This is a genomic window from Psychrobacillus sp. FSL K6-1415 (assembly GCF_038003185.1).
In the GTDB taxonomy this organism is placed as follows: domain Bacteria; phylum Bacillota; class Bacilli; order Bacillales_A; family Planococcaceae; genus Psychrobacillus; species Psychrobacillus psychrodurans.
The window spans coordinates 1,960,619-2,018,289 of sequence record NZ_JBBOOQ010000001.1 but is presented as its reverse complement, the minus strand read 5'-3'; the positions used below and the strand labels follow the sequence as shown (position 1 = coordinate 2,018,289).

Here is a 57,671-nt window from a genome sequence, read left to right as displayed (position 1 = left end):
ATACTTGTCACTCTCTAGCTTAGTTCCAAACGTCATCAAGATGCTTAGAGTAAAATTTTAATGCTCTTTCATATTCAAGAATTTGTTTATCTTCAGTCGTTTCCAATAGTACCTCTAATAATAATTCGGTGGCATTTGAATGGTCGCTAAGATTGTATAAAGTGATGGCATAGAAAACTTGAATAGCTTTATTATTTGGAAATAGTTCGATTCCTCGTATGAATACTCTTTTCGATTTCTCATAATCACCGAGTGCTCTGTATGTGCTCCCCAATCCTATAATGGCCCCTTCCATTTCATCATTTGGGAGGCCGAGATCTATTGCTTTTTCATAGAATGCTACTGCTTTTGTCTCCTCACCTAAAATGTCGAAGCTCCAACCACATTGGTAGAGGATGCTTGCGTTACTCGGGTATTTCTCTACTAACTTTAACAAAAGTTCGTTTGATTCATTTTTCATGCCATTATTCCTCAAAATAATCGCTTCCTCTATTTCCTTAATCATAATTGAATATCCCTCTCTATTATGGTATTTGTTATTGAATGTAGAATACTAGAATGTAAGGAGTTAAATGATGGATTTATTATATTTGAACTTTTTTTCATTTTGTTGATTACTCGTATGACTTACGGAAGACGCAAGATGTATTATCAAACCTTTGATGATGCAATGTCCGGTATCGTGCCAAGTATTATGAGATACCAAGCATGAAAAGAGTTATGAAGAACTAACTTCGAACAGACTAATTCTTTTCTATTTTATATGCAATCATTGCATGTTTTATTTGAAATCTTGATGCCTTATAAAGAGCAATTGCAGTTTTGTTATTTGCCCCCACACTTAAAGTGATCTCTTCTATTTCTTCATATGAAAATAAATGATGAAGAGCAGCTTCCATTAACTTAGTTGCTATTCCTTGCCCTCGATACTCTGATGAAACAGCAATGTATTCAATTACTCCTTCTCCGTGAAGTGGGACAGCCTCTACGTACACATATCCCTTTACATCGTTATTGTCTTGGATGATGAATAATTGATTGTCTTCACTAATTCTTGAAAGGATTTGGTTACTACTATAATAAGTATTTGGAAAGGCTAGTTTATGAAGGGCACTAAATGACGTTTGAAAGGAATTTTCATAAGTTTGGATATGTAAATTTTGTCCTTCCTTGATACTATTTCTATCTATACTTAAAATAAGATGATTCCCATTTTCCTCTCCATTTTTACTTTCAATAAATTTCCTAACTAAAGTATTTTTTTCATTAACAAAAAACTGGTACTCGTTTAGTTTGAAAGGAATGGTATCCTCTAATTCTTTCCATAAATCATTTGCCAACTGAGGATAGTCATCCTCATTCTTTATAAAGGGACCCCATACCTCTGTACTTTTATTTTCTTCATCAATGTCAAATCCTAAAGCTCCAATTATGTTGTTCTCGGAATAGGCAACGATAAATGATTTCGTTATATCGATATCAGAGAAATCAGTTGTAAGAGTATCGTAAATCTCCTTTTTATATTGTCCGCAATAACCAATATGATAGGAATCATCACTATTTAAAACCTCTAAGAAAACAGCTAATTCCTCCAAATGCTTAGGGGGACTTATATAGGTTGTCATAGAAATCACCTTTTCTAATATATCTTTATCAGATCATTTTATCATTTAGATAATTGTAAAGATATACACATTTGGTAAAAAGAACTACACCTTTGATAAATAACTTTTGACAAAGGAAAAATTTATCTTTATATTATTCTAATAGACCGGTTGGTATAATTTATGAGGTGATTTAAAATGTCCGCTAAAAATAATTCCAAAGACATTCTTATTGAAACTGCTTCACGGCTTTTTCGGATAAAAGGCTACTATGGAGTAGGACTTAAAGACATTCTTGAGGAAAGTGGAATTCCAAAAGGATCTCTTTATCATTACTTTCCACAGGGGAAGGAACAACTAGCGATTGCAGCGATTAACCATACTAAAGAAATTGTTGTAAATGAAATTCAAGCATTGTTTGATGAATTTGAAGATCCTATCAAAGCATTTCAAACACATTTGCAACATTTATCCGAAATCATTATAAAAAGTGATAACATAGGGTTCCCCATTGGAACTATTGCTGGTGAAACCTATTCAACAAGTGAACCAATCCGAATGGCTTGTCATTTAGCATTTGAAGAATGGCAAGCAATTTATAGGAAGAAATTACTTAAATGCGGATATGACAAAGCTCAGTCAAATGACTTGGCCCTTGTGGTAAATCTAATGATTGAGGGTGCTATTCTTTTATCTTTAACAAATAAGAGTAATAGACCGCTTGAAGTTGCCAAAGAGCAAATTACATTATTATTAAGAAAAGATTAATTTAAATTCTTCAGAAAATGTATTATATGGACGGTCTATGTAGTCATTAATTGGAGGAATTTGTTCATGATTGAAAAAGCAACACAACAAGAAAAACAAGTATTTAAAACAACCCCTATCTTAATTTCGTTTTTAATTGCAGGGTTTGTCGGATTATTTAGTGAGACAGCACTGAACATGGCACTAGGAGATTTAATAGTAATATTTGATATTAGTCCACCCTCAGTCCAATGGCTAACAACTGGTTACCTCTTGACATTAGGGATATTAGTACCTATTTCAGGATTTATCATGCAGTGGTTCACTACAAGACAATTATTTATAGCTTCTCTGCTATTTTCTATTATTGGAACACTTATTGCAGCACTTGCACCAAGCTTTACTGTATTACTGCTATCACGGGTTATACAAGCAGTAGGAACAGGATTACTACTTCCATTAATGTTCAATACCATTTTACTCATTTTCCCTGTTCATAAAAGAGGGGCAACAATGGGAATCATGGGATTGGTGATTATGTTTGCACCAGCAATTGGGCCGACTATTTCTGGTCTTGTGCTTGAGAAACTTACTTGGCACTGGATTTTCTGGATTTGCTTACCATTCCTTCTGCTTGCTTTGTTGTTTGGAATTAAATTCGTGCAAAATGTAACAACTGTAACGAAACCTAAAATAGACATACTTTCTATTATTTTATCAACTATTGGTTTTGGTGGAATTGTGTATGGCTTTAGTAGTGCAGGAGAAAAAGGTTGGGGTAGTACTATAGTTACTGTTACTATTATTGTCGGTCTTTTCGCACTGACTTTGTTCTCTATGAGACAATTCAAAATGGAAGTTCCAATGATTGACTTACGTGTTCTAAAATATCCAATGTTTACACTAGGCTTATTAAGTGTATTTATTACCTTTATGGTAATCATGTCCTCGATGATACTATTGCCTTTATACTTACAAACAGGACTTGCATTAGCAGCATTTACGGCTGGGCTCGTACTTTTACCAGGTGGGGTCCTAAATGGTTTTATGTCTCCTTTGACTGGGCGAATATTTGACAAATATGGTCCAAGAGGTCTTGTAGCACCTGGTTTCATCATCATGATTATTATGTTGTGGATGCTATCCAATATCACTGTTGATACTTCTATTATTATGGTAATTATTATGCACTCTGTTCTATTTATCGGGGTGTCTATGGTTATGATGCCAGCTCAGACAAATGGACTTAATCAGCTTCCAAGAAACCTGTATCCTGATGGAACTGCTTTGATGAATACATTACAGCAAGTATCTGGTGCGATTGGAACGGCTGTTGCAATTACAATTATGTCAACTTCTCAGAACGCTTATTTAAAAAACGCAACCAATTTAATGGATCCGGAAACAGTTAGTATGTCATTAACTGCTGGGGTTCAAGATGCGTTTATATTTGGCTTAATCCTAGCTATTATTGGATTAGTCATGTCCTTATTTATCAAAAAGGCATAAAATCTAAAATACAACCCTATTCTATGAGTTCTCTACTCAGAATGGGGTTTATTTCTATGTTTTTGCTTAGATTGTTCGGTATTACAATTATTTAATATCTTTTATTTTATACATACGCATGGATTGAAGGTCTCCCTCATAAGACAACTGTCCTAAATGAATAAGAGAACGTACACGGTATTCTATCCATGCATCCGATACCACTTGCTCCGATAAACCAACCACTTCACCTATCACACGTGTTGCATTCAAAAATTCTATATTTTTTCGTTCACTATGTAACTTCCTCACACATTCCATTATAAACGAATCATCTCTTGTTTCTAATTCATCGATGATTTCCCCTTACTTCCAAGACCGAACAATGCTTGTACTCTGTAGCAGTTTTTCCCCCTCCTGTTCTAAAGTTCTTGTCAATCCATCTGAAATCTGAAAAATGGAAAATTCATGAAAATGAGCTAACTGCTCTGCATTACACTCCCCGGTATGACGAATTTCATTACGCAATTCCTTACGTTCTGTATAATCTCTCATTGCATTGTAAGTATTTACAACATTAATTTCAACTTGTTTTTCTTTTAACAAATTACAGATGATGCGAAGACCAATTTGCTCTGTAGCATTTTCACAAGTCCAAATCGTTACTTGGTCACCATGCTTTATATCCGCCAATTTTTGTAATGACTGTTGATACATAGTTTGGTTATCTTCAAAATTACCCCATACTGTGTGGTATGAATTTTCCAACCAAGTAAAATAACTTTTAATACCGCTGTTTTCATAAACATTTCTAATTGGTCCGATAGAAAAGTCTATAGGGAAACCAATTATTTTGTGCTTATGTTCACTTAAAGCGTGTTTTAAGCTACCAATCGCAGAATCTCCAAAAATGAGATGAATCACACGAACACTTCCGATTCTAAGTATATTTTTTCTTTTTGTTAAATTATTTGTACATGAAATATATGAAATATGAATTCATTTCTGCTCACATTAAATCTCTTCCACTTCTACCAATATTTGAGTGACATAATTATCACTTCCACTTACAGAGATTTCATCTAGTATATATTCCTCGTACGAATAGCTTCCAAGCTTTATTTGATGTTTATCGATAAATTTCATGATTTTTTTATAAGTTTTAGAAATATTTTTATCGTTCCCAACATGATAAGCGACTACATATAATCCTTTTGGTTTCGTGTAAAATGATATATTTTTTACATCGGCCTCTGTTTTCGTGTACAAGTAAGAATAATTGTCATAATCCTCTTTCATCAGCTTCGCCCTATTTACCATGGCACCAATTGGATAACCAATATCAAGTTCATTTTTGTATAAAAAATCAATGAAATGGGAGACAGATTTTAAGAAAGATCGATCAGAACAATCCAATATAGAGTCACTTAAAAATAATAACTCCTCTTCCTGTATCTCTAGACTGATTTGTTTAAAATCTAACTTTAGTGCATTTTCCGTTAGAGCTATCTTTGTATCGATTATCTTTTGTATTTGGTTCAAATTATTTATCTTTTTTTGGATTTCCAATGACTTCACTTTTAATAACTTAATCAATTCGTCAGGGGTCTTATTGTTCAAGAATAGTTTAATTTCCTTTAAAGGCATGTCCACCTCTTTGAGGAGTTCAATAACGTTAAAAACATCAAATTGATGATAGGAATAATATCGATAACCTTTTTCGTTTTTGATTTCTGGTGAAAGAAGCCCAATTTCATCATAATGAAATAAAGTCTGTTTTTTCACGTTACATAACTTTGCGAATTCACCTGTCGTAAAATATTTACGTAAATTCTCGCTCATTTACTAATTCCCCCTTGACTGTATGGTTACCGGATACTTTAGGATGTAACTATACCATTTAAAACTATCTATTTGTACTAAAAAGAAAGGATTTGATAGTCATGAATATTTCCATTCGTGACGTAGCGCAAGATAATGTTCAAGATATATTAAAGTTAAGTGTCGGAGAGTTACAAGCTTCTTTTATAGAAACAACTGAACAATGTTTAGCAGAAGCCCGTGAATGCACTATATATAAACCAGTGGGTCTCTATTCTGACGAGTGTTTAATCGGATTTGCAATGTATGGGTTTTTCTCTGAAGAAACAGACAATGGTCGAGTATGGTTGGATCGTTTTTTAATCGATTCCAGATACCAAGGTTTTGGTTATGGAACTATTATGCTGAATGCATTAATACAGAAACTAGTCAATGAATTTTCATGTACCCAAATATATTTAAGTGTATATGAAGAAAATAAATCTGCGATTCACTTATACCAAAAATTTGATTTTCATTTCAATGGTGAATTCGATCTAAAAAATGAAAGAATTATGGTGAAAAATATAACAAACTTAAACGGACAGCTAGAATAACTCTACTCTACAAAACAACAGGTGAATAATATGAATGAAACATTAAGAAATACCCCAACTAAAAAATTATTTCTAACGTATCTAATCCCTTCCTCACTCGGAATGCTATTAATGGCAGTCAATATTTTAGTCGACGGCATTTTTGTTAGTAATGGAATAGGTCCCGAAGCCCTTGCAGGTATTAATATAGCGGTTCCTATATTCTCAATTTTACTATCTATTTCGCTCTGGATTGGGATGGGGGGAGCAACACTATTTTCCATTTCACTTGGAGAAAGTAATATTAAAGAAGCACGCTCAATCTTTTCACAATCCTTTTTCCTAGCTGTTATCATTGTCGGTGTACTTGTCATACTAAGTTTATGGAAGCAAAAAGAAATCGCTTATTTGTTTGGTGCAAGTGATGAAATTTTCCCTTATGTAAAAGATTATCTTCATATCATTCTAGTGTTTGGTGTCGTTTATGTGATTGAAAATATATTAAGTATTTTTATACGAAATGATGGAAATCCAAAACTTGCTATGCTTGGACTGGCTACTACCTCAGTTCTTAACATTGTATTTAATTATTTATTTATTTTTGTAATGGAACTTGGTGTTGAAGGTGCTGCCTATGCAACTGTTATATCAACCGCTATTGGTTTAGTCGTTTTACTACTCCATTTCACTCGAAAAAATAGTATGTTGAAATTCACTAAATTTAAATTTGAGCTAAAGACAGTTATTGAGATATTAAAGATTGGCTTGCCAAGTTTTATAGTAGAAGGTTCTGTAGCGATGACAATTATTGCGTATAATGTTACGTTTATGCATTTTGTTGGAGCAGTTGGTGTTACTTCGTATGCAGTTGTGAATTATTTACATGCCGTTTTCATCATGCTATTTATTGGGATTGGGGCGGCACTTCAACCTATTGTTAGCTTTCACTACGGTGCGAAGTTATATGCTCGTCTACAGCAATTCTTGAGATTAGGTGTGATAACAGGGATTTTATTCGGTGCTTGTATATTACTAGTCGGGTTGTTGTTCGGAGATGTGATTATTTCGTTATTTGGAGTTACCTCTGAAGAAGTGTTTACTTACACGAAGACAGGCATTTCCATGTTTTTCATTGGTTATTTATTTTTAGGTTTTAATTTAGTATACGCCGAATATTACCAAGCGATTAAGAAGATTAAACTTTCTTCTATTATAATCATTGCTAGAAGTATTGTGCTTTTTTTACCACTTTTATGGTTATTACCAACCTATGTAGGAAGTGATTACATTTGGCTTGCCTTCCCACTAGCAGAAGGAATTACAGCAATTGGTTTAGTAATTGCCAGATATACACTAAAAGCCCTAGCTCCGTTTAGAGATACCTCTGCAAAAGACATGCAAGGACTCAAATCATAACAAAGTATATATATAAAATGTCTCGTGAACACTGGCATCATTGGACTGGAAAGAATGATTAATACCGCTGGTTTCTGTTTAAGCGGACGCTTTCAGCGTGGGAGAGATGAGTCTTCACCGCAGGGAGTTGCCGTCATTCACTCCAATCAGTTTGCTGTATAGTACTCCCTACAATGGGTGTGCTCAGGACAGACAAAACCCATAAAATAATCAAAAAAATGATATTGATTTTGACGAATGTCAAACCAATATCATTTAAGATTCACGCGGTTATTATATAGCAAAACATCTGTCTAAACCCTTCTAAAACGATAGATACAGATTATAAACTTAAAGGACCGGGAGCGTTTTTTGCCCGGTTTTTCTTCGTTTATAGTAAGAACAAAATCTAGTCAAGACATTAAATCCAACTTATTTAAGCACTTTCTTAGACGCTTCAATTAGCTCGTTTATTTTTTCTAATTCAGTTCGATGAAATGCCTCGACTATCGCGCTTCCCACAATTACACCATCTGCCAAGGAACCTACTGTTCTCACTTGTTCGAGAGTTGAAATTCCGAAGCCAGCGAGGATTGGAACCGGGCTAATATCTTTCAATTGCTTTAAGTGCTTTTCTAATTGATCATCAAATCTATCCCTTACCCCCGTAATTCCATTTACTGTTACCGCATAGATGAAGCCTTCACCAGCAGCAACTATCTTTTCCATACGTTCCGGTGAGCTAGTTAGAGAAACAAGTTGGACAAGTGCGACATCTGTTTTTATAAGTAAACTCTTCAATAATTCACTTTCCTCTAACGGTACATCTGGAACGATTAATCCCGCAACACCTAATTTATCACATACTTCTGCAAACTTTTCCAGTCCGTAATTTATCAATGGATTATAATATGTCATTAGAACAAGTGGTACACTTACCTCTTTATAGAAGGTCTCTAGTTCCTGCAGGATTGATCGAAGTGTTATGCCATCTGCAAGTGCTCGTTCACCTGCTTTCTGGATGGTAGGTCCATCTGCAACAGGATCAGAAAATGGTATACCTAGTTCGATCGCAGTAACTCCTGCTGCTTGAAGAAATAATATTTTAGACTTTAATGTCTTTAGTCCACCATCACCTGCCATTATATAAGGAACAAATGCCTTATCACCATGAGCATTTACTGATTGTATAGCATTTAAAAGTTTCGCTTTAGCCATTGTCATTCACCCCTAACGCATCACGAACGGTTTGGACATCCTTATCCCCTCGGCCAGATAAACAAATAACTAAAATTTCTTCCCGAGACATTTCTTTAGCCAGCTCCGTAGCAAAATAAATAGCGTGGGCACTTTCAAGAGCCGGTATTATTCCTTCTTTTCTCGATAATAGCAGTAAACCTTCTAAGGCTTCAGAGTCTGTAACAGAAGTATATTTCACGCGACCAATATCATGTAAGTATGAATGCTCTGGACCTACTCCAGGATAATCTAAACCGGCGGAGATAGAATGTGCTTCTTGGATAAATCCATTGTCATCCTGCAAAATGTACATATAAGAACCATGTAGAACTCCTTCTTTTCCTCCGGTAACAGCGGCTGCGTGAAGTCCGGTTGAAATACCACTTCCCCCCGCCTCTACGCCGTACAAAGTAACAACCTCATCTTCCACAAAAGGGTGGAACATGCCAATTGCATTGCTACCACCACCAACACATGCCACTACTGCATCTGGTAATTTCCCAACTTTTTCTAAAATTTGCCGTCTCGTTTCTAACCCGATCACCCGCTGAAAATCACGAACAATTTTCGGGAATGGGTGTGGTCCAAGCGCAGAACCTAGTATATAATGCGTATCTTCTACATTTGAAACCCAATATCTTAATGCCTCATTGACTGCATCTTTTAATGTGGAGGATCCCTGATCCACAGAAACAACTTTTGCACCTAATAATTCCATTCGAAATACGTTAAGTTCCTGTCTCCGCACATCCTCATTTCCCATGAAGACAACACATTCTAAATCAAACAATGCGCATACTGTTGCGGTTGCTACCCCGTGCTGACCAGCTCCAGTTTCTGCTACTATCTTCTTTTTCCCCATACGCTTGGCTAGCAGCGCCTGACCTATAGTATTATTTATCTTGTGGGCACCAGTATGGTTTAAATCTTCTCTTTTCAGATATATTTGAGCCCCTCCAAGTTCCTTTGTAAGTCTTTCTGCAAAATATAATGGTGTTTCACGACCAACATAATCTTTTAAATAGTAATTTACTTCATCTAAAAACATTGGATCACAAATAGCGTCCTCATAGGCATTTTCAAGCTCTATCAAAGCAGTCATTAATGTTTCTGGAACATACTGACCACCAAACCTACCATATCTACCAACTCTTTGTCCCTCTGTATAATTAACCATCATTCCCCACCCCTATCTTTTACAGCATGTATAAATCCTTGAATAAGTTCTTTATCTTTGATGCCATTTCGTTCTACTCCACTAGACACATCTACCATATAAGGATTTACTCTCTCAATAGCATCTTTTACATTACTTGGGGTCAAACCACCTGCTAGAATAATTTTTTCAGTCGGTATATTATTAACTTCCATCAGCTGCCAGTCAAATACTTCTCCACTACCGCCTTGATAATCTGTACCAGGTGCATCAAACAAATAAAACTCTGTCTCGTACTTTTTCGCCTGAAGAACATCCTCTTCATTGTGAACCGATAATGCTTTGATTGAAGGTAGATTGTTTGTCAGTATAAATTCAGGAGTTTCCTGACCGTGATATTGTATATAATCAAGCGGAACCTCTTTGAGTGCATTTATTAGTTCCTCTTTTGTTGGATTTACAAAAACTCCTATCTTCAAAACCCTAGGAGGCACTTCTTTGGCTAGCTCGTGCGCTTTTGCAACAGTTACTTTCCTCTTACTTGGTGCAAAGACAAAACCAATCGCATCAACACCAGCATTAACGGCGATTTCCACATGATCTTTCTCCATAAGCCCGCAAATTTTTACCTTCGTCATGAGGTAATTACCTCCCTTTTAACCTGGAAGCTTCGAACAGCATTTTCAATTTCTCCACTACGCATTAACGATTCCCCCACTAGCACTGCACTAGCACCATAGCTAGCTACTTTTATAGCATCAATGGAGTTCCAAATGCCGCTCTCACTAATGAGCACACGCTCTTCTTCAAACGGAAATATTGCTGCGATTTCCGCAGTTCTAGATAAATCTACTTGAAATGTTCTAAGATCCCGGTTATTAATTCCTATTAATTTCGCATCTAGCTGCAAAGCTCGATCTAGCTCTTCAGAATCATGAACTTCCATTAAAACTTCCAAATTCTTACTTACTGCATATTTATATAAACTATTAAGCAACCCCTGTTCTAGTGCAGCTACGATAAGTAAAACAACAGACGCTCCAGCATTCTTTGCATAGTCTATTTGGATTGGATGAATGATAAAGTCTTTACAAAGTATTGGGATATCTACGGTACGAGCAACTTCTGCTAAATCTTCAAATGTTCCTTGAAAAAAAGGGGTATCGGTCAATACAGAAATACAAACAGCTCCTGCATCAACATATCGTGTTGCTTTCTCACCAGGATTGATTCCTTCTGCTATCAATCCTTTTGAAGGAGAAGCTCGCTTAATCTCGGAAATTACCTGTAACGTTTTAGATTGATAAAGTGCATCAAACAACGACGGTCTGACAATAATTTCAGCTTGATATGAAACCGGTTGAAGAAGCATCTGCTCGATTTCCCCTTTTTTAGCATCCAATATCTTGTCTAAAATTGTTGTCATAATACCACCTCATGTATTACAGATTGTTGACTAAAAGTTATAGCTGCTTCCAGCTTTTCTAATGCTTTTCCTGAATGGATAGTATCTTTGGCCAACTTAACTCCTTCTTGAATCGAGCTAACAATTCCTGAGGCAAATAAACCAATACCACTATTAAAAAGAACTGTATCTAAATAGGGACTTGTTTCACCTTTGAGAACATTGTGCAGGATTTTGGCATTTGTGTGACTATCTCCTCCTTGTATTGCAGAAATAGGAGCAGAAGCTAAACCTACATCATTTGCTGTCAGCTTAAAGGGTATTAAATCACCGTTATCTACTAAGACTAATTGATTAACACCTGCTAGAGACGCCTCATCCATCCCACCAGCACCACAAACAACTATGGCCCTTTTTCTACCTAAAATTCTTAATACATCTGCATATTCCATTGTGAAGTCTGAGCGATTAATCCCAGTATATTGTGTCAGTAATCTAATAGGATTAGTTAACGGTCCAACTAGATTAAAAATAGTCGGTTTTCCAATCATCTTTCGCGCAATTCCAATTTTCTTTAGTCTGGGATGTACATTTGGTGCGTAAAGAAAAGTTAATCCTTCTCGTTTAAGTAATTCTATTGATGCTGCTGGGCTAATTGAGGTATGAATCCCTAACGCCTCCAGTACATCGGAGCTTCCAGCGTTACTTGAAATTTTTCGATTTCCATGTTTTGCTACCGTAACTCCTGCTGCAGCTAACACAAAGGCCGAGGTAGTGCTAATATTAAAGCTATTCAAGCCATCACCACCTGTACCGCAATTGTCCATATATTCTCCAATAGGCTCATTCAAGTTAATAGCAAAGGACTTCATAACTGTTGCAAGTGCAGCAACTTCCATGGAAGTCTCACCCTTTTTGGAAAGTACACTTAAGAAATCTACAATATATTGTACTTCCGTATCTTCCGCAAACATTGCCTTTGAAGCTATAATCATTTCCTCATACAATAAATGTTCACTCTTCTCAACTTTTTCTATAAATCCTCTCATCTCAATCTCTCCTCTGCTCTGCTCGTATCTTGCAAAATAAAAAAAGTCCTCTTCCAAGGGATTTCAGAAAAATCCCTTGGAAGAGGACGGTATTGACCGCGTTGCCACCTCTAGTTGGAGTGTAATACTCCCGCTTAAGCTCCTGTAACGTAGGAAAACGTCTGCCTCTATAACACTTAATGTGTTTCGAGGAAGCTCTCATAAGTCCATTCACATCAGTAACAAATCAGTTTTCACCAACCACTGACTCTCTATATTGTCCACTAAAGCTACTATTCTTATTCAAACAATTTCTCAGCTATACTAAGCTATTCTCTGCTCATCTGTTCTTAGGCGACGCTACTTTTAGCGTCTTCTACCTATATCCGAACATAAAAGTTAACTATTATGATAGTGGGAATACTTTTAATTGTCAAATATTTTTATCCTTTTACTCTTTAATTGCATAACTTAGGTTATAAGCAGACAAGGAGGATTTTTAACGGTGGTAAATCCAATATATGGTCAGCGGATTACTTTAGAACAAGCAATGAGTATTGCCTTACAGAGAATATCCGGGGAAATTGTACACGTTGATTTGGATATGGAAGATGGCATTCTAGTATACGAAGTATTCATCATGTCGCCTAACAACCAGATTTTTGAAGTAGAAATCCATGCAAGAACAGGTAATATATTAAAAATAGAACAAGAAAATGACATTGATTATGAATGAATAAACAAACATGTAACAAAAAAAGAAGCAGTGATATGATTGGGAACAACTACTCCGTTGATTCCCTTCAGGATAGTTGGTATAATAAAGGAAATACAGGTATACAATAAAATACCGACTGGATGTTAGTAGCACCCAATCGGTAAAATAGACTGATTCCCTTCAAGGGTGTCGGCAAAGTAGATTAAGTAATCCATCCGAGCGCTAACTCACAGGTGGATTACTTTTTTCGTGTCATTGAAAAAGTCAGCGTAATCAATGCAATGATCAGTGAAGAAAAACTGATCATAATTACGAGAGATTCAAATATCGTCAAAAGCAGCACCCCCTTCTGTATCAGTCATTAAACAGAAAGGAAAAAGTGCCGTCCACCCATGAGATCATCAATCTATATACTTAATTATACCACACATACGTTCTATTTTAGGTGTTTATCGTATGAAAAAGTAAGTTATTTTTGTAACTCTCTATACTAATTTTAATATTCTGTAATTTGACATTCCAAAAAATCGAGTTAAAAATCTACATATAATCCATGGGTAACCCCTTTTTCCATTAGTTGTGTTATATCTTCCTCAAGAGATATTAATCTACTACATTATTCGACTATACCTGATCTAGCAAGTTACTACCAATTTGTTCAAGATCACACTTTAAAAGTTACTTTCTATTTCATATCGTTAAAAAGTAGTATTGCTGGCACTAGTTGTTCTCGATTCCATACACAATCTTTTGACCTCTATCAACTGCTGTTCATAAAAAGAGAGTTGGTAGATGTCAGGCATTTCAAGTTCCTTCCAAAAACTAAAATCATAGACAGGGTCAAAGTAATTCATTATTAAAACCATTAGATTTCCATGTGTCCCTATTGCGACATTTTGCCCTACATATTTCTCCAAAATCTCTTTTGTTGCGTGGACACCTCTAGCTTGAGCATTAAGATTAGATTCTCCACTCGGGTGTGAAAAATCAAAATCAGACCACACTTGAAGAATTGCTTCATTGAAATTTGCTACTGGCTGTTCAGATAAGATCCGTTCCTTTAAGGCATCAATAATTTCTATTTCTTGCTCTAAGTGGAGTGCAATTCCTTCAACTGTTTGAAACGCTCGCCTATAGGGACTCGATACAACAATGTCTATATCTTCTTCTATTAATAAATCAGTTACTTCTTTGGCATCTATTAATCCCTGCTCCGACAACGGTCTACCTAACTCATCAGCTGAATAATTAGAGTGCGCATGCCGAACAAAATATAAATTTGTTATCATTTCTATTCACCCCTTATTAATTCGCTTATTAAATATTCTTTTTACAAATGGTTCTTTCAAATCTGTATATAAATTTATATTAATATCCTTTAGTTTTGCACTGTTTACTTTGATCATTCGGTATTCATCTCTAGCTTTAGCGTTGGAATTTAAATAATTATGAAAGAATAGTTGGTTTTTCCATAATTCATTTTCAATCATATGAATGAAATGTGTTTTTATTTCATATGTACCATCTGTAAACATAGCAAGAACTATTTCACCCGGTCTTTCTACTCTCAGTCTTAGAAATCCAATATTTTGTAGGGCTTTAAATACAGACTTATCTATATTTGCAATATCATCTACTCCCACTAATATATCTATGATTGGCTTTGCAGGCATGTTAGTTATGGCAGTACTTCCTATATGCTGAATTCGGTTTTCTCCAAGTCCTGTAACAACAATAATTTGTTGCTTTACTCTGTTAAACTCTTTTTTCCATTCAGCTGTGTAAGGAAATAACTTCACTTCGTTTTTTCTAATCCTAGCTCCAATAGAAATCCTCCAATATTAACTTTGTTTTTTGGGAATAGATAATGTGGTCCATTTCTCTTCAGTAGTTGTTTGTTTGGCAATGTATATCACTTGACCAACATGGGAGGAAGTATGAGAAAGACTTCTTATAACAGCTTCCATTACAGTATGCGGCTCATTTCTAATATAAATGGTTTGGAGCAGATGTTCCGATTTAATAGTATCAAGAGCACTCAAAAACACCTGACACCCTTCCGACCAAATTTCCATCAATTCTTCACGAGTTGCAATTGTACTTTCAAATTCTTTGTCCCGATTTCTAGTAGTTTTTTCACCATCTGTCGTCAAAAAGTCTGTCCATCGTGAAACCAGATTTCCACTCAAATGCTTAATGATTACCTCTACACTATTGGAATGATTATTTGGTGTCCAAAATAGCTTATCTTCTTCCATCTGAACAACTGCTTTTTCTGTATCCTTCATCAAATCTAAAAACTTATTCCTAACTACTCGCATAAAATCAATGTGTATAGAAGAAATATCGTTCAAAATAATCCACTCCTTTTCTTTTTATTATAAAGTAAATATTCAGAAAAACTATATATATCCTTGAATATTCAATGAACATAAATTAGATGGCCTATTCATAATTTATCAATTTCCATATTATGCAATAGAGAAAGAGAATTTGTCTTTCTACTAATTCTAGTATTCATACTAGTAAAAGAAAGGAGGAAATTGAATGGCAGAAAAAATATTTATCAATAACACATTAGCAGCATTTCAAATTACACTCTTTGTTCGTGAAGGAGAATTCCCGTACAACCAGGATGGAACCGTAACATTTACACTAGAGCCTGGTGAAACAGAGAGTGTTACCTATGGTAGCGACACAAATATATTTTTAAATGGACTAACAATCTTTACAATTTATGAAGGTGATCTTTTCAGTTCAGTAAAATTTGTAACAGCTCAAATGAGTGAGTTAGACAATCTTCTTAATACAAATGACACAATAACTATTTCACAAGTACAAACAGATTATGTATTATCTGGTTCCAATATATTTCTGGACGCGGTTAATGATGCTCAAACATTAGCAGAAATAAGGGCAGCAATTGAAGATCCTAGTTTGGGGCTAAATTTAACAGCTTATAACGCTCTTTCTGAAGCTCAGAGAGATGAGGTAGCAGGAGTATTGCTAAATACTAGACCTGTTGGGGGTTACCCTTCCATTGCAAGTGTCCAAGCATCCCTAGATGCAGCAATAAATGAGCTTGTTGATCCAAACAATATTTACGTAAGTGCAGGAGCAGTTGGAGGAGATGGGAGTATTGCAAATCCTTTTGGAACTATTACCGATGGAGTTGCAGCTGTTAATCCTGGAGGAACCGTGCATATTTTAAGTGGCACATATCCAATCACTTCCCAAATTTTAGTTAACAAAATGGGAATAACCTTATTAGGAGAACCTGGAACAACTCTTCTTCTTCAAGCAGATATTATAGCCTTATTAATTACTGCAACTGATACTACAATTAACGGTCTAACAATAACTAGTGATATTCCATATGCAAAGGAATTCATCCAAATTGGTGGTACAAATACAAACTTATTAAATAATACGATATTTGGTCCACCACAAGCATTGCCAATGTCAAACTGGGTTGTAAACCGGGCAGTAGTATCACAAGGCGGGATAAACATTGTCGTTGAGGGAAATACGTTTTATTCATTACGAACCGGGATATACATTAATCCAAATGTAACTGGCGAGATAGATAATAATGTAGTATATAACACAAAAGGCGCTTTCTTAGTAGACAGAGCTTTCACTACTTTTGTGGGCAACTCATGGGGTATTCCAATGAATGAGTTTGATATCGTATTATTTGCCGGTACAACTACTGGACCACCATATGATAATCTTCAAGCTCTTAGTGCAGCTAATAATAATGCAACCATATCTGACCAACGTAGTTAATATATAGGAAAAAGTAAAAACCAACTTATTTGGAAGTTGGCTTTCAGACTGTAGAGAAACTCAATTTTTGGTGCATAGAGTTGTATACTAAAATCTGCAAGGACCACCACTTCGCTTTCCGTGGGCTTGGCTTCAGCCTCCTCGTCACGGTGAAAACATATGCTCCTGCGGTTACTCGTCGCAAAGACATTGGTCAAGTTGTTCCAACAGGAGTCTTCGTGGTGGTCCTTGCCTTATAAACAACTCCTTAAAGGTTTCCACTATAAATACTTTTATTTAGATAAAGCAACCTCTTTAAAGATATTTATTATTACTCATAGCAGTTTATAAAAATACTTTTGTCTTCAAGCTGAAAGCCAACTTATTTGGAAGTTGGCTTTTTTTGTGGGCATTTCACAGATTCCGCATGTTAATAAGCATTTCTTATTGTCGCCCATTTTGTATTGGTGAACTTACCACAAAGTACCTGTATCTATTAATTTATAAACATAGTAATATATGAAAGTTATAATACTACTTTCAAACTAGAGGAGAATGGGTTTAAGTGAAAAAAGTACTTCCTATTTTTATTATATTTGTCTTATTTCTAAGCTCTCACCCTATACAAAGTACAGCCACTGGTAGTTCACTTACAGTGGGGACTGTTCAAATAGATAACGTTAGCGTATTAAGTTTACCAAAACAAGGTTCGACTGTTATCACCACTTTAAAAAAAGGAGAAGAATTCCCTGTCCTATCTACTGCATCAGGAGACTCATCTACCGTTATAGTGCATACTGTAAGTCCTGGAAATACATTATGGAAAATTTCAAACCAATACGGGATTCCACTTAGTGCACTTCAAGAGACAAATAAGCTATCTTCAGCAGAAATTCGAATTGGACAGAAATTAATAATTCCACAAACACATACACTATATACTGTTATAAATGGTGATACTTTATGGAAGATTTCTGAAAAATTCAATGTAACTATAAATGATTTAACTAAGTTGAACAGACTACAATCTTCAAACCTAATTGTCGGTCAAAAATTAAACATTCCCGATTATTACGTACAAATTCAGTTGTTGGGTGATAAAAAAGGCTGGGTTAATAAATCACTTTTAAAACAAACGAACCAGCAACGAATCGTAATGGGATGGAAGTATAACGGAAGTTCGCAAAATTATTCACAACAATTGAAGCACTCTAATTTAAATGTGGTGTCACCAAGATGGTATACTTTAAACAACACAGGTAATTTTGTTTTAATTACAGCTGACACAAATTATCTGAAAGATGCACATAACAAAGGCAAGAAAGTTTGGCCCCTAATTGGAAATAAATTCGACCCAGTTTTAACTGACTTGGTATTAAGTAATCCTGAAAAACGCAAAAAATTAGTGTCAACGCTTAAAAATTCTTTAGTTCAAACAAAAAGCGATGGAATAAATGTGGACTTTGAAAACATCGATCCGAAAAACAAGCAAGATTTTATCCGCTTCGTAACCGAACTTAAAAACGCTCTTCATCCACACGGAATTAAAGTATCTGTAGACGTTACTCGCGAAAACAAGGATCCTTTTTGGTCTGGCAGTATAGACCGTTATGCGTTAGGTCAGGTTGCTGACTATATCATTATGATGGGGTATGATGAGCATTGGGGAGGTAGTCCAATAGCGGGGTCTGTAGCTTCTATGCCATGGGTTCAAGAAGGTATTGAACTGTTACTGGAAGACGTACCATCTCACAAGATTATCTTGGCGGTACCTTTCTACACAAGAGAATGGATTACTAATTTAACGACAAAAAAAGTGAAAAGTATCGACCGTACAATGGGTGAGGTTGAACAAATTATCTCTTCAAAAAATCTTATAAAAGTTTGGGATCAAAATACCCAGCAAAATTATGTGGAATTTACTGCAAACGGGGATAAGCACCAAATATGGGTAGAGGATAAACAATCTATCAAACTTCGTATTGACCTTGCTAACCAATTTAACTTAGGTGGAGCAGCTGCTTGGTATATCGGCTCTGAAACACCTGATATTTGGAATATATACCATTTCAACAAGTAAATGGAGTGTGAAACCCTAAAATTTAATAACAATTTTCAACCTGAGTCCATATTTAGATGAACTCAGGTTGTTTTAATTTTCCACTAAAAGTAAAAGTACCCAGTCTTTCTCTAAATTATGAGTTGACTGAGAACCTTACCCTCTCATCTTCAATCCTGAATCTTATTTTTCAGATTAGGTAGTCACCCATACTTTATATATATTTAATCCATCCTGCTGAGTATTGACTCTAAATGTGTCTATCGAAGCTAATCTAAAAGCAAGAGAATAAGCAATTTTGTAGTCTGAGGTTATATATCCATCGTAAATTCTTCCGTAAATTTCATTTGCTAAAGAATCGGCCCAAACATCGGCTTCATACAATGTTTCAAAAATTATTTCTTCTCTTTTCCACCTAATATTCATAGCTACACCAACTTTGTAAAGTTATTCCCATTCATAAGGTGTTTCTTGGTAAACATAATAATTCAACCAATTGGAAAATAGCAAATGTGTATGTGACCGCCATGAGTTCATTGGCTTTTGTGATGGATCATTGTTTGGAAAATAATTTTCTGGAACATCAATCTCCACACCTTTTGATATATCTCTTTGGTATTCATCTGCAAGTGTTGTTGCATCATACTCTAAGTGACCAGTAATCATAATATGCTTTTTATCTTTAGATATTACTAGGAAAACACCTGCATCTTCCGAATTGGAAAGCAATATCAGTCGAGGGTCTTGTTTAATCTCGTCGTATAACACAGCAGTGTAACGAGATACAGGTGCATAAAATTCATCATTAAATCCTCGTACTAATTGAATGGTTGGATCGGATAACCGATGACTAAATACACCAAAACATTTTTTGGGTAGGTCGAATTTACCAATACTATAATGATGATAAAGCGCTGCCTGCGCTCCCCAACAAATATGAAGAACAGAGGTCACATGCGTTTTGGACCATTCCATTATTTCAGTCATTTCAGGCCAATAATTAACATCTTCGAATGGTAAATGCTCAATTGGAGCACCTGTAATAATCATTCCATCAAATTTTCTGTGTTTGATATCCTCAAAAGTCGTATAGAAAGTATCTAAATGAGTTTTACTAACATTTTTGGAATCATGTGTTGCCATATGTAAAAAAGTCACATTTACTTGGAGGGATGTATTCCCTAATAATCGTAACAATTGAAGTTCGGTTTTCTCCTTTTCAGGCATAAGATTCAAAATAATTATGTTTAATGGACGTATATCTTGAGTTATTGCTCGATCGGTATCCATGATAAATATTTTCTCTTTTTTAAGAAGTTCAGCTGCTGGTAATTGTTTAGGTATATTTATCGGCAAAATAGTACTCCCCCTTAAATTTAAAAACCCTCTTTTCCTTTATATAAGAAAAGAGGGTGAACGTTTTGCTCTCGATTCTTATCTTTCAAGAAATTATATCTTGTAGGAGTTAGCACCTTTCTGATAAATCAGAGGTTGCTGAAGCTTCAACGGGCCATGTCCCTCTGCTTCTCTTGATAAGAGTTATTAAATTATATTGTTCTTTATTAAAGAATATTAACATGTGTTTTCCAATAATTCAACTTCTTTTAAACTTTGAAACGATTCACTGCTTCCGCAAGTTTATCACTAAGCTCTGTTAAGGTCTCAGATGCTGCAGCAACCGACTGAATCGCTCGTAACTGCTCATCAGAAGACGCACTCACTTCTTCACAGGCTGCTGCGGTTTGTTCTGAAGTTGCAGCCATCACTTGAATAGTATCTACTACCTGATCTTTATAGTTGGAAACCTGTTCAATTTCTGCTGAAACTGCATCAATAGATGTTTGTAAACTATTCATCAATATTGATATTTCACTAAATGTTAACTCAGTATCAGTTACAACAGAACCTTGTTCACGGAATGTTTTGATGGTGTCTGTCATTTGCTCCCCTACAATATGGGATTCACTTTGTAGCTCCGTAATAGTTTGTTTTACTTCCTCTGTGGCTTTAGCAGATTGTTCTGCAAGCTTTCGCACCTCATCCGCAACGACCGCAAAGCCCTTTCCATGCTCACCTGCACGGGCCGCTTCAATACTTGCATTCAGTGCGAGGAGATTTGTTTGTGATGAGATTTCCATAATGGTTTCCATAACACTGCCAATCGCTTTTACTCTAACTTCTAAAGTTGTAAACAATGTAGACATGGAGGTAAGATTAGACTCCCAGTTTTGGAAAGAAGTTTTCAATTCACTCATTTGGTTTTGACCATTTGTATTCATTAAATTTGCTTTAGTAGCTATATCAGTCATCGTTATTGATTTTTCGTTAATGAGATTGATTTGCTCGCTTAAGTGCACGGAACTCTCTGTTACTTCACCAGCATCTTCTGCTGATTTAGATGCACCTTCTGCAATTTCACTAACAGCTAATGACACTTGTTCCGCAGAAGCATTTGTTTCTTCAGCTACAGCACTTAAATTTTCAGAATTTGACTGCACATTATTTGCGGACTCTTTTACAACCTGAATAATTCCATTCATACTGCTAGACATTTTGTTGAAGTTTGTAGCAAGTTGACCAATTTCGTCCTTAGACCTTATATTCGCTTGTACAGTTAAATCTCCATCAGCAATAGAATCCATTAATTTTTTTAGTTGGCCGATTGGTTTTAAAATAGCGCTAATCATGAAATATAATACGATAAATATGATTGCCTCAATGGCTAAAACAATTATTATTATCATTGTACGTATACTGTCTGCTGTTTGGTTTATCTTATTTTCCTCATAAACAGCTCCTATTTTCCAATCCAATTCTGGTATAGTTGTAAATACAGTAATTGTATTAGTACTCTCCGTTCCGTCAGTCACATTTCCACTTTCCAAGGAACTAGATAGCATTTTTTTAACTGATGAATTCTCAGATATGTTTTCACCAAATAAAGTGGGATGAACTATAGCATTACCATCTGCATCCACAATAATTGGATAACCTTCATAACCTAACTCATTGTTTGCTAACGTTTCTGTTAATTTGGATAATAGAATATCAATGGCTAATACACCAACCACTTGGCCATCTCTAATAACAGCTTTTGCACCAGAAATTGCATATTCTCCAGTAGAAGCATCTACAAAAGGTTTAGACCAGCTGAAACTGTCTTTATTTGAAACTGCATTTAAATACCATTCCCTTGAAGTAGGATCAAAATCTGCTCCTAGGTCTGCTTCTGGGATAATTTCAATCGATTTATCAGGTAAAGCTATGTAGACTGAAGCTACAGCGTCATATAATGAAACAAATTCATTAAATTTAGTATCTAATTGTTTCTCTAATTTCTTGGCTAAAACTCCATCAGTTGCTTTAGCACTATTATGAAAATCTACAATATCATTTGAAGTTGATAATTGAATAAGCCCTTTTTCATATGTAGCTAAATAATTCTGAATTGATGTTGACATTTCTTGAACTATAACTTGGCTTTGATCAATTAAGTCTTTTTCCGTCTTTTTACTAATAGTGTTCGTACTAATGGTTATTAATGGTGCCATACTTACAATAATTAGAGCCATAACAGCAATAATTATTTTCCACTTTATAGATTTACGCATTACTCATCTTCCTTCTCTATGTATTGAATATGCTCCGATATGAATATTCCATATATAAGTATATTTATACTATTATATCGGCACAATGAGAGAATATTAATGCATGAAAAATAACTTACTCTTCAAAAAAACAAATTTCGGTGAAATACCTTCTTATTTACCTTTCTATCATATTTTCTGCAGATGATGATTTCAAACATATTATTAATGAAAATAAAGGAACTAAAAATAAATCTTCCAATTTGAGATACCTGACTTGAAATCTCACAAAAGAGACCACCTTCTTAAAAGGTGGTCATAATCATTATAAGTAATTCTAATACTTCCTAACCAATCCATTCCTCCAATAAGATTTCAAGTTGTTCTTCTTTTGCTTGAATAGATTCGATAAGCTTTTCATAAATTCCCCAATCAGTTTCTATTTTTGCATTTTCTTTTAAATATGAAATTTCACTTTCCAAACAAGAAATTTCTTCATCGATTGTTCGCTCTTTTACACGTTCCCTTGTTGGTTGTTTAGTTTTAGTCTTTTTCTCTGAAACATCTTCTACTTCTCGCTTAGAATACATTTCCTCCCATTTTGTTCTAGCCCACTCATATGGTCCTTCAAATGTAGTGAGCTGGGCTTTTTCTAACCAGACAGTTTTAGGAAATAATTTATTTAAAAAATACCGATCATGTGATACGGCCAATATAGTTCCATCAAAATCAGCTAAAGCATCTTCAAGTACTTCTCTAGACTCAATATCTAAATGGTTCGTCGGTTCATCAAGAATTAGGAGATTAATATCCTGATGCATGAGCTGTGCTAACCGAAGTCTCATGCGCTCACCACCGCTTAAATCACCTATTCGCTTAAATACATCTGGTCCATAGAACATAAATTTTGCGAGAATATGTCGTGCATCTCCCTCGACCACATTTAACTCACTTCGAAATACATCAATTAGCCTAGACTTCGGATCCTGAATTTCATAATGCTGCGACAAATAACCTGCCCGGACATTACTACCTAACCGAGCTTCTCCATTGTCAATAGGTATCTCTCCACGCAGAAGATTTAATATAGTGGATTTACCAGAACCGTTTCGACCTACTATCGCAACTCGGTCCTTCCAGTATAGATTTAGCTGTGCATTTTCTAGCAATGCTTTATCTCCAAATGATTTATATACATTTTTCATCATAACTACTTCTTTTCCACTTCTAGAAGCAAATTCAAAGGAAAGCTCCATCTTTTTCGGGTCGATTAAAGGTTTTCTAACTTTTACCATTCTCTCTAGTGCCCTTTCCATATTACGTGCCTGACGAAATAACTTTGGATTTGGTGGAACCGCTTCATTTGCCCATTGTCTAAGTCGTCTTATTGCATCCTTCATTTTTTTGATCTTTTTCTGTTGTTCCTCATACTCCTGGAACTCACGCATTAATCTAGCTTCTTTCTCTAAAATAAAGGAAGAATAATCTCCATGATAAAGAGAAAGCTCACCTTCTTCTAAATCTGCAATTTTATTTACGACCTGGTCTAAGAAATATCTGTCATGCGAAATGATTACAACAGTCCCTGAATAGTTAACCAAATATTGTTCCAACCACTCAACTGCAAATAAATCTAAATGATTCGTCGGTTCATCCAACAATAATATATCTGGATTTGACAGTAAAATTTTCCCAATCATTATTTTTGTTTGTTCGCCACCACTTAAACTAGCAAATGATTGGTTTACGAATTGGTTCAACTGAAGTCCCTGCACTACTTTTTCAATTTCAGACTCCATTGTATAACCGCCTAAAAGTGTAAATTGTTCTTGTACTTCTCCGTATTGTTGTAGCAGGCGCTCCATCCCTTCTGAATTTAAGGTTGTCATTTGTTGCTCCATCAGAATCATTTTCTTTTGTAACTCCGTAATCTTTTGAAAAGCATAATGGAGAACATCAAGACCTGTAATATCTTCTGAAAAAGTAGGTATTTGAGCCAAATAACCAATGGATACACCTTTCTTAAAGTTGATATATCCTTCGTCAGGTTTTTCATTTCCTGCTAACAATTTGAACAATGTAGTTTTACCGCTACCGTTACGACCAACAATGGCTAACCTGTCTCCCGTTTTAATATCAAGAGATAAGTTTCCGAAAATCGTATTTCCTCCAAGCATTTTTGTTATATTTTGTATTGTACATATCATTATGATCGCTTCCCTTCAATTCTTTATGAGCTAAGAAGCGCCTTTTTTTCGCAACAAAAAAAGACTGTCTAAAAAGCACAGTCTTCTCGCTACCATTTAGGATCCGAAAGAATGACTTCTTAGCTATGAACATTACTTTGAAATTGTCTAAAAATGGACAGACCTGTCCCGTTGTTAGCAATTTCATGAGTAATTGCACAAGAAGTGGATAAAAATTCCAACATAAAAAATTGTGCATTCATAGCGTTTTTCATTCTTTCTTCACCTCCGTTCGAATTAGTTAAATAAATAATAGCATAATTATTCAAACAATTCAATCGTTATTTTCATTTGGTTTTTCAAAAGATGGATCATTTATGGATTCGTCCACTTTAGGAATACCTACATCATTTTCTTCATTAACTTCTTCATTACCTGTATTTGGAATTTCTTGATCTTGGTTGTCTATTTGCGTCTCAGGGTTAGCTGGTTGATTGGAATTCCTTTGAAATCCACAGGCAGTAAGTATGAAACAAGAAATAATAAGTATCGAAAACATTCGTTTAAACATTGTTAGTTTCCTCCTAATTTAACATTAGAATGCACAACCTTCGTAACTTTATACTATAAAATTTATTCAACTATCTTTTCATGGTTTAACTTTTAGTTTAATTAAATGGATGATGTTTTTTTGCCAAGTAGATTCTCTTATAAAAAAAGAGCTCTAGCACGAGGCTAGAGCTTCATAAATCATTCTTCAATATCAAAATAAATTTCATCTTCGTCGTTATATTCAGAACCATTTTCGAATAATACTGTTGTTCTTAAAATTAGTCTTGTTACTTCCTCATTACTATCTGGAATCCATCTTTCATCTGGCATAATTTCAAAAGGTATCATTTGCATGTCCTTAGATGCAGCTGCTCCTACTAATTCAATTGAGTGCTTCGATACAATTTTAGGTGATTCACCATTTGTCAGTTTAAATACCTCTAATTTGATATTTTCTACCGATTCATCGTGTACCCCTTCTATATAAATCGTGCCCGACAGATTAATACCATGTTCAATATAAGGGTGATCGACAATCGTGTCTATCTTTATAGATTTTACTTCTATGGAAGATTCAAATTTCTTCGCCATTATTCTCAGTCCACCTTGTGATTTGTATACTCATAGTGATTTTCTATTACTGGTTCAAACTTATTATAACGCTTTTTAAACAATGTATAAAAGTGTGAAACGATTACTTTCAAAATTGCATATCCTGGAATTCCTAATATTACTCCTGGAACACCAAATAATGCACCTGATGTAATAAGAACAAAGATAATTGTAATTGGGTGAACATGTAATGATTTACCCATAATTTGTGGTGATATAAACTTCCCTTCTATTAACTGGACAATCGTCCAAACTATCGCCAACCCTACTAGCATAAGTGGTGATTTTACTAGGGCTATAATAGCAGCAGGAGTAATAGCTATCACTGGACCTAAATAAGGTACTACACTTGTAACCATCGCTATGACTCCAAGTAGAAGTGCATACGGCATACCGATAATTGTAAATCCAATAGAAATCATTATTCCAATACACATTGATACTAGTATTTGTCCTTGAATATAAGAACTAATTTGTCTATCTATACCTGTAAATACAGATTGTAAATCATCTCTCATTCTTGGAGGAAACAACTTCAGAACAAAGTGGGGTAACTTCTCGCCGTCCTTTAAAAGATAAAAAACGATAAAAGGTACAGTTACTATAGCTAAAACAAAACTAGTTAATACACCAACAATCGATGAAATCCCAGTTATAATACCGGTTACAGTATCTTGTACAAACTCTCCTATTTCAGCTGGAAGACCATTTAATACTGAAGTAACATCATTCTCAATTTGTAAATAATATTCCTGAAAAATAGATGTTCGTAAAAATTCATCTAAGTCATTGAAGAGCTGAATAAAGTAAGTAGGTAATTCTTCCACTAATTTAAAGACTTGACCCTTTAAAAAAGGAAATACTAGAAACACTAGTAATGTTATTAATCCGATTAATACTAAGAAAATAATAAGTATGCCCCATACTCGTTTAATTTTTATTTTTTCTAATAAACGTAGTATTGGTCGTAATAAGTAATACACAATAACTGCTAAGATTATAGGTAAGATTACATTACCCAGAAATACCGTCAAAGGTACAAATATAAAAGAAATCTCATCATAAATCATAATAACAAGACCGATCATCAGTAAAAGAACCAATGAAAAGATAGTATTACGTCCACCTAAAAATTTTATGTATCTAGTAGAAAAAAAAGAAGGTTTTTCTGGCTCCACTTCTATCAAACTTCCTTTCTATATATATTTATTTTACGGAGGAAAAATAAATATGGCAATCTTGAAGCAAGTTATTTTTCTAAAAACTCTGTAATTGCATTTTTGTTCTTCTCTTCGTCGAGTACAATGACTGACCCAGCATGACTATAGCGCTTAAATGAATATGTTCCTTCCACTGGAATTGTCATTTTTTCCATTTCTAACTTACCACTTACTAGTGCATCTAATACTCGTTTTGTTTTGTCAGAGCGTGAATAATCTGTTTGGATATATCCCTCTGTTGCGCCAATGAATTTAGGTAAATTTGGTATATTTTCTATGGATAATAGCTCATCTTTTAAGATTTCCATTACCAACTGTTGTCTTCCAACTCGTCCAAAGTCTCCTTCAGCATCCGAACGAAAACGAGCATAACCGAGCAATTCTTGTCCATTTAAGTTCTGTTGCCCCTTGGTTAATGTAACACCAATTTTCTCTGACATGTCCTTCTCTACATTAACTGGAACTCCATTCGGTGCAATTATGTCAACAAGGGATTCAAAGCTACTAAAATCGATTAATGCATAGTGATGAATTGGTAAATCGAACATCTCTTTCATAGTATCTTTCAATAACTGTACTTTCCCTAAATAGAAAGCTGTATTTAATTTATAGGATTTATTCCCAGGGATATCGGCATATATATCACGCATGAAAGAGATTACCTTAACATCATTATTTTGCTTATCCCAAGAAAAAATCATCATAGTATCTGTACGAGCTTTGTCTTCCCCTCTGGAATCTACACCTAAAACCAAGATGTTTTCTCGTTCACCTTGCTTAAGTACATCTCCTTTAAAGTCCATTGGTTCTTTTTTATCTGTGTCAGCTAATTTATAACCGCTAGAATATTGTGTAAATGTATAAATACCAACTCCTACAGCCAAAAATAATAAAATAACAAAAAGCATACGTCCTATTCTTGGACGTCTTTTTCTTCTACGTCTTCTAGTTTGTTGTAATTCTTCTTCCATCTTGAAATCTCCCCTTTATACCCTAATAATAACGTATTTCAGTTAAGAAAAGTTTCAGATTTTTGTACTACTACTAAACAAGTGGTAAAATCTATTTTACATAAGACAATACATCAATTAGTGAGAATAATAGGAGGAAAGATCATGGTAGAAACAGCAACTTTCGCAGGCGGATGTTTTTGGTGCATGGTAAAACCATTTGACACTTGGGACGGAATACATAAGGTAACTTCAGGATATATGGGTGGTCATCTTGATAACCCTACTTACGAAGACGTAAAAAAAGGAGATTCTGGTCATCTAGAAGTGGTAGAAATACAATTTGATCCAAGCATCTTCTCCTACAAAAAGCTATTAGAAATATTTTGGCAACAAATTGATCCTACCGATGATGGCGGTCAGTTCCAAGATCGAGGAGAAAGATATCGCACTGCTATATTTATTCATTCAGATGAACAACGAGAGCTTGCGGAGCAATCGAAAGAACAACTTGCAGCAAGTGGGAAGTTCTCTAAACCTATTGTTACCGAAATTCGTGATGCTAAAACATTTTATGAGGCAGAAGAGTATCATCAAGACTATTATAAGAAAAGCCCAACTCACTATAAAGAGGATCGTGCACAATCAGGTAGAGATGAGTTTATAGAAAAAAATTGGAAATAGAATTTTAGATCTACACCAACGAAAGTACCTCCAAAATTTTGGAAGACATCGGTTAATAAAGAAGAAATAAAATTTAGACGAAAACCACTTCAAAATTGAAGTGGTTTTCATCATTGTCTTGCAGTCCTTTATTCTCGTTAGATGAAAAGTTGGATAAGGGAGACACCCCAGTCCGCTCATAAACAGACAAAACCTGTTAAATAGAGGCTTAAAGCCAGAATATTTGCCCTAACCCTCATTAACAAAGGGATTCTGTATTTTGTTTATATTTCATGTTATAATAAGTTCATTGTGAATTTTAGGAGGTACTAGCATGATTGCAGTAAGTAACGTAAGTCTTCGTTTTGGTGATCGTAAATTGTTCGAAGACGTAAATATAAAGTTTACACCAGGAAACTGTTATGGTTTGATTGGTGCAAATGGAGCTGGAAAGTCAACATTTATCAAAATCTTGTCTGGTGAAATTGAACCGCAAGAAGGTAATGTTATTATGAATCCAGATGAACGTTTAGCTATTTTAAAACAAAATCACTTCGAATACGAAGAACACACTGTTTTAGAGACAGTTATGATGGGGCATAAACGTTTATATGAAGTAATGAATGAAAAAAATGCTATCTATATGAAAGAAGACTTTTCAGATGAAGATGGTATGCGTGCAGCCGAATTAGAAGGTGAATTTGCTGATTTAAATGGATGGGAAGCTGAATCAGAAGCAGCAATACTCTTACAAGGTCTTGGTATTCCTGATGACATGCACCAAAAGAAAATGGCTGACTTAACTGGTTCAGAAAAGGTAAAAGTTCTACTATCTCAAGCCCTTTTTGGCAAACCAGATGTACTTTTACTAGATGAGCCTACTAACCATTTAGATATTAAAGCTATCCAATGGCTAGAAGACTTCCTCATTAACTTTGAAAATACTGTAATTGTTGTATCCCATGACCGTCATTTCTTGAACAAAGTATGTACACATATTGCGGATTTAGATTTCAGTAAAATTCAAGTTTACGTAGGAAACTATGATTTCTGGTATGAATCGAGTCAATTAGCTTCTAAATTAGCTTCAGATCAAAATAGTAAAAAAGAAGAAAAAATCAAAGAACTACAGGCATTTATTGCTCGATTTAGTGCCAATGCTTCTAAATCAAAACAAGCAACATCTCGTAAGAAAATGCTAGACAAAATAGAACTAGATGATATTAGACCATCATCTCGTAAATATCCATATGTAAATTTCGCGATGAAACGTGAAATCGGTAATGATGTATTACAAGTTCAAGATTTAGGTCATTCAACAGAAGACAAAAAACTATTCTCTAATTTAAGCTTCACTATGAATAAAGAAGACAAAATTATTCTTTTAGGTGATGAATTAGCGAAGTCAGCTATATTACGTATCTTAGCTGAAGAAGAAGAACCAAAAGAAGGATCAATACGTTGGGGTATTACTACAACACGTGCCTACTTCCCGCTTGATAACGCAAAATACTTTGAAGGTAGTGAGCCTTCATTAGTAGACTGGTTACGCCAATATTCTCCAGATGATGAAAGCGAAACATTCCTTCGAGGATTCCTTGGCCGTATGCTTTTCTCAGGTGAAGAAGTAAAGAAAAAGCCTTCTGTTCTTTCTGGTGGAGAAAAAGTACGTTGTATGCTTTCAAAAATGATGCTTTCGGAATCGAATGTATTATTACTAGATGAACCAACGAACCACTTAGATCTTGAATCTATTCAAGCATTGAATAATGGACTTACATTATTCAAGGGTGCTATGATATTCACATCACATGACCATCAATTCATCCAAACAATTGCAAATCGCGTAATCGAAATTCGTGATGACGGATCTATCTTAGATAAACAATTGACTTACGATGAATTCTTAGAGTGGAAAGAAACACAAAACTTATAAGATAGATGAAATAAAGAGTACAGGATTGTGACATTGTGTCATGATCCTGTACTCTTTTTTTGTAATACTCTCGTTCTATCTTAGTTAATCTCTTCTGGTTTGTTGTTATAACAAATTATGAAAGTAATCAAAGTAAAATTTTTTGAAAGGATTAATTTTTAACTAATCTGTCCTTTTTTGAAGTCTTAATAAATCTACCGAGTAATGACCTTGTTGGTAATTTACCTAGTAATGAATCACTTGTTTCTGAGATATTCTTCAGGACGTTCAATAATTTATCGTCCCCTGCCCAATGTTCTTCAATCACTTCTGGTTTAAATTTATTTAATAACATGTTGACTACAAAAGTAGCTACAATTATATCGTCTATAAACCCACCTGGTCCAACTAATCCTTCAGGTAATACATCTAAAGGAGTGATGAAATACAAAATCCCACTACCAACGAGTGTTTTACTTTTGGCATCTAATCGTTCATCAAACATCGACTTCACTAATAAATGAAATAAATCCGGCGCAAACAGAAGATATGGAGTAAACTTCCCTGCTTTCCCCGATTTACTTTCTACATAATCTGTGATCTTAGAACGTAATTTTATATAGAAGTCTTGCTGCTCCTCATAAGTTGGTAGCTCTTTCTTGAGTTCTACATTCATCGCCATATCCCCTTCCTCTTTTCACTATACCAAAAAAAAGACAATTTGAAACATTATAAGCATTTCTTAAACTACTCAAAAATTTTATACAAGGGCTAAGAGAACTTATAAGTTAGGAAATAGATAACTCCGAAAAATTATTAAACGGTGATTCGTATCTATTTTCACGAACCACCTATTCTTTACTTAATTAAGTATTGGTTTAATGCTTGTTGCAGAGTAGCATAGGTTTTTGTTTCTTGATCAAACTTAATACCTAATTGAATCATTTGTCTAACAACATCCGGTCTTAAACCAGTAATAACTGTATCACAGCCCATCATCGAAGTACCATAAATAATTTTCATTAAATGATCTATTACCTCTATTTCCATTTTCGATATTCCCGATAAATCCATTATTAATGTTTGAATGTGTAAACGACCAATCTCGTTTAGTATTTTTCCCTCCATTATATTTGTTCTATAAGTATCCACTGATCCGATTAAAGGTAAGATACATATAGTTGGCGTAATCGGTATTATCGGAACCGAAAGCGCTTCCACTTCTTTTCGTTGTGAGGAAATAAGGGCATCTTTATATGTTGAGTAGTTAATAAAGAATTCATTTAAAAAGTAATCTATTTGATTATTAATTTGTTTTTCTAACTCAAAAAAGTCGTCGATAGCAATTAGTTGTACTTCATTGCTATATTTTTGAATAAAAGCCCACATCGTTCTCCTAATCGCTTGAATCCACTCCAACTTAAACGATAATGTTAAGGAAAATGTAGCCCATGCAATACCCTCTTGCCTTGAAAATGCACTAAGTTTATCCTGCTCATTTCCATCAATAATAAGATGAATAAGATTATGAGCATTATTGATCAGATCGATATCTCCAACTTTTAATATATCATCGATTTTCTCTCTAACATTCACAGCTTGGTTCAATAAATACTCTTCAAAATTTTGTTTGTTTGCCTGCAAATATTCTTTCAATTTATGATCAAGTAATGCCTCATCCAAAATTATTCCACCTATGAAAATAATAAACTAAGCTCTTTATACCCTCGGTGAAAATAATTAAACCTACTAATATTTAATCTATCTGAGTATGTATAAAACTATAAAATGTGAAAAAGAAGCACACCCTAACGGTGTACTTCTCTGTACTCTTATAGTTTTGTAACGTTTGCAGCTTGAGGTCCGCGGTTACCTTCAACTACTTCAAATTCAACTTTTTGTCCTTCTTCAAGTGATTTGAAGCCTTCTCCTTGAATTGCTGAGAAGTGTACGAATACGTCGTTTTCACCCTCTACTTCGATAAAACCAAAACCTTTTTCTGCGTTAAACCATTTAACTGTGCCTTGTTTCATTCTATTACCTCCAAAAAATTAATCAATACGTGAAAAAAATTCACATATTCCATGAAGTACCGATCTCACATCGATCACTTCATAGGATATGTGAATAATTAATACGGTATTTTTCACTTAAATTGTTAATTAAATTATATCAGTTGCTAGAATTTAGTCAATGAATATTTTCGCAATTCTAAATAGTTTGTTGCGTTTCATTCCATATTAGTCCATGATATATTTGTAAATCATCGTCACAAGAATCACAAAAACATACCTCTTTTTCTGACCAAAAAGCCCAGTATTTCTCATCCTTATTTGTTTCTTTTGGAAACATCTCCCGCAATTCCACGAGTTTACTATCTAAAAAGGATTTTGCCTCTGCTTCATTTTCAAAAACATGCTTTTCTACGATATACTGTTCCCAACCTTCAAAAAGCCACCAGGGCTCGTAGTCTGCCTTCATGTAAATTACTTCATACATTTTCATCGCCTCTAACATTTTTTATTAACTCATATTTTACTTCTCCAATATAAAATGTCTACTTAAACGGCTTAGGAATTTATAAATTGAAAATTCCTACTTTTTCAGTTAAGTTATAGATACCATTATTATTTACAAGTTAGGAGACTTAGTTATGAAAAAGCGAGCTTTTATTCAAATGCACGGGGATGTGGATGGAGTAGGTTTTCGATTTCTAGTGAAACAAAAAGCTCAATCACTTGGATTAAAAGGTAGCTGCAAACAGACGAACGACAAACTTATCGTTATTGATATAGAAGGCGATTCAGAACAGTTAGAAGAGTTTTTAGAATATATTCAAAAAGGTGTTTCACCTTTATCTCAAACAAATGCATTTAGTATTGAATTCTATGATGATTTAAAAGGTTATACCACAATGGAGTCAGATATCGTTTAAATCTTTATGTTAATGAAACCTTCTTCTGGTTGAATCGTATATAATAGTATAGAAAAAGTGAAACTTCAATCGATGGGGTTTTTCAAACCCACTGATTGTCAGTTGAGCCATTCAGGCTTTTACGGGCAGTTATCTCCCACTAATGCTTGGTACTTTGGCCCAAAACTTTAAGTGGGATAATTATTGCCCGTTAATACGGGATAAAAGGAGGTAACATCATGAGTGAAGTAATTCAAACCTTCATACGCCATTGCTTAAATATACCGATCATGATAACTTCTTGGTTTGTTTTCTTTTTTTCAATCGAAAGTGGATTTTTTTGGAGTTCCGCTTTAGCTATAGGTGTATATATTGTCACTAATTTTGCGATAAAGAAAATACAACAAAGAAGAATTATGAAAAAACATCAAATGACCCTTTCTGAGTATTTCCATATCCAACAGCAATTAAAAGAAGCAAATAAAAAGATAAAAGCGCTAAATAGTCAATATTTGAAGGTACGTTCTATTAGTTCGTTTAAACAATTATTTGAGATGAATCGATTAGCGAAACGAATTATATCACTTGTTAAATCTAATCCGAAGAAATTTTATCAGGCAGAAAATTTCTTTTATGCACATTTAGATTCGGCTGTAGAACTAACGTCAAAATATACGCTACTAGTTTCACAACCGGTGAAAAACAAGGATATGAAGTTAGCATTACAAGATACAAGAGATACATTAGAATCAATTAGTACAGTCATGGAAGATGATTTAAACAATGTACTTGCCTCTGATGTAGAGCACCTTAAGATGGAATTAGACTTTGCAAAATTATCCGTTAAAACAAAGGAAAAACCTTTATATTTAGAAGGAGAATCAGAAGATGAGCGAAAAGTTATCGAATACAAGTGAAGATATATTAATGGACGAATTATTATCTAGTCCATTTAATTTGGATACTACTAAAACACAAGCAGCTTCTACAGAAACAGAAGCTACTCCAACTAAATTGATAGATCGATTAACAGAAGCGGAACAACAAAAGGCTCGACAATTAGCAGAGCAGATTCCTGCTGGTGACTATGAAGCCATTCTAACTTATGGTGCTAATGCACAGTCGGAGCTTACACGGTTTTCTCACCAAATGTTAGATCATGTTCAAAAGAAGGATATAGGGCCTGTTGGAGATATTTTAAGTGATTTAATGAAAAAATTATCTGAGATTAATCCAGAGGAGCTATCCACCGAGAAAAAGTCGGGTATTAAAAAATTGTTTAGTCGTGTCAATCGCTCCGTTCAAGAACTAATGACTAAGTATCAGAAACTTAGTACACAAGTAGACCGTATTGGTATTCAATTGGAGCATTCCAAACGGGGACTTGTTGAGGATGTTCAAATGCTCAATAAACTCTACGATCAAAATAAAACTTATTTCCAGGCATTAAACGTCTACATTGCTGCAGCAGAATTAAAGCGAGATGATATAGTAAACGTCACTATTCCAGAGTTAAGGCGTAAAGCAGAGCTATCTAAAGATCAAATGGCATTTCAAGAAGTAAATGACATGGCTCAATTTGTCGACCGATTAGAAAAGAGAGTTTATGATTTGCAGTTATCTCGACAAATAACAATTCAAAGTGCACCACAAATACGTATGATCCAACAAACAAACCAAACACTTGCCGAAAAAATACAGTCATCTATTATGACATCTATCCCACTTTGGAAAAATCAAATCGCTATAGCTTTAACTTTAAATCGGCAGCAAAAAGCTGTTGCTGCACAAAAACAAGTAACTCAAACAACGAATGACCTATTACTTAAAAACTCTGAGATGCTAAAAGTTAATAGCATTGAAACTGCAAAAGAAAATGAACGAGGTATTGTAGAAATCGATACATTGAAAAAAACTCAGGAAAACTTATTACAAACAATTGAAGAAACTATGCGTATACAAGCAGATGGACGCGTAAAACGTAAAGCGGCAGAAATAGAAATTGGTCGTATGGAAGAAGAATTGAAACAACGTCTGCTTCTTATAGCTGACCAGTCTAAAAACCGCTCTTCCTAATATATGAAGCGCCGTTGATTTGATAACACATATACCACAAATAAAAAGAATTCATTTTAAAATCATCTTGATTTTAAATGAATTCTTTTTTATGTCGCAATAATCTTCAGAATGACTTTAACATGTTTTTCTTACTCTCTTCATTAAAAACTATTACTTCATGGGAAGCATCATAGGAATCACCATAAAAATCCTCATCTTTATAAGTGTGGATATTTTCGTACGTCCATTTCATTGCTTCATAAATTGCATACTCATCTTCATCTGATGGCGACCAATATAAAATTTCCAAAATAGTATTTTCACCTGTTGCAAGAGAACGTCTTGAATAACCAATACGGGTAGCATGTTTGAATTCTTCACGTGCATAAAATCTTAGACGTTTTTCTGAATCCGAATCTTCGTAGTTAATAGGCTCTACTTCCAATAGAATTACCTTATTTTTTTCTTTTAATTGATTCAATAATTTCCGTCCAAGGCCTTCTCCCCGAGCTTCCTTAGAAACAAATAAATAATCCACAAAGACGAAGTTCTCAAATTCAACGTACATTAATACATGCTTTGGCCCCTCATCTTTTATATAAACATTTCCCTTTTCAGCTAAAAGTGTTTCCATATGATCTCTTGATTTCATCTCATCGACCGGAAAGTATTGATTGAGCTTTTCATACCAATTCATTCGGAACATTTCTCCTTCCAAAATTGTATTTTGCTCGGTTTTTTTATTTTTTTAGAGAAACAAAATTGCCGAGAAAAATCCTCGATTATATTTATTCCCTATTTTCCGGGTCATAAACATATTAAGCTCTCTCTAACAGTAATTCTCTATTTTCTTAGGAACCTTGCACAACAAGATGGAGCATTTTGCGTAGTAATCTAAGTGTTTCCTCGGAAAACTTTTCTAAGGAAGAAGCAGTTGCTGATTTCTTGCCAAAAATTAAGCGAAACAAATTCAATTGCTCCTCTGTAGCCTCATGATCATTTAAAAATAGATGTAAAACGTTTATACCAAGCTGCTTTTGCTCTAACACTGCTTCTGCGGTATCCATAATACCATTCTGGGCATAACCAAATGCAGAGGGTTCCCCATCCGAAAATACAAGCAGGAACTTATGATTCTCTGCTCTATTCTCTAATCGTTTCCCCAGCCATCTTATTGCAAAGCCATCTCTGTTATCTTCATGGGCAATCATGGAAAGAATGTCTAAACCGTTATCCATTTGACCATCCTCTAACTTATGAATCCATTCAAATGCGTTTGGTTGGGAAATTTCCGTTGCTTCATAGGCATCTTCATAATGAAGTACAATTTCATGCGTAATTTTCAGCTCTCTTAATACATCATGAAAAAGTAAAACTGCCTTTTTAGTTTCATCCATTTTGTCTTGCATAGAAGCAGATCCGTCTACTAACAAACCAAATACGGCATTTAACTGGATACTCGGAGCATCTTTTTTATAAAAAGGTTTAGGTCTTTCATCTGTCCAAAGAGGCGTCAATTTTGTAGATAATCTCCCTTTTGTAAGGTTTGTACGCTTATCTATTCGCTTTTGATCTAAACGTTTTTTCATTTCTTGCACAAAAGCCTTTAGAAATGGTGCATGCTCCTGACGATACTTGTATAGTAGATTCTTATTGTCAGAAGCGTCAGTGATTGCAATACGCTGTTCCTTATAAACGACGTTTATATGTTCTTTACCGAAAGACTTACCAGCTTTTTTCAAATCACTGGATTGATCATTAGAGGATTGATCCACCTGTCCTACCTTACTATTTCCGCTAGATTGGCCTTTACCAGTCATCGTAATCTCATGACCTTCTTGTCCTTCCTCAGCCTCAATGGCTTGTTCTGCTTTTCCATCTCTTCCATGCTCAAGTTCATATTGAAGGTGGACTCCATTCTCCTGCTCATTTTCCCGATGCCAAGATCTAAATATCTCTTCAATCGTATCTTTCTTATCTTCTTCACCGAGTTCAGCGTTTTTTACCCCTCTATGATAATGAAAATCCTTTGGTGGTAAACTGGTGTAAGAAATAATTGCGTAATATTGCAGTAAGCTATCCTCTTTCACATATTCGTTTAAAAGAAAATACAGCTGAAAAACTAAATCAATAGACTGCTGAGTTGTTTTAGATTCATATACTTTTTGAATAATATTATTTGCTAGCTTAAACGAATCTGGTCCTTGTACATACATCGTGCCCTCATATAGGGAAATATATAAATAACTGATAAAAGCATCTGCTAAGAAACCTTTCTGTATATTTACACGTAGCTGCTGTTTATGAAAATCCAAATATGTTTTTATGCGAGTTTTAAATGTTTTTTGCGTACCAACTCTTTTTTCCTGAACCACTTCAACCAGTCGAAATTCTTCTATACAAAATAATAACTGATCCATGAATTTTGATAGTTCAGTTGGTTTTTCTTCTAGAAAATCCTGCCATATTAGCACATCAAAATACTTCCAAAATCCTTCTGACATCAGAAAAATATCGGACAATCTACCTTCATGCATCACTTGTTCATCCCGATGTCTCCAAAACACACTTATAGAAATAGTTTGATCCACAGGTTGAAATTCGATTAGTTTTCGTTCATTTATTGCTAATAACGTATTTTTTGTTAAAGCTTTTGCAACATTTTCATAATGCATTAGCTGTCTTGCATCAATAGTTTCATTATTGAACTGTATAAACCTGTCAACTGAATCCATTTATTTCCCTCACTTTATCCAAGAAGAAGCCAATGCTAACACAAGTTGTTTTTCTTGGTCATCCTCTAGCTTTTCAGCGATAGCATAAGTTATAGCTCTTACTGGATCCATATATAATGCCAATTCTGTTGCATATAGCAAACTTCTAATAGATGCCGCTTCCTCTGAAAGCAAACCTTGTTTTACTTGTTCCATCAAATCATCTGCTAGGTTTAACATAAGAGTATGTAATGTCTTCGGTGCTGTTGGGAACATCTCCTGCCATAGTTTTTCAAGATGCTCACCGGATATATAAGGAACGGAAAAGGTTACGAAACGATTTTTTAGTGCTTCATTCATGGGTGTTGTGCCGATATAACCTTCATTGATCGCAGAAATCACCGAAAAATCAGGATGTGCCTTTATAACTTCTCCAGTAAAAGGGTTTGTTAGCATGCGTCTATAATCGAGCACACTATGCAATATAGGAAGAGTCTCTGATTTAGCCATATTGATCTCATCGATATATAAAATATGTCCTTTCTTCATCGCTTCAACTACAGGACCATCAACAAAATCAATTTCACTCACACCATCATTAGTTACGATTGTTTTAAATCCTAGTAAAGCCTCCGCATCTAAATCCACCGAACAGTTTATACTTTGGATCGGCTGAGTAAAGAAAGCTGAAACTGTTTCAGCAAGCTTTGTTTTACCTGCACCGGTTGGACCTTTTAGCAAAACTGGCTTTTTTAAAGAAACAGCGATAAGCACGTCCTCTAGTAAATGTTCTTCTGGCGAAAGATATCCACCAGCTCCAATAAGTGCTCTGTCTTGTTCAATATGTACTCTATTTAATCTCTTCTGTTGTTCTACCTTTACGATGTCTACCATATTCTACTCTTGTCTCCTTATGAAAAAAAACCGATGAGTTCACATCGGTTTTTTTATTGAAAATATTCTTTGTAGTAACCGCCAACTTTTCCAGTGTTGTCAATAACAAATATAAATTCTTCTGTTTCATTTTTAACTTCATATGTTTTTCCAACGGTAAGTACATTACTCACAAGAAATTTTTTAGCATCTGTATGAGAACACGTCACTGTTTTGATAGTTGGCTTTGTAGCCCAATTAGTATGTATCATATAACCACTTCCTTTATAACTAGTATACGGTTCAGGAGAACTTTTTTCAATTAATCATTGAACGAAAAGAGGAGAAAATTATATAGTTCCTCTTTCCGGTTTTATTATGGGAACAATTGCTAGCACATTATCAATTCTAAATGTTCGTTTCGCATGCTGTTTAAAACAGTATGCATGGAATAAATCTCCTTGTACTTTTAATAACCTAATTTTACGCTTACTTATTTCACCAACTTTTGAGATATACATCATATCGACAATCCAACCGCGATTTAAATATTTAACCAAATCATTTCCCACAATTGTTCCCTCCTTTTTACAGTGTATGCGAACGTACGTTTTTTCATCTACGATTTCTGCTTATTTTTTACAAGTTCTTTTAATTGGTTTAATACAATCGCAAATCTTTCATTTTCCGTTTCCACTCGGAAATTTTGAAAAGGATTTCCTTCATATTTTATACGATCTAACACATGTGGAATCAAAAATTCATCTGGTCTCAAGGACTCTCTAACCTCCTCCCATTTCAATGGAGTCGCAATAAGTCCCAAATTATTCCCTCTTGGTGAAAATGGAGAAATGATAGTTTTTCCTTCTTTATGTTGAACATAATCCAAATATAATTTATTCCCACGATTCTTTTTCAACCTTTCAGTAGTGAACCATTTTGGTTCCTGCTCCACTAAAAACTCTGATATAAACTTAGTGAAAATACCAGTTTCTTCATATGAAAAACTATCCTCCTCTAGTGGAACATATATCTGAATTCCTTTTCCACCAGAGGTTTTCACATAGGATTTAAGCTGAAATTGATCAAATATAACTTTCATCTGTTGAGCAGCTTCCACTGCTAATGAGAACTCATGAACCGAGGGTGGATCCAAGTCAAATACAATCTCTGTAGGATTAGTCGTATTTACAGTTTGAAAAGGAACATGAAATTCTAATACAAGCTGGTTTCCTAACCAAAGTAAGGTATCTAAATCATTACATAAAATATATTTAATATCTTCTATTTGCTTTGTCATAACAAAATCCGGAACATAATCTGGACTATTTTTCTGATAGAAGCTTTCACCTGCTACACCATGCGGAAAACGAATTACAGTAAGAAGCCTATCCTTTAAAAAAGGTAAAATATATGGCGATATGCGTTGTAGATATAAAAGGTAATCATCTTTTAGTATTCCCGCATCTGGCCATATAGGTTTATCAGGATGTGTTATTTTAGTAGATGATGGTAAAGGATATAACTGCTTTTGCATTTGTTGCCAATTACAATCCTGTATAGGTTTATTCAGATTAAACGAATGGAATCTTTGTTCTCTTAACTTTTTACCATCAAAATCAATACAGGCAATTTCTATGCAAATAGACGGTTCTAACTCCCAAATATTATTGGATAGTTTTGTTCCATTCGTTTGAAATAATTCTGTTAAGGTACTTAACTCCATTTCGGATAGTCCGTGACGAAACGTAGCGATTTCAACTAATGAGTCCTCTTGATAAAGTGCACCATGAAAAAATCCATTATTTTTATCGTACTTAGTTAAAATGACACTAATAAATCTCCAGTTTTTAATTTTCAACCATTTTTTAGTGCGTTCCGCGCTATTCCATGTACTGCTTTTTTGTTTAGCGATTAAGCCTTCCCCATTATTTGAGACTATTGTATTCCACAATAATGTATTTTCCTCATAAACATCAATCATCTGTAGCTTATTTATATCTTGATAATTTATAGATATAGGCAACTGAACTTTGTTAAACAGTCGACCCATCTGTTGCTTTCGCTTTATCAATGAAAGTTTAGTTAAATCCTTACCTTTATATTTGAGTAAATCAAACACAATATAATGACAAGCAAATATTTCTGCATTATTCTTAATGGTCTCGAAATTTTGCATTCTTCCTCTAGTTTGCACCTTTGAAAAGTCACTTTGAAAGTTATTTATTAAACATACTATTTCCCCATCCATTGTTAGTGGTAAAAAAGATTTGATTTTATTATAAATTTCATTACAGAATTTAATAATCTCTGGAAACATATCGTTTAGCAATTTTCCGTTTCTGCTTTTAAGTAAAGGCTCATTATCCCATTCCAAAATGCATCGAAATCCATCATATTTCGCTTCGTACAGCCAATCATTTCCTACAGGAATTTCTGTCGAAGCTGTTAAAAGCATGGGCATCATTTATATTCCTACCTCCACAGTTTTTTCTTAGTTTTCATATTTAATCTACTTTTGATACATAAAAGACGTAAAAGATTGCATAGTAAGAAGAAAATGAAAAAGTGGTGAGCATAATGCATACAGTTTGGAAAGGAAGTATCAGCTTTGGTTTAGTTAATATCCCCATTAAGCTACATGCAGCAACAGAAAATAAGGATATTAAATTACGTCAACTCCACAAGGATTGCCATACCCCAATTAGCTATGAAAAGGTTTGTGAAGGCTGCAAACAAGAAGTGAAGAATGAGGATATCGTCAAGGCATATGAATACTCTAAAAACAAATTTGTAATTTTAGATGCAGAGGAATTGGAAAAACTGAAAAAAGAAAATGAGGATAAGGCTGTAGAAATAATTGACTTCGTAAAATTAGAAGAAATAGACCCTATTTACTTTGAACGAAGTTATTTTATGGCTCCTGATAGTGGTGGTGGAAAAGCATATTCACTTTTAAGAGAAGCACTCCATGAATCGGGTAAAATTGGTGTAGCTAAAATTATGATTCGTTCGAAAGAGCAACTAGCAATCGTACGAGTATACAAGGAAACTTTAATCATGGAAACAATACATTTTCCCGATGAAGTCCGTAATACTGCAGATGTACCTAATATTCCCTCTGAACAAACTGTAGTAAAAAAAGAACTGGATACAGCACTAATGCTTGTAGAACAATTAACCACAGTGTTTGAACCGGAAAAATACACAGATGAATACAGAACTGCTTTGATGGAGCTAATAGAAGAGAAAAAGGCTGGAAATAATGTTGTAATGACAAGCGAAAAACAAACAGAATTACCTTCAAATGTGACAGATCTTATGTCTGCACTACAAGCTTCTCTTGACAATACAAAAAAGAAAAAACCTACAACAAGAAAAAGAGCTCCGAAAGCTAAAACCTCTTGATGAATCTGAGGACCTTTGTACAGAATTTTTTTATATATTTTTAAATAGAATTCAAAAACGCAAAAATGCTTAAATTAGCATTCTTGCGTTTTCAACTTTCTATGTTGTAATTAGAATTTTTCTATAGCTTTAGTGCAATCAGATCATCAGACCTTGTTTCTTTTATACTAAGAATTCAATTACATGTTCTAGATTTGTAGTATAGAGAAGTGTATTGGTAAAACCATACATCGTATTATGTTCAACTACAAGATATTCATCAAGATGAATAGTACCGAATATTTTTTTCCATTTGAGTTTCTTTTCCATCTTTTTTGTCTCTTCATTGACTCTATCCTTTTTGATTGTGTACAACTCGTATCGTTATTGAACTAAACCGGCTCGTTTGAATAGGGGAATATTTTCTTAATTTCATACTAATATTAACATAATTATCCAGCACAAGATTATTAAGGGAAACCCATTCCTACATTCATTAACAATTTAAATACAACTGTATGCAACGTTTAGAAATACTCTTTAAGTATCTAAAATAAAAGAAAATTTCCCTGATTAAAATGACGATATGAAGATATCCGTGATAGTTACTCTTGTCGTTAAGGATACATAAGTCCTAAGTTAATTTCTTTTTTAGTAATAGGTAATATTAGAGATAATGGTTGGCTACATAATAATCCTTCAATTGATATTCTCAACTTTTCTTCATAAAATAAATCAGGGTTGTTTTGGAGACATATATGCTATTGTTAAATTTAATTGACTTAATTTTAAAAGTGTGTATAATACAAGGTAATTGCATAGGTAAAATGTTTTCTAGGGTTCCGCTACAGTCAATGTTGGTCTGGTCCGAGAGAAAACTCACGGCTATGCTGTGTCACGGAAGGATAAAAGCCTGGGAGAAACTGTTTTTACAGTTATCTCTTAGGCTTTTTTTTTTTTTGAGAAACTATAAAATTGGAGGTGTATTTTAATGAATACTGAATGGACTAAAGTATATATTGCTGCTTTATTTGAAGTATTATGGGTGATTGGTCTAAAACATGCTGATGACTTTTGGACTTGGACTGGAACAATTATTGCTATATTCATCAGTTTTTATGTAATGATCATGGCAGGACGAAAACTTCCTGTGGGTACTGTATATGCTGTTTTTGTTGGATTAGGAACTGCGGGGACTGTTTTTTCTGAAATTTTATTCCTTGGTGAACCTTTTAGAATGGAGAAGATACTTTTAATTCTACTTTTATTGGTAGGAGTAATTGGTTTGAAATTAGTTACAAAGGACAAAGTTCAGAAAGGGGATGAAACTTAATGGCATGGATTTCTTTAATTTTAGCGGGAGTGTTTGAAATGTTTGGTGTAATAATGATAAATAGATTGCATCAGGATCCTAAATGGCAATCAATAATTTTATTAATTTTGGGGTTTGGAGCTAGTTTTATTTTTCTTGCTTATTCAATGAAAACACTACCAATGGGAACAGCCTATGCAATTTGGACAGGAATTGGTGCGTCTGGTGGAGCAATTCTAGGTATGGTTTTATATGATGAATCAAAAGACTGGAGAAGACTTGTTTTTATAGGAATGGTTTTAAGTGCAGCAATAGGTCTAAAACTTGTATCATAGGATATTTTATGATGAAGATAATTTATTTTTATTTTATTACAAATTATCTTCATTATTATTCTATGAATCGTGAAGCTAGTATAAAAGGTACTTAATTAAAAACTCATAGTTAATAGCAATATTACAGTAAAGAATAAAAGACAGATGTTTTGACAGCTTAGAGAATGGAATCAAGAGAAGATTGGTAAGTAAATCTGTACCTCTTCCTCTCCCTCTTCGATCGGATGATATGTCTCTACAATATAACTTTCAAAGTTTTGTGTATGACCTTGCTCTTCTGCCCACCTCAATAACTGAGAATGTAGATTACCGATATTTGATATTTTCCCTCTAGTTGAGACATAATCGTGAGCAATTTCAATAAAATCCATTCCAATAGGAACTTCTTTTAAAGAATCTTTCACTTTCAATCCCACATAATATTCGCCCTCATGGTGATCACTACCCCTTTTTGGTTCAAATAGAGCAATTTCAATTCCTAGATGATTTTGTATTTCGTCAGACCGACTTATTAATTGCTTTGCAAGTTTTGGGACTTCTATACTCAAGTTCTCAAATGCCCCTCTGCCTTTAATGCCTACCACTTTAAATTCTACCTTAACACTTTTAAACTCCATCGTAACCCCTCCAAATAACCTAATATATTTGTGCCATACTAAATAGATATCTCTTATTATTCTACTCAAATATATAGAAACCCTTCTTTTGGATTTCTTATTTAACTAGTAATTTTGGAACTTTTTAAAGTATTGGAAATATAGGTGGTAGATTAAAACTAGAACTGATTTTTGTATTAATCCAAGAACAAATATCTCTATAGAAAAAGACTCCCATTTGGGAGTCTTTTTTTTATAGATATTATGATTCTAATAAAAGATCTTCTGGATTTTCAAGTAACTCTTTAACTGTTTTCAGGAATCCAACAGAATCTTTACCATCGATTACACGGTGGTCATAAGATAATGCTACGTACATCATTGGACGGATTTCAATTTCATTTCCAATAGCAACTGGGCGTTTTTGGATTGTATGCATTCCTAAAATACCCACTTGTGTACCATTTAGAATTGGTGTTGACATTAGTGATCCGAAAACCCCACCGTTAGTGATAGTGAAAGAACCGCCAGACATATCTGATAGAGCTAATTTGTTATCACGAGCTTTTTTAGCTAGTTCCCCGATATTAGCTTCGATTTCTGAGAAGTTTTTACGATCTGCATCACGAACGATCGGTACTACAAGACCACCTTCTGTAGAAACAGCAATACCAATATCATAGAAATTATTTTTTACAATGTCAGTTCCGTCAATTTGAGAATTAACGTATGGATATTTTTTAAGTGCAGCAACTACCGCTTTAGTAAAGAAAGACATAAATCCTAGACGAACATCGTGATCCTCAAAGAATTTATCTTTTTTACGTGAACGCAATGCCATAACATTTGTCATATCAATTTCATTGAAAGTTGTAAGCATAGCAGTATTTTGTCTTACTTCTAATAAACGTGATGCAATAGTTTGACGACGACGAGACATTTTTTCTCGAGTTGTTCGGCCGTCATCTTCTTTTGTAGCACTTGCTGCTGATGCAGGTGCTGCTTTTGTAGGAGTTGGTGCAGAACCATGAGCTGAAACATCTTGTACACGAACGCGACCCATTGGATCTACTGGTGAAATTTCACTTAAATTAATGCCTTTTTCACGAGCTAATTTACGCGCTGCAGGACTAGCAATAGTGCGGTCTTGCTCATTTGTAGTTTCCTCAGCAACTGGTGCTTTAGGTGCTTCAGTAGCTTTTACCTCTTCTTTTGCCTCAGACTGTGCAGCAGGTGCAGGTGCTGATGCAGTTGAACCTGAACCTGCTCCTACTACTGCGATTACTTGCCCTACTTGTACTGTATCTCCTTCAGCAGCTAGAAGTTCACTTACTACTCCAGCTTCTTCAGAAATAACTTCTACATTAACTTTATCTGTTTCAAGTTCTACGATGAACTCACCTTTTTCAACTGTATCACCCGGTTGTTTTAACCACTGTGCAATGGTACCCTCTGTAATCGATTCTGCTAACTCTGGAACAATAATTTCTGCCACTTCAATTTCCTCCTCTTATCTTTCCTAACTTATAAGCTCTTTAATGTTTCTTCAATTATCCGCGTTTGTTCGACTTTATAAGTATCGCCGTCACCTTCAGCAGGGCTTGCTCTATGCACTCGACCAACATAAGTAATTTCTTGATCTTTTGCTATTTCTAATAAATATGGTAGAGCAAAGTTCCAAGAGCCCATGTTTTGTGTTTCTTCTTGAGCCCATACAAGTTGCTTCACATTCGGATAACGAGACACAATTTCCTGTATTTTTTCTTGTGGGAATGGATACAGTTGTTCAACACGTACAATATGAACATATTCAAAATCTGCTCCATCTTTTACTTTGTCTGCCAAGTCTATTGCAAGTTTACCACTAACAAAAACAATTTTCTCTACTTTTTCTACTTGTTCACCTAAACCTGGTTGCTCAATAATTGTTTCAAATTGACCTGTAGTCAATTCAGACACATCCGCTCCAACTAAAGGATGACGTAATAATGACTTTGGTGAAACAATTATTAATGGACGAATTGCTTCATCTTTAAGCATTTTTGCTTGTCTGCGTAAAATATGGAAATAGTTAGCAGCACTTGATAGATTGGCTACAGTCCAGTTATTTTCAGCAGCTAGTTGTAAATAACGTTCTAAACGTGCACTAGAGTGTTCGGATCCTTGGCCTTCTGCTCCATGTGGCAATAGCATTACTAAACCAGATTTAAGCCCCCATTTAGCGCGTGCCGAACTGATAAAGTTATCAAACATTACTTGAGCCATATTAGCGAAGTCACCGTATTGTGCTTCCCAAATAGTTAGTGAGTTATTATCTTCTAAATTATAGCCAAATTCATACCCTAGAATAGCCGCTTCTGTAAGAGGACTATTGTGCACAACGAATGATGCTTTCCCATCACTTATGGAATGAATTGGTGTTAATTCAGCTCCAGTTTTTTCATCATGGAGTACTAAATGTCTATGTGAGAATGTCCCACGTTGAGCATCTTGACCAGATAAGCGAATAGAATTACCATCTTGTAAGATTGTTGCAAATGCTAGTGTTTCTGCATGGCCCCAGTCAACTTTCCCCTTACCTTTAAATGGTTCTTCACGGCGCTTTAATATTTTTGCTAATTTTTTGAATGCGTTAAAATCAGAAGGCCAAGTAAGCAACTCTTCATTAATTTTAGCAAGCTTACTTTCTTCAACACCTGTTTGAAGTTCTGGAATACCATCTAAAACTACCTGAGGTACTACAATTTCATGAGCCGTTGATTGTGGAAGTTCTTTAACACGATCATAAGCTTGTTGCATTCCAGCGAAAACCGATTCATCCAACGTTTTAACTTCTGAAGAATCCATTAAACTTTCTTCCACTAACTGCTGTCCATATAATTCACGAACAGTTGGATGCTTATGAATAGAATGATACATAGCAGGATTTGTTACTAGCGGCTCATCCATTTCGTTATGACCATAGCGACGATAACCTAATAAGTCAATTACAATATCTTTTCCAAATTTTTGGCGATATTCATGAGCAAACTTAGCAACTCCAACTACTGCTTCAGGATCATCAGCATTCACATGCACTACAGGTACTTCATATCCTTTTGCTGGATCAGAAGAATAGTTAGTAGAGCGTGAATCATAATGTTCTGTGGTAAAACCAATCATATTATTCGCAATTATATGGATAGAACCACCAGTTTGATATCCACGAACTCTGCTATAATTCAAAACTTCAGTTACTACCCCTTGCCCTGGGAATGCAGCGTCACCATGCACTAGTATAGCAAAAGCAGCATTTTTATCTTGAACAGGGTAACCAGCAGCATCAGTTGTTTCTTGTGCGGCACGTGTTTGACCTGTAACAATTGGACTAACCACTTCAAGATGTGAAGGATTATAAGCAAGTTTTACTGTTAAACCAGATTGCGAGCGGTAACTTGCTCCTTTATGGTATTTAACATCCCCGAACCAGCCCTCAGAAAGTTCCAATGAACCATCTTTTGGTAAAAAAGAGTCAGTAGGTACATGGGCAAATTCCGCAAACATCATTTCATATGGTTTGTTAAGAACATGAGTTAACACATTTAAACGACCACGATGTGCCATACCAATATTTACTTGCTTAGTTTTTGTTCTATCTGATTGACGAACTAACTCATCCATTAATAATACTAAAGAATCTAATCCTTCAATTGAGAAGCGTTTTGCTCCTACAAATGTTCGATGAATGAATTTCTCGAATCCTTCAACTTGTGTTAAACGTTTAAGTAATTGTTTTTTGTCTTCAGTTGAAATTTTTTCTTTCACATTGCCTTTTTCTATCTTCTCTTGTAACCAAGCACGTTCATCTGAGTTGACAATATGAGCAATTTCAAATGCAATCTTATCAGAATACATTGAACGTAAATGTTCAATTGCTTGTAATCCATTCATAATATTTGCTGGTGCATTGCGGATTAGGAATGATACAGGTACTTCTCTCAAATCTTGCTCAGTTAAACCATAAGTACCTAGATTCATCTTAGAATCTTCTTTTGGCCCATCATTTAATGGATAAATATTAGCAGTTAAGTGACCATGAGTGCGAATTGCATCTGCAAGCTGAATTGCGTTAATCACTTTCTCGAAATTATTCGGCTCGACTGCTGGTGTATCAGAGTTATTAGATGAAGCAGAAGCCGGAATCTTAGGTGCACCGTATTGCTGAAATAACTGTACTAATTCAGGATCTACATCGTCAGGAGACTGTAAAAATACATCATACTGCTCCATCACATAACCAAGGTTCGGACCAGAAAAAGCTGACCAAGGTGTTTGATTGTTCGACATTTAAAAAAACCTCCAACATTTTGTGCCTTCTAGGCATTTATAAAAAAATACATTTTAATGGATAAAAAAGTTCCAGTATATATAGAACATAATACACGCAAATACACGTATATAGTTTACCTCTTTTTTATATATCTCAAACTATCCTTATATAAGAACAATTTTTCCATCTCAATCTTACTACTATAGGAAAAAAATACAATGGTTTTTTTCAAAAAAATAAAGTAATTTGTCATATTTTTTATACTTTTACACTGAATCATTATTCACTTGTTAATTTAGGGAATAAAATGTAAAATTTTGTACCTTTACCTTTTTCACTTTCCACTGAAATTGTACCGCCGTATTCATCTATCAAGCTCTTGGTTATACTTAATCCTAACCCTGAACCACCATTACTTTTAGTTCTCGCTTCATCAACTATAAAAAAGCGTTCAAAAATTTTAGGTAACAAGGAATCTTTGATACCAACTCCATTGTCTTCCACTGTAATTTGCACTTGATCTGTGTAATTTGCAACAATCACCCTGATATATGGTTGATTATCATTATATTTTATCGCATTTTCTATTAGATTACGCAGAATTTGCTCTAAAGCAGTAGGCGGAACAGGTACTTTTATTTGTTCATCTCCAAGAATTTCTATTGTTGTCCCAGTTGATAAATGTAAATAACTTTGCTGTAGCTGTTGAAGGATATTTATTACAGTAGTTGCTTCCTTCATGTTATTATGCTCATTTTTTGCAAGCTTTAACATTTCTTCGATTAATAACTTCATTTTTTGTATTTCAGAGAGGGATATCTCCAGGGAATCATCTAGTATGGAGCGATCTTCTTTTCCCCAGCGATTCAATAGCGATAAGTGCCCCTCCACGACCTGTACGGGGGTACGTAATTCATGGGAAACATTTTGGATAAATTCTTCTTGTCTTGTAATCGTTTTAGATACTTCATCCATCAATTCCTTGTAAATTTTTAAAAGCTCTCCGATTTCATCCTCATTGTCATATTGAAAACTCACTTTTTGGGTGAACTTAGTCTGTTTCGCAAGCTGCATCTCATCTCTTAATTCCTTAATTGGCTTCAGCAATATCGAGGATAGTACAAAGGCTATCAACGCAGATAGAACTAGTGCAATGATTGTGAATATGCCCATAGCAATTAATATATAATTCATGAGCTGAGAAAAACTTTCTAAACTATGAGAGATTTGTACATATCCTTTAAATAATCCAAAGTCTATCTCTGCTACCTTATGAAAAACTAGTTTTCCATCTATCTCTTCTCTAACAAATTCCTCCGTTTGGAATGTACTTGTTTCTGGAAACTCGCTTGCATCATTGATTCTAAGAATCTCTATGCCATCGTCGTTTAAGATACGAACCGATTGTTTTTGATTGACCAATTGTTTGAGTAAAGTCCTATTTTTTTGAATATCTTGTATGGAAATAATGGGTCCATTAGAAATAAAAAAATGAGAAACTTCATCTAATGTATTCTGGGCAATTTTTTTCTCGGAAATTTGCAACCAATTGAAAAGAGAAAAATATAATATAATACACATCATAAGAAAGCTTAAAAATATGGAAATCGCGGAAGCATACGTCCATTTTCGTTGTAAAGTCCAATGTCTAATCATCTCATAACATACCCTACGCCTCTAACCGTTTCAATTATTGCAGCAATTTCAGCAGGCAGTTTTTTTCTCAAATGCCTTATGTATACATCCACTACATTTGTTTCAACCTCAACATCATATCCCCACACTTTTTCCAAAATGGCATCTCTAGACAACACCATATTATAATTTTCCATTAAATAGACGAGCATATCATACTCAGTTTTTGTTAATTCAATTTCTTTTCCATCATAGAAGACTTGATGAGCTTTCTGTTCAATAGTTAGACCTTGGATTGTCAATTCACTTTTACCATCTACTGCTGAGGGCTCTACCCTTCTTAGAACTGCTCGTATTCTTGCTAATAGCTCTTCGATAGCAAATGGTTTCACCACATAGTCATCTGCTCCAGTCTCTAGGCCGGATACACGATCTATAATCGCGTCTCTGGCAGTGATTAGTATAATAGGCGTACTTTTCTTTTTGCGTACACGTCGACATATTTCTAATCCGTTCAAATTTGGTAGCATGACATCGATTAGCATAAGATCGTAATCATGATTTAAAGCTAAATCTGCTCCTTCTCGCCCATCATTAGAAACAGTAACTAGAAAATTTTCATGCTTTAGCTCAAGCTCCACAAACTTCGCAATATTTACTTCATCTTCTATTAATAAAATATGTTGTGTCATCTCCTACATTCCTTTCTATACTTGTTCCTTTGTTCACCTATCATAGGACAAATGAAAGAAAAAGCCGTTCTATTAAGTCTGAACGGCATTGGTATATATATAATTGTTCTTTCCATTCTTCTTTGCGATGTATAGCGCTTGATCGGCATGATCTAATAGCTCGTCTATGGAAGAGCCGTCATTTGGGAACATGGCAATCCCAATCGACGAAGTTGGCGAAAAGTATGACTCCTCTATAATCCAACCTTTTCGTAGGTTTTGCTGGATTGTCTGAACAATTTCTTCAATTGTAATGCTTCTTCCATTCACGTAATCTGCAATCTGATCAATGATTATGACAAATTCATCGCCACCAATTCGATATACATTGTACTTATAGTGTAAACTGTTCTGAAGCTTTTCAGCAAAATGAGTTAAAAACTGATCCCCAACATCATGTCCGTATTGATCATTAATCGCTTTAAAATTATCGCCATCAATATATAATAACCCTACATTCGGAAACTCTGAACTTACAGATGAGATATAAACTGGAAAGTCTTCATAAAAAGAACGTCGATTTGGTAGACTAGTTAAACTATCATGATAGGCCATAAACTTTAGCTTATCTTCTAAGGCTCTTTTCTCTGTAATTTCACGAGATACAATAACGAACCATTTTTCCTTCTCATCATCGACTGTGTTCTCTACGGTCGTTACTGATGTATCCGTCCAAATAGAGTTTCCATCCTTTGTTTGTAGAAGAAGTTCTACTCGGAACTTATCTAACATCTTTAACTTAGATAAACTTACTGTTTCGGTTTGATCTGTTATCAGATTAAAATAATAACTACCTAGTAATTCTTCTTTATCATATTTTAATATTGTTTCATGACTTGGTGAGGAGTAAAGTAAGTAACCTTCTGCATCTGTTATAGCTATTAAATCATTTGAGTGTTCTGTAATTAATTTAAAGGAGCGCTCTATATTTCGAAGTTCGTTCATCATACGTTTCTTTTCCGTATCATCAAATTGTATAGTTAAATACTTTTCAATTTGTCCTAAATCATTTTTAATGGGTACAACGGTCGCATTCACCCAAAAAAAGGATCCATCCTTTGTTCGATTACGTATTTGGCCATGCCAAATATCTCCTTTACCTATCGTTTCCCACAAATTAGAGAAAAAAGATTCGTCATGATAGTTAGAATTTATCATATGAAATGTTTTACCTATCACATCTTCTCTTTTAAATTTCGTTGTAGTTTCAAATAGTTCGTTTACTGTTTCAATTATTCCATCCTGATTTGTCAACGCAACTAATGCAACTTCATTAATAGCTTTACTGTAAGACTCCAAAACATAGGTAGAATCTTTCATATTCTGTGTCCGAGAAACTTCTTTAGTTGTTGCTAAAATATAACTAATTCCATTTTCGTAAATGGGTATAGCTGTTGTTTCATTTATATTTGTTTCACTTTGTACACAATGATGATCATGGTAGGAAACAGATTTTTTTTGCAAGCATGCTCGATTATAATGTTGAATAATGGTTCTATTGTGCAGTTCACTAAAACATTCATCCAGTGTCTTCCCTATAGGATTTTCTGAAAAAAGCTCTTCTGCTTTTTTGTTGATAAACTCATATATATAAGAAGAATCTTCTTTTCGCATAAAGAACACATATTCATCGGCTAAATCATATAATAAATGAAATTGAGTATGGTTTAAGAAAGATTGAGACATCTATTTAAAAACTCCTGTCAAGTTCTATACTAAGCTAATTTAATCATATGTATTTAAGAAGAAACATACAAGTATTTAACATATATTTTTAGATAATATTTTTTCCAAAAGTTTAATTATTTTTAAAATACTTTCTACTATGCAAAATAGAAAAAACAAAGTATATTATTAATGCAAATAATTTTATAAGGCAAAGTTCGCTTTGCCGAGGGAAGGCAAATGGTGCGCCACCAGTTTTGAGCTGGTCCTAGTAGGTTCGATTCCTACCCCGAAATTTTTTATGCACGATGAAGTGAAAAATTTCAGGGGAACTAGGATGACTCTGCTCATTTATTGGTTCTTTTTAGGGGGCGCTTTTTTTGATAAAAAAACGGGATTTATTCGAATGTACATCTCTTTATGAACTAATGTCAGAACCAACTATTTTGCCTTTCGTACGTCATAAAGCTAGTTCGGCAGATGAGTATTGGTTTGTGACGAAACAGTTAATGGAAGAAGAAGAAAAAGGAACTGTTATTTCTCGAACAATTGTTAGCGACTTTGGTCAACCAATCGGAACAATTAATCTGTTTGATGTAGAAGATGGTGCAGGATTTTTAGGCACTTGGATTGGCTGCCCTTTTCAAGGTCTGGGATACAATAAAAAAGCTAAAGAACAATTTTTACAGGAACTTTTCTTTGATTTAGATATCCATACAGTTTTTTTACGAATTCGCAAAAACAATGCGAAAAGTATACGTGCCACGGAAAAACTTAGATATGCATTAAAAGCAAATGAATCACATCCTTCTATCTATGCAGAAATAAACGCCTTAGAAGAAGCATTTGATCTATACTATATACCAAAAGACTTGTTCCACTTAGTCCTAATGCAACAAGAAAACGAAGAGGAACAGGCAATGTAAAAAAAAATCCCGTCACTTTAAATAGTGACGGGAATTTTTTACTTTTTGTAAGTTAGTAATAATTCAACGAACTGCTCGGGTGTTTTTGAAGCGTTAGTCTCGAACATCCGATCAATCATTTCTTCCTTATTGTTAACCATATGATTTATAGAATCCATAAAAGTAGTGGGTGTAAGATTTTCTTCTTCAAGTACATTTGCAAAACCTTTTTTCTCAAAGTATCTTGCGTTCAACACTTGATCCCCTCTACTTGCCTGAATTGATAACGGAATAAGTAACATAGGTTTTTTCAATTCTAGAAATTCGAAAATAGAGTTTGATCCAGCCCGGCTAATTACATAATCGGACAGTTTCATCAAATGAGGTAATTCATTTGTAACATATTCAAATGCAATATAATTTGGTTTTCCAACTAATAACTCATCTTTGTTTCCTTTACCACATAAATGGATAAGTTGAAATCTGCGAGTAAGTTGATCTATATTCTGCTTAATGACATCATTTATCTTAGCTGAACCTTGACTACCACCCATAATTATAATTGTTTCTTTCGTTGCATCAAATCCAGTTAATTGTTCTGCAATTTTGTCGTTACCTTGAAATAAATCAGGTCGTAGTATTGCCCCTATCGAAGATGCTTTGTTCTCAGGTAAGTGTCTTATTGTCTCCTCAAAAACAGTGAAAATATGTTCAGCAAAAGAAGAAGCAATTTTGTTCGCTAGCCCTGGTGTTAGATCTGATTCATGAATCACAACTGGTATATTCGCCAATTTAGCAGCAAGCACAACAGGTACAGATACAAAACCACCTTTCGAAAATACAATAGAGGGTTTGACTTTTTTCAATACTGATAAAGCCTGTAATGTACCATACAAGACTTTAAATGGATCAGAAAGATTTTTCAGTGAAAAATACCTTCTTAACTTCCCATTAGAAATAGGATGATAAGGTATTTCTGGAAATCGTTCTCCAATGATTGTTTTTTCTATTCCATTATACGATCCAATATAATGGATATTATATTTTTTCTTTATTAACTCGGGTATTATAGCTTCATTTAACGAAACATGACCGGCCGTTCCCCCACCGGTTAATACTATTGTGTTATTATTCATTAATAATCTCCTAACTAATTTTATAACTTAAAAGGATGTATGCCAACATGCACGAAATGAGAACTCTACCAGAAAAAAGTAAGTATATGATTAAGATCGTCTTGCCCATACTAATCACACAAATTGCACTCTATTTAATGACCTTCTTTGATATTTTAATGACAAGTAAATATAGTATTGCCCATTTAGCTGGTGTTTCTATAGGTTCTTCTTTATGGGTACCTGTATATACCGCCCTAACCGGTATATTAATAGGCATTACGCCCATTGTAGCACAATTAATAGGAGCAAAAAAGAAGAAAGATGTACGTACCTTTGTACAGCAAGGTTTTTATATTGGAATAGTACTAGCTATTATTGTATTTTTAGGTATTTTCCTGCTCATTGACCCAATATTAAATTTAATACCTCTTGAAGATAGTGTACGCATCGTGGCAAAGAATTATTTGTTAATGCTGAGTATCGGTCTTGCCCCATTATTTTTATATAGTGTCTTACGTTCTTTTATCGATGCTTTAGGTAAGACGAGAGTCTCCATGTTAATCACCCTGATATCCGCGCCGATTAACATTGCTTTAAACTACTTGCTTATATACGGAAAACTGGGCTTTCCAGAATTAGGCGGGGTCGGAGCGGGACTAGCCTCTGCGATTACTTACTGGCTAATATTACTTATAGCAATTATTATCGTTCTTCGCAGTAATCCATTTGCGAATTTAAAAATTTTTCACGGTTGGACCAAGCCGTCTTTAGTGAAAATACGTACACTGATGAAAATTGGAGTTCCAATTGGAATATCGCTTTTTGCAGAAACAACTATATTTTCAGCTGTCACAATATTGATGAGTGTATATTCAACTCAAGTTATTTCAGCTCACCAAATAGCCATGAATTTCACATCTCTGCTTTACATGGTGCCTCTTAGCATTGCAATGGGTGCTACGATATTAGTAGGGCATGAAATTGGCGCTAAACGATTCTCAGAAGCACAGACCTATAGTTGGTTGAGTGTAATAACAGCAATATGCTTTAGTCTACTTTCCATTTCTATATTATTATTATTTAGAGAGCAAATTGCTTCTGTTTATACAGATGATCGGTATGTTATCGAATTAACAGTTCAATTTTTCTTCTTTGCTGCACTGTTCCAATTATCTGATGCAGTTCAAGCTCCAGTTCAAGGGGCATTGCGAGGTTATAAAGATGTTACGATGACATTTATCATGGCTATCATTTCCTATTGGATAATTGGTTTGCCAACTGGATATATCCTAGCCAACTACACTTCATTTGAGCGCTTTGGATATTGGATCGGATTAATTGTAGGATTGTCTATTGGAGCAATAACACTAACCTCACGACTTATTTATTTACAGAAAAAAATGAAGAAGCAGTAAAAATGACTTCACAGCAATCGAAACGATTAGATACTACGGATGTGCGCTGCCGCTACTTGGGAGGCGCACACCCTAGTTATCGTAGAAAATTAGGAGTGAATTATTTCAAAAGTGATGACTAATAATCGCAATAGTAAAAAACGACGCAAAATTAATCTGCGTCGTTTTTTTGTTAATTATTTACTGATGAATTGTTGTGTCCAATAATATCCACTATTAGATAAACCTACTCCGATATGTGTAAATGAACCATTCATAATATTAGCTTTATGTCCTGGAGATTTCATCCATGCATCTACAACTTCAGCTGGGCTACGTTGACCCATCGCAATGTTTTCTGCTGCAGATTTATACGTAACTCCCATTGACTTCATTTGATCAAAAGGTGATCCATAAGTTGGGCTTGTATGAGAAAAATAGTTTTTATTTTTCATATCTTGAGATTTTGCTTGGGCTGACTGAGTTAGTTTTGTATCAATTTGAAGTGCTTTTAATCCTGCCTTAGCACGTTCTTTGTTCGTTAAGTCGACAACCTGTTGAATTTCAGAAGTAACTTTAACCTCATCTTTTGCTTCAGTTGATGGCTCTTTTACAACTGGTTCTTTTTCAACATTTTCTTTTACTGGCGCTTCTGGTTCTTTTACTACTGGTTTTTCTTGAACTGGTGTTTCTGGTTCTTTTACAACTGGTTTTTCTTCAACTGGCTTAGTTGGAGTTACCACTTCTGGTTTTTTTTCTGATTCCATTGGTTTTTCAACTTCAGGTATTGGAGTTGTTTCTTCTTTTTGTTGGTCATTTTCTTTATCTATTACTGCTGGTTTCTCTACTTGGTTGACAATAGTTAGAAGCTTTGCAAATGATAATTGCGTATTGTATTTCCATTTTACATTATAGGAAAAGCTTTTTGGAGCGTCCCATTTGTAGGTAACGGATGTCTTTGCCTCGGAAGTAGTTGGTGAAAACGCAGTATTCATAGATGCGTTAGCTGTATTGGTTGAGATTAATAATCCACT

At 34.6% G+C, this 57,671-nt stretch carries 59 protein-coding genes, 2 riboswitches and 1 other annotated feature (1 of these 62 cut by a window edge); of the genes, 17 read left to right on the top strand and 42 right to left on the bottom strand.

The window, feature by feature from the left end; all coding sequences use genetic code 11:
• Window positions 1-19: 19 nt before the first annotated feature.
• A complete protein-coding gene (locus tag MKY60_RS09440) occupies window positions 20-505 on the bottom strand; it encodes a tetratricopeptide repeat protein (protein WP_340929608.1) in 486 nt (161 codons plus the stop codon).
• A gap of 238 nt (window positions 506-743) precedes the next feature.
• Window positions 744-1,625 (bottom strand): GNAT family N-acetyltransferase, encoded by an 882-nt coding sequence (locus MKY60_RS09435; protein ID WP_340929607.1) that lies wholly within the window; start codon window positions 1,623-1,625, stop codon window positions 744-746.
• A 177-nt stretch (window positions 1,626-1,802) separates the two neighbouring features.
• Here MKY60_RS09435 and MKY60_RS09430 point away from each other — a divergent pair, with 177 nt between their 5' ends.
• Both MKY60_RS09430 and MKY60_RS09425 read left to right on the top strand, forming a co-directional pair.
• On the top strand, window positions 1,803-2,372 hold the full coding sequence (locus tag MKY60_RS09430) for a TetR/AcrR family transcriptional regulator (RefSeq protein ID WP_340929606.1): 570 nt from the start codon (window positions 1,803-1,805) through the stop codon (window positions 2,370-2,372).
• A gap of 66 nt (window positions 2,373-2,438) precedes the next feature.
• Entirely contained in the window at window positions 2,439-3,860 is a 1,422-nt protein-coding gene (locus tag MKY60_RS09425; RefSeq protein ID WP_340929604.1) for a DHA2 family efflux MFS transporter permease subunit, read from the top strand.
• A gap of 87 nt (window positions 3,861-3,947) precedes the next feature.
• Here MKY60_RS09425 and MKY60_RS09420 read toward each other — a convergent pair whose 3' ends face one another.
• The 3 genes from MKY60_RS09420 to MKY60_RS09410 all read right to left on the bottom strand — a co-directional run bounded on the left by MKY60_RS09420 (window position 3,948) and on the right by MKY60_RS09410 (window position 5,681).
• The gene (locus tag MKY60_RS09420) at window positions 3,948-4,196 is read right to left on the bottom strand and encodes a DUF3658 domain-containing protein (RefSeq protein WP_340931084.1); all 249 of its coding nucleotides are present in this window, start codon (window positions 4,194-4,196) and stop codon (window positions 3,948-3,950) included.
• 9 nt (window positions 4,197-4,205) lie between these two features.
• A complete protein-coding gene (locus MKY60_RS09415) occupies window positions 4,206-4,763 on the bottom strand; it encodes a DUF1835 domain-containing protein (RefSeq protein ID WP_340929602.1) in 558 nt (185 codons plus the stop codon).
• A 90-nt stretch (window positions 4,764-4,853) separates the two neighbouring features.
• Window positions 4,854-5,681: a MerR family transcriptional regulator gene (locus tag MKY60_RS09410; protein WP_340929600.1), complete on the bottom strand. Its 828-nt coding sequence runs from the start codon at window positions 5,679-5,681 to the stop codon at window positions 4,854-4,856.
• Between the two features lie 101 nt (window positions 5,682-5,782).
• On the opposite strand from MKY60_RS09410, the gene MKY60_RS09405 reads away from it, so the two are divergent.
• Window positions 5,783-6,256, top strand: a complete 474-nt coding sequence (locus tag MKY60_RS09405) for a GNAT family N-acetyltransferase (RefSeq protein WP_093494818.1) — start codon at window positions 5,783-5,785, stop codon at window positions 6,254-6,256.
• Between the two features lie 30 nt (window positions 6,257-6,286).
• On the top strand, window positions 6,287-7,651 hold the full coding sequence (locus MKY60_RS09400; RefSeq protein WP_340929598.1) for an MATE family efflux transporter: 1,365 nt from the start codon (window positions 6,287-6,289) through the stop codon (window positions 7,649-7,651).
• A 411-nt stretch (window positions 7,652-8,062) separates the two neighbouring features.
• On the opposite strand, the gene trpA is transcribed toward MKY60_RS09400, so the two are convergent.
• The 5 genes from trpA to trpD are packed head-to-tail and all read right to left on the bottom strand — an operon-like array spanning window position 8,063 to window position 12,479.
• Window positions 8,063-8,848 (bottom strand): tryptophan synthase subunit alpha, encoded by a 786-nt coding sequence (gene trpA / locus MKY60_RS09395; protein WP_241599848.1) that lies wholly within the window; start codon window positions 8,846-8,848, stop codon window positions 8,063-8,065.
• Window positions 8,841-10,049, bottom strand: coding sequence for a tryptophan synthase subunit beta (gene trpB / locus MKY60_RS09390; protein WP_340929595.1), 1,209 nt, complete (start codon window positions 10,047-10,049; stop codon window positions 8,841-8,843). Before trpB ends, trpA begins: the two co-directional genes overlap by 8 nt.
• Window positions 10,046-10,663, bottom strand: a complete 618-nt coding sequence (locus MKY60_RS09385; RefSeq protein WP_340929594.1) for a phosphoribosylanthranilate isomerase — start codon at window positions 10,661-10,663, stop codon at window positions 10,046-10,048. Before MKY60_RS09385 ends, trpB begins: the two co-directional genes overlap by 4 nt.
• Window positions 10,660-11,451: an indole-3-glycerol phosphate synthase TrpC gene (gene trpC, locus MKY60_RS09380; protein WP_340929592.1), complete on the bottom strand. Its 792-nt coding sequence runs from the start codon at window positions 11,449-11,451 to the stop codon at window positions 10,660-10,662. The genes MKY60_RS09385 and trpC overlap by 4 nt, the downstream gene beginning before the upstream one ends.
• The gene (gene trpD / locus MKY60_RS09375; protein WP_340929591.1) at window positions 11,448-12,479 is read right to left on the bottom strand and encodes an anthranilate phosphoribosyltransferase; all 1,032 of its coding nucleotides are present in this window, start codon (window positions 12,477-12,479) and stop codon (window positions 11,448-11,450) included. Before trpD ends, trpC begins: the two co-directional genes overlap by 4 nt.
• A 79-nt stretch (window positions 12,480-12,558) precedes the next feature.
• Window positions 12,559-12,774, bottom strand: a binding site (T-box leader).
• Between the two features lie 189 nt (window positions 12,775-12,963).
• On the opposite strand from trpD, the gene MKY60_RS09370 reads away from it, so the two are divergent.
• Complete coding sequence (locus tag MKY60_RS09370) at window positions 12,964-13,194, top strand: PepSY domain-containing protein (RefSeq protein ID WP_241599845.1); 231 nt, start codon at window positions 12,964-12,966, stop codon at window positions 13,192-13,194.
• Between the two features lie 220 nt (window positions 13,195-13,414).
• On the opposite strand, the gene MKY60_RS21190 is transcribed toward MKY60_RS09370, so the two are convergent.
• The 4 genes from MKY60_RS21190 to MKY60_RS09355 all read right to left on the bottom strand — a co-directional run bounded on the left by MKY60_RS21190 (window position 13,415) and on the right by MKY60_RS09355 (window position 15,530).
• Window positions 13,415-13,519, bottom strand: coding sequence for a putative holin-like toxin (locus tag MKY60_RS21190; RefSeq protein WP_402848510.1), 105 nt, complete (start codon window positions 13,517-13,519; stop codon window positions 13,415-13,417).
• A gap of 355 nt (window positions 13,520-13,874) precedes the next feature.
• Window positions 13,875-14,465 carry a histidine phosphatase family protein gene (locus tag MKY60_RS09365; RefSeq protein WP_093494811.1) on the bottom strand — a complete coding sequence of 197 codons (591 nt, stop codon included), beginning with the start codon at window positions 14,463-14,465 and terminating at the stop codon, window positions 13,875-13,877.
• A 6-nt stretch (window positions 14,466-14,471) separates the two neighbouring features.
• Window positions 14,472-14,975, bottom strand: a complete 504-nt coding sequence (locus tag MKY60_RS09360; protein ID WP_445677987.1) for a GrpB family protein — start codon at window positions 14,973-14,975, stop codon at window positions 14,472-14,474.
• Window positions 14,976-15,017: 42 nt separating this feature from the next.
• Window positions 15,018-15,530, bottom strand: a complete 513-nt coding sequence (locus MKY60_RS09355) for a DUF1572 family protein (protein ID WP_093494809.1) — start codon at window positions 15,528-15,530, stop codon at window positions 15,018-15,020.
• A gap of 193 nt (window positions 15,531-15,723) precedes the next feature.
• On the opposite strand from MKY60_RS09355, the gene MKY60_RS09350 reads away from it, so the two are divergent.
• Together MKY60_RS09350 and MKY60_RS09345 are read left to right on the top strand one after the other, a co-directional pair.
• Complete coding sequence (locus MKY60_RS09350; RefSeq protein ID WP_340929588.1) at window positions 15,724-16,965, top strand: hypothetical protein; 1,242 nt, start codon at window positions 15,724-15,726, stop codon at window positions 16,963-16,965.
• A 544-nt stretch (window positions 16,966-17,509) separates the two neighbouring features.
• The gene (locus MKY60_RS09345) at window positions 17,510-19,024 is read left to right on the top strand and encodes a LysM peptidoglycan-binding domain-containing protein (protein WP_340929587.1); all 1,515 of its coding nucleotides are present in this window, start codon (window positions 17,510-17,512) and stop codon (window positions 19,022-19,024) included.
• A 174-nt stretch (window positions 19,025-19,198) separates the two neighbouring features.
• Here the strand turns inward: MKY60_RS09345 and MKY60_RS09340 are convergent, their stop codons facing one another.
• From MKY60_RS09340 to MKY60_RS09300, 9 genes are all read right to left on the bottom strand, one after another.
• Window positions 19,199-19,429 carry a hypothetical protein gene (locus tag MKY60_RS09340; RefSeq protein ID WP_241599840.1) on the bottom strand — a complete coding sequence of 77 codons (231 nt, stop codon included), beginning with the start codon at window positions 19,427-19,429 and terminating at the stop codon, window positions 19,199-19,201.
• A gap of 21 nt (window positions 19,430-19,450) precedes the next feature.
• Window positions 19,451-20,359, bottom strand: coding sequence for a homoserine O-acetyltransferase MetA (gene metA, locus MKY60_RS09335; protein ID WP_241599839.1), 909 nt, complete (start codon window positions 20,357-20,359; stop codon window positions 19,451-19,453).
• Window positions 20,360-20,434: 75 nt separating this feature from the next.
• A riboswitch (SAM riboswitch) is annotated at window positions 20,435-20,542 on the bottom strand.
• Window positions 20,543-20,607: 65 nt separating this feature from the next.
• Entirely contained in the window at window positions 20,608-22,614 is a 2,007-nt protein-coding gene (locus tag MKY60_RS09330) for a methyl-accepting chemotaxis protein (protein WP_340929586.1), read from the bottom strand.
• 326 nt (window positions 22,615-22,940) lie between these two features.
• Entirely contained in the window at window positions 22,941-24,800 is a 1,860-nt protein-coding gene (abc-f, locus tag MKY60_RS09325; RefSeq protein WP_340929585.1) for a ribosomal protection-like ABC-F family protein, read from the bottom strand.
• Between the two features lie 119 nt (window positions 24,801-24,919).
• Window positions 24,920-25,054, bottom strand: a complete 135-nt coding sequence (locus MKY60_RS09320) for an RAxF-45 family protein (RefSeq protein ID WP_269915700.1) — start codon at window positions 25,052-25,054, stop codon at window positions 24,920-24,922.
• Window positions 25,055-25,113: 59 nt separating this feature from the next.
• Window positions 25,114-25,350, bottom strand: a complete 237-nt coding sequence (locus MKY60_RS09315; protein ID WP_093494804.1) for a hypothetical protein — start codon at window positions 25,348-25,350, stop codon at window positions 25,114-25,116.
• Between the two features lie 179 nt (window positions 25,351-25,529).
• Window positions 25,530-25,922 carry a sporulation protein gene (locus tag MKY60_RS09310; protein ID WP_090561379.1) on the bottom strand — a complete coding sequence of 131 codons (393 nt, stop codon included), beginning with the start codon at window positions 25,920-25,922 and terminating at the stop codon, window positions 25,530-25,532.
• Window positions 25,923-25,927: 5 nt separating this feature from the next.
• Window positions 25,928-27,121 carry an AI-2E family transporter gene (locus tag MKY60_RS09305; RefSeq protein WP_093494803.1) on the bottom strand — a complete coding sequence of 398 codons (1,194 nt, stop codon included), beginning with the start codon at window positions 27,119-27,121 and terminating at the stop codon, window positions 25,928-25,930.
• Between the two features lie 71 nt (window positions 27,122-27,192).
• On the bottom strand, window positions 27,193-28,134 hold the full coding sequence (locus tag MKY60_RS09300; protein WP_340929583.1) for an LCP family protein: 942 nt from the start codon (window positions 28,132-28,134) through the stop codon (window positions 27,193-27,195).
• A 144-nt stretch (window positions 28,135-28,278) separates the two neighbouring features.
• Between MKY60_RS09300 and msrA the strand changes: the two genes are divergently transcribed.
• Window positions 28,279-28,797, top strand: coding sequence for a peptide-methionine (S)-S-oxide reductase MsrA (msrA, locus tag MKY60_RS09295; RefSeq protein WP_090561385.1), 519 nt, complete (start codon window positions 28,279-28,281; stop codon window positions 28,795-28,797).
• Between the two features lie 313 nt (window positions 28,798-29,110).
• The gene (locus tag MKY60_RS09290; protein ID WP_093494800.1) at window positions 29,111-30,712 is read left to right on the top strand and encodes an ABC-F family ATP-binding cassette domain-containing protein; all 1,602 of its coding nucleotides are present in this window, start codon (window positions 29,111-29,113) and stop codon (window positions 30,710-30,712) included.
• A gap of 151 nt (window positions 30,713-30,863) precedes the next feature.
• Here the strand turns inward: MKY60_RS09290 and MKY60_RS09285 are convergent, their stop codons facing one another.
• The 4 genes from MKY60_RS09285 to MKY60_RS09270 form a co-directional block, all read right to left on the bottom strand.
• Window positions 30,864-31,367 carry a YkvA family protein gene (locus MKY60_RS09285; protein ID WP_093494799.1) on the bottom strand — a complete coding sequence of 168 codons (504 nt, stop codon included), beginning with the start codon at window positions 31,365-31,367 and terminating at the stop codon, window positions 30,864-30,866.
• A 182-nt stretch (window positions 31,368-31,549) separates the two neighbouring features.
• Entirely contained in the window at window positions 31,550-32,374 is an 825-nt protein-coding gene (locus MKY60_RS09280; protein ID WP_340879568.1) for an STAS domain-containing protein, read from the bottom strand.
• Window positions 32,375-32,523: 149 nt separating this feature from the next.
• Window positions 32,524-32,724: a cold-shock protein gene (locus tag MKY60_RS09275; RefSeq protein ID WP_090561394.1), complete on the bottom strand. Its 201-nt coding sequence runs from the start codon at window positions 32,722-32,724 to the stop codon at window positions 32,524-32,526.
• A 178-nt stretch (window positions 32,725-32,902) separates the two neighbouring features.
• A complete protein-coding gene (locus MKY60_RS09270; protein WP_241599834.1) occupies window positions 32,903-33,190 on the bottom strand; it encodes a DUF1033 family protein in 288 nt (95 codons plus the stop codon).
• A gap of 154 nt (window positions 33,191-33,344) precedes the next feature.
• Between MKY60_RS09270 and MKY60_RS09265 the strand changes: the two genes are divergently transcribed.
• The 3 genes from MKY60_RS09265 to MKY60_RS09255 all read left to right on the top strand — a co-directional run bounded on the left by MKY60_RS09265 (window position 33,345) and on the right by MKY60_RS09255 (window position 35,681).
• On the top strand, window positions 33,345-33,626 hold the full coding sequence (locus tag MKY60_RS09265) for an acylphosphatase (RefSeq protein WP_093494797.1): 282 nt from the start codon (window positions 33,345-33,347) through the stop codon (window positions 33,624-33,626).
• A gap of 218 nt (window positions 33,627-33,844) precedes the next feature.
• Window positions 33,845-34,522, top strand: coding sequence for a 5-bromo-4-chloroindolyl phosphate hydrolysis family protein (locus MKY60_RS09260; RefSeq protein WP_093494796.1), 678 nt, complete (start codon window positions 33,845-33,847; stop codon window positions 34,520-34,522).
• Window positions 34,494-35,681, top strand: a complete 1,188-nt coding sequence (locus MKY60_RS09255) for a toxic anion resistance protein (RefSeq protein ID WP_340929582.1) — start codon at window positions 34,494-34,496, stop codon at window positions 35,679-35,681. The genes MKY60_RS09260 and MKY60_RS09255 overlap by 29 nt, the downstream gene beginning before the upstream one ends.
• A 106-nt stretch (window positions 35,682-35,787) precedes the next feature.
• Here the strand turns inward: MKY60_RS09255 and MKY60_RS09250 are convergent, their stop codons facing one another.
• The 6 genes from MKY60_RS09250 to MKY60_RS09225 form a co-directional block, all read right to left on the bottom strand.
• Window positions 35,788-36,360 carry a GNAT family N-acetyltransferase gene (locus MKY60_RS09250; protein WP_093494794.1) on the bottom strand — a complete coding sequence of 191 codons (573 nt, stop codon included), beginning with the start codon at window positions 36,358-36,360 and terminating at the stop codon, window positions 35,788-35,790.
• Between the two features lie 154 nt (window positions 36,361-36,514).
• Window positions 36,515-38,398: a vWA domain-containing protein gene (locus tag MKY60_RS09245; RefSeq protein WP_340929581.1), complete on the bottom strand. Its 1,884-nt coding sequence runs from the start codon at window positions 38,396-38,398 to the stop codon at window positions 36,515-36,517.
• 9 nt (window positions 38,399-38,407) lie between these two features.
• Window positions 38,408-39,271: a MoxR family ATPase gene (locus MKY60_RS09240; RefSeq protein WP_340929579.1), complete on the bottom strand. Its 864-nt coding sequence runs from the start codon at window positions 39,269-39,271 to the stop codon at window positions 38,408-38,410.
• Window positions 39,272-39,324: 53 nt separating this feature from the next.
• The gene (locus tag MKY60_RS09235) at window positions 39,325-39,522 is read right to left on the bottom strand and encodes a DUF6501 family protein (protein WP_269921057.1); all 198 of its coding nucleotides are present in this window, start codon (window positions 39,520-39,522) and stop codon (window positions 39,325-39,327) included.
• Window positions 39,523-39,600: 78 nt separating this feature from the next.
• Window positions 39,601-39,822: a transcriptional regulator gene (locus MKY60_RS09230; RefSeq protein WP_093494790.1), complete on the bottom strand. Its 222-nt coding sequence runs from the start codon at window positions 39,820-39,822 to the stop codon at window positions 39,601-39,603.
• Window positions 39,823-39,869: 47 nt separating this feature from the next.
• The gene (locus MKY60_RS09225) at window positions 39,870-41,717 is read right to left on the bottom strand and encodes a DNA ligase D (RefSeq protein ID WP_340929576.1); all 1,848 of its coding nucleotides are present in this window, start codon (window positions 41,715-41,717) and stop codon (window positions 39,870-39,872) included.
• A 113-nt stretch (window positions 41,718-41,830) separates the two neighbouring features.
• Between MKY60_RS09225 and ku the strand changes: the two genes are divergently transcribed.
• Window positions 41,831-42,658 (top strand): non-homologous end joining protein Ku, encoded by an 828-nt coding sequence (gene ku / locus MKY60_RS09220; protein WP_093494788.1) that lies wholly within the window; start codon window positions 41,831-41,833, stop codon window positions 42,656-42,658.
• Between the two features lie 162 nt (window positions 42,659-42,820).
• Here ku and MKY60_RS09215 read toward each other — a convergent pair whose 3' ends face one another.
• Window positions 42,821-42,967 carry a hypothetical protein gene (locus MKY60_RS09215; protein WP_340929575.1) on the bottom strand — a complete coding sequence of 49 codons (147 nt, stop codon included), beginning with the start codon at window positions 42,965-42,967 and terminating at the stop codon, window positions 42,821-42,823.
• 493 nt (window positions 42,968-43,460) lie between these two features.
• Window positions 43,461-43,559, top strand: a riboswitch (guanidine-I (ykkC/yxkD leader).
• 69 nt (window positions 43,560-43,628) lie between these two features.
• Here MKY60_RS09215 and MKY60_RS09210 point away from each other — a divergent pair.
• Together MKY60_RS09210 and MKY60_RS09205 are read left to right on the top strand one after the other, a co-directional pair.
• Window positions 43,629-43,970 carry a DMT family transporter gene (locus tag MKY60_RS09210; protein ID WP_340879564.1) on the top strand — a complete coding sequence of 114 codons (342 nt, stop codon included), beginning with the start codon at window positions 43,629-43,631 and terminating at the stop codon, window positions 43,968-43,970.
• Entirely contained in the window at window positions 43,970-44,284 is a 315-nt protein-coding gene (locus MKY60_RS09205; protein ID WP_093494785.1) for a DMT family transporter, read from the top strand. The genes MKY60_RS09210 and MKY60_RS09205 overlap by 1 nt, the downstream gene beginning before the upstream one ends.
• 170 nt (window positions 44,285-44,454) lie before the next feature.
• Here the strand turns inward: MKY60_RS09205 and MKY60_RS09200 are convergent, their stop codons facing one another.
• The 6 genes from MKY60_RS09200 to MKY60_RS09175 all read right to left on the bottom strand — a co-directional run bounded on the left by MKY60_RS09200 (window position 44,455) and on the right by MKY60_RS09175 (window position 53,241).
• Window positions 44,455-44,901: a GyrI-like domain-containing protein gene (locus MKY60_RS09200; RefSeq protein WP_340879563.1), complete on the bottom strand. Its 447-nt coding sequence runs from the start codon at window positions 44,899-44,901 to the stop codon at window positions 44,455-44,457.
• Between the two features lie 241 nt (window positions 44,902-45,142).
• The gene (gene odhB, locus MKY60_RS09195; protein ID WP_241599825.1) at window positions 45,143-46,375 is read right to left on the bottom strand and encodes a 2-oxoglutarate dehydrogenase complex dihydrolipoyllysine-residue succinyltransferase; all 1,233 of its coding nucleotides are present in this window, start codon (window positions 46,373-46,375) and stop codon (window positions 45,143-45,145) included.
• Between the two features lie 29 nt (window positions 46,376-46,404).
• Entirely contained in the window at window positions 46,405-49,206 is a 2,802-nt protein-coding gene (locus MKY60_RS09190) for a 2-oxoglutarate dehydrogenase E1 component (protein WP_340929574.1), read from the bottom strand.
• 262 nt (window positions 49,207-49,468) lie between these two features.
• Window positions 49,469-50,845, bottom strand: coding sequence for a HAMP domain-containing sensor histidine kinase (locus MKY60_RS09185; RefSeq protein ID WP_340929572.1), 1,377 nt, complete (start codon window positions 50,843-50,845; stop codon window positions 49,469-49,471).
• Window positions 50,842-51,516, bottom strand: coding sequence for a response regulator transcription factor (locus MKY60_RS09180; RefSeq protein WP_093494780.1), 675 nt, complete (start codon window positions 51,514-51,516; stop codon window positions 50,842-50,844). The genes MKY60_RS09185 and MKY60_RS09180 overlap by 4 nt, the downstream gene beginning before the upstream one ends.
• Window positions 51,517-51,588: 72 nt before the next feature.
• Entirely contained in the window at window positions 51,589-53,241 is a 1,653-nt protein-coding gene (locus MKY60_RS09175; protein ID WP_093494779.1) for a diguanylate cyclase domain-containing protein, read from the bottom strand.
• A gap of 359 nt (window positions 53,242-53,600) precedes the next feature.
• On the opposite strand from MKY60_RS09175, the gene MKY60_RS09170 reads away from it, so the two are divergent.
• A complete protein-coding gene (locus MKY60_RS09170; RefSeq protein ID WP_093494778.1) occupies window positions 53,601-54,146 on the top strand; it encodes a GNAT family N-acetyltransferase in 546 nt (181 codons plus the stop codon).
• A 38-nt stretch (window positions 54,147-54,184) separates the two neighbouring features.
• On the opposite strand, the gene MKY60_RS09165 is transcribed toward MKY60_RS09170, so the two are convergent.
• The gene (locus MKY60_RS09165; protein WP_093494777.1) at window positions 54,185-55,261 is read right to left on the bottom strand and encodes an undecaprenyldiphospho-muramoylpentapeptide beta-N-acetylglucosaminyltransferase; all 1,077 of its coding nucleotides are present in this window, start codon (window positions 55,259-55,261) and stop codon (window positions 54,185-54,187) included.
• 47 nt (window positions 55,262-55,308) lie between these two features.
• Here MKY60_RS09165 and MKY60_RS09160 point away from each other — a divergent pair, with 47 nt between their 5' ends.
• Window positions 55,309-56,658 carry an MATE family efflux transporter gene (locus MKY60_RS09160; RefSeq protein WP_241599824.1) on the top strand — a complete coding sequence of 450 codons (1,350 nt, stop codon included), beginning with the start codon at window positions 55,309-55,311 and terminating at the stop codon, window positions 56,656-56,658.
• A gap of 176 nt (window positions 56,659-56,834) precedes the next feature.
• Here MKY60_RS09160 and MKY60_RS09155 read toward each other — a convergent pair whose 3' ends face one another.
• Window positions 56,835-57,671 carry the 3' portion of a CAP domain-containing protein gene (locus tag MKY60_RS09155; protein ID WP_340929570.1) on the bottom strand. It continues 39 nt past the right edge of the window, so only the last 837 of its 876 coding nucleotides appear in the window; the start codon falls outside the window, past its right edge; the stop codon is at window positions 56,835-56,837.

Coding starts and splice junctions, on each gene's coding strand:
- MKY60_RS09440 (WP_340929608.1), bottom strand. CDS start 505: ATGATTAAGGAAATAGAGGAAGCGATTATTTTGAGGAATAATGGCATG.
- MKY60_RS09435 (WP_340929607.1), bottom strand. CDS start 1,625: ATGACAACCTATATAAGTCCCCCTAAGCATTTGGAGGAATTAGCTGTT.
- MKY60_RS09430 (WP_340929606.1), top strand. CDS start 1,803: ATGTCCGCTAAAAATAATTCCAAAGACATTCTTATTGAAACTGCTTCA.
- MKY60_RS09425 (WP_340929604.1), top strand. CDS start 2,439: ATGATTGAAAAAGCAACACAACAAGAAAAACAAGTATTTAAAACAACC.
- MKY60_RS09410 (WP_340929600.1), bottom strand. CDS start 5,681: ATGAGCGAGAATTTACGTAAATATTTTACGACAGGTGAATTCGCAAAG.
- MKY60_RS09405 (WP_093494818.1), top strand. CDS start 5,783: ATGAATATTTCCATTCGTGACGTAGCGCAAGATAATGTTCAAGATATA.
- MKY60_RS09400 (WP_340929598.1), top strand. CDS start 6,287: ATGAATGAAACATTAAGAAATACCCCAACTAAAAAATTATTTCTAACG.
- trpA (WP_241599848.1), bottom strand. CDS start 8,848: ATGGCTAAAGCGAAACTTTTAAATGCTATACAATCAGTAAATGCTCAT.
- trpB (WP_340929595.1), bottom strand. CDS start 10,049: ATGATGGTTAATTATACAGAGGGACAAAGAGTTGGTAGATATGGTAGG.
- MKY60_RS09385 (WP_340929594.1), bottom strand. CDS start 10,663: ATGACGAAGGTAAAAATTTGCGGGCTTATGGAGAAAGATCATGTGGAA.
- trpC (WP_340929592.1), bottom strand. CDS start 11,451: ATGACAACAATTTTAGACAAGATATTGGATGCTAAAAAAGGGGAAATC.
- trpD (WP_340929591.1), bottom strand. CDS start 12,479: ATGAGAGGATTTATAGAAAAAGTTGAGAAGAGTGAACATTTATTGTAT.
- MKY60_RS09365 (WP_093494811.1), bottom strand. CDS start 14,465: ATGATAACAAATTTATATTTTGTTCGGCATGCGCACTCTAATTATTCA.
- MKY60_RS09350 (WP_340929588.1), top strand. CDS start 15,724: ATGGCAGAAAAAATATTTATCAATAACACATTAGCAGCATTTCAAATT.
- MKY60_RS09340 (WP_241599840.1), bottom strand. CDS start 19,429: ATGAATATTAGGTGGAAAAGAGAAGAAATAATTTTTGAAACATTGTAT.
- MKY60_RS09330 (WP_340929586.1), bottom strand. CDS start 22,614: ATGCGTAAATCTATAAAGTGGAAAATAATTATTGCTGTTATGGCTCTA.
- abc-f (WP_340929585.1), bottom strand. CDS start 24,800: ATGATATGTACAATACAAAATATAACAAAAATGCTTGGAGGAAATACG.
- MKY60_RS09320 (WP_269915700.1), bottom strand. CDS start 25,054: ATGAAAAACGCTATGAATGCACAATTTTTTATGTTGGAATTTTTATCC.
- MKY60_RS09315 (WP_093494804.1), bottom strand. CDS start 25,350: ATGTTTAAACGAATGTTTTCGATACTTATTATTTCTTGTTTCATACTT.
- MKY60_RS09310 (WP_090561379.1), bottom strand. CDS start 25,922: ATGGCGAAGAAATTTGAATCTTCCATAGAAGTAAAATCTATAAAGATA.
- MKY60_RS09300 (WP_340929583.1), bottom strand. CDS start 28,134: ATGGAAGAAGAATTACAACAAACTAGAAGACGTAGAAGAAAAAGACGT.
- msrA (WP_090561385.1), top strand. CDS start 28,279: ATGGTAGAAACAGCAACTTTCGCAGGCGGATGTTTTTGGTGCATGGTA.
- MKY60_RS09290 (WP_093494800.1), top strand. CDS start 29,111: ATGATTGCAGTAAGTAACGTAAGTCTTCGTTTTGGTGATCGTAAATTG.
- MKY60_RS09285 (WP_093494799.1), bottom strand. CDS start 31,367: ATGAATGTAGAACTCAAGAAAGAGCTACCAACTTATGAGGAGCAGCAA.
- MKY60_RS09275 (WP_090561394.1), bottom strand. CDS start 32,724: ATGAAACAAGGCACAGTTAAATGGTTTAACGCAGAAAAAGGTTTTGGT.
- MKY60_RS09270 (WP_241599834.1), bottom strand. CDS start 33,190: ATGTATGAAGTAATTTACATGAAGGCAGACTACGAGCCCTGGTGGCTT.
- MKY60_RS09265 (WP_093494797.1), top strand. CDS start 33,345: ATGAAAAAGCGAGCTTTTATTCAAATGCACGGGGATGTGGATGGAGTA.
- MKY60_RS09260 (WP_093494796.1), top strand. CDS start 33,845: ATGAGTGAAGTAATTCAAACCTTCATACGCCATTGCTTAAATATACCG.
- MKY60_RS09255 (WP_340929582.1), top strand. CDS start 34,494: ATGAGCGAAAAGTTATCGAATACAAGTGAAGATATATTAATGGACGAA.
- MKY60_RS09250 (WP_093494794.1), bottom strand. CDS start 36,360: ATGAATTGGTATGAAAAGCTCAATCAATACTTTCCGGTCGATGAGATG.
- MKY60_RS09245 (WP_340929581.1), bottom strand. CDS start 38,398: ATGGATTCAGTTGACAGGTTTATACAGTTCAATAATGAAACTATTGAT.
- MKY60_RS09240 (WP_340929579.1), bottom strand. CDS start 39,271: ATGGTAGACATCGTAAAGGTAGAACAACAGAAGAGATTAAATAGAGTA.
- MKY60_RS09235 (WP_269921057.1), bottom strand. CDS start 39,522: ATGATACATACTAATTGGGCTACAAAGCCAACTATCAAAACAGTGACG.
- MKY60_RS09225 (WP_340929576.1), bottom strand. CDS start 41,717: ATGATGCCCATGCTTTTAACAGCTTCGACAGAAATTCCTGTAGGAAAT.
- ku (WP_093494788.1), top strand. CDS start 41,831: ATGCATACAGTTTGGAAAGGAAGTATCAGCTTTGGTTTAGTTAATATC.
- MKY60_RS09215 (WP_340929575.1), bottom strand. CDS start 42,967: ATGGAAAAGAAACTCAAATGGAAAAAAATATTCGGTACTATTCATCTT.
- MKY60_RS09210 (WP_340879564.1), top strand. CDS start 43,629: ATGAATACTGAATGGACTAAAGTATATATTGCTGCTTTATTTGAAGTA.
- MKY60_RS09205 (WP_093494785.1), top strand. CDS start 43,970: ATGGCATGGATTTCTTTAATTTTAGCGGGAGTGTTTGAAATGTTTGGT.
- MKY60_RS09200 (WP_340879563.1), bottom strand. CDS start 44,901: ATGGAGTTTAAAAGTGTTAAGGTAGAATTTAAAGTGGTAGGCATTAAA.
- MKY60_RS09190 (WP_340929574.1), bottom strand. CDS start 49,206: ATGTCGAACAATCAAACACCTTGGTCAGCTTTTTCTGGTCCGAACCTT.
- MKY60_RS09185 (WP_340929572.1), bottom strand. CDS start 50,845: ATGATTAGACATTGGACTTTACAACGAAAATGGACGTATGCTTCCGCG.
- MKY60_RS09180 (WP_093494780.1), bottom strand. CDS start 51,516: ATGACACAACATATTTTATTAATAGAAGATGAAGTAAATATTGCGAAG.
- MKY60_RS09175 (WP_093494779.1), bottom strand. CDS start 53,241: ATGTCTCAATCTTTCTTAAACCATACTCAATTTCATTTATTATATGAT.
- MKY60_RS09165 (WP_093494777.1), bottom strand. CDS start 55,261: ATGAATAATAACACAATAGTATTAACCGGTGGGGGAACGGCCGGTCAT.
- MKY60_RS09160 (WP_241599824.1), top strand. CDS start 55,309: ATGCACGAAATGAGAACTCTACCAGAAAAAAGTAAGTATATGATTAAG.